At 62.4% G+C, this 57,671-nt stretch carries 50 protein-coding genes and 2 pseudogenes (1 of these 52 cut by a window edge); 26 read left to right on the top strand and 26 right to left on the bottom strand.

All coding sequences use genetic code 11. The annotated features are described in order from the left end of the window. On the top strand, positions 1-261 hold the 3' portion of the coding sequence (locus tag HV711_RS03795; protein ID WP_028361267.1) for a transporter substrate-binding domain-containing protein. The gene continues 507 nt to the left of window position 1, outside the view; only the last 261 of its 768 coding nucleotides appear in the window; its start codon lies beyond the left edge, outside the window; it ends in the stop codon at positions 259-261. A 44-nt stretch (positions 262-305) separates the two neighbouring features. Further along, complete coding sequence (locus tag HV711_RS03790; protein ID WP_035477579.1) at positions 306-1,421, top strand: M14 family metallopeptidase; 1,116 nt, start codon at positions 306-308, stop codon at positions 1,419-1,421. 105 nt (positions 1,422-1,526) lie between these two features. On the opposite strand, the gene HV711_RS03785 is transcribed toward HV711_RS03790, so the two are convergent. Together HV711_RS03785 and HV711_RS03780 are read right to left on the bottom strand one after the other, a co-directional pair. Further along, positions 1,527-3,689, bottom strand: coding sequence for a phosphocholine-specific phospholipase C (locus HV711_RS03785; protein WP_035477580.1), 2,163 nt, complete (start codon positions 3,687-3,689; stop codon positions 1,527-1,529). A gap of 57 nt (positions 3,690-3,746) precedes the next feature. Continuing rightward, entirely contained in the window at positions 3,747-4,085 is a 339-nt protein-coding gene (locus HV711_RS03780; RefSeq protein WP_035477581.1) for a hypothetical protein, read from the bottom strand. Positions 4,086-4,262: 177 nt separating this feature from the next. On the opposite strand from HV711_RS03780, the gene HV711_RS03775 reads away from it, so the two are divergent. From HV711_RS03775 to HV711_RS03755, 5 genes are all read left to right on the top strand, one after another. Further along, positions 4,263-6,242, top strand: a complete 1,980-nt coding sequence (locus tag HV711_RS03775; RefSeq protein ID WP_035477583.1) for an amylo-alpha-1,6-glucosidase — start codon at positions 4,263-4,265, stop codon at positions 6,240-6,242. Between the two features lie 51 nt (positions 6,243-6,293). After that, positions 6,294-9,131: an MGH1-like glycoside hydrolase domain-containing protein gene (locus tag HV711_RS03770; protein ID WP_035477585.1), complete on the top strand. Its 2,838-nt coding sequence runs from the start codon at positions 6,294-6,296 to the stop codon at positions 9,129-9,131. Between the two features lie 88 nt (positions 9,132-9,219). Then, the gene (zwf, locus tag HV711_RS03765; protein WP_035477587.1) at positions 9,220-10,839 is read left to right on the top strand and encodes a glucose-6-phosphate dehydrogenase; all 1,620 of its coding nucleotides are present in this window, start codon (positions 9,220-9,222) and stop codon (positions 10,837-10,839) included. Positions 10,840-10,873: 34 nt separating this feature from the next. Beyond that, positions 10,874-11,674 (top strand): ROK family protein, encoded by an 801-nt coding sequence (locus HV711_RS03760; RefSeq protein WP_035477589.1) that lies wholly within the window; start codon positions 10,874-10,876, stop codon positions 11,672-11,674. A gap of 34 nt (positions 11,675-11,708) precedes the next feature. Continuing rightward, on the top strand, positions 11,709-12,287 hold the full coding sequence (locus HV711_RS03755; protein ID WP_035477591.1) for a YbhB/YbcL family Raf kinase inhibitor-like protein: 579 nt from the start codon (positions 11,709-11,711) through the stop codon (positions 12,285-12,287). A gap of 51 nt (positions 12,288-12,338) precedes the next feature. Here the strand turns inward: HV711_RS03755 and HV711_RS03750 are convergent, their stop codons facing one another. Then, on the bottom strand, positions 12,339-13,334 hold the full coding sequence (locus HV711_RS03750) for an aldo/keto reductase (protein WP_028361258.1): 996 nt from the start codon (positions 13,332-13,334) through the stop codon (positions 12,339-12,341). Between the two features lie 206 nt (positions 13,335-13,540). Here HV711_RS03750 and HV711_RS03745 point away from each other — a divergent pair, with 206 nt between their 5' ends. Both HV711_RS03745 and HV711_RS03740 read left to right on the top strand, forming a co-directional pair. Beyond that, entirely contained in the window at positions 13,541-14,263 is a 723-nt protein-coding gene (locus tag HV711_RS03745; RefSeq protein ID WP_028361257.1) for a nitroreductase, read from the top strand. A 64-nt stretch (positions 14,264-14,327) separates the two neighbouring features. Then, the gene (locus HV711_RS03740; protein ID WP_013591194.1) at positions 14,328-14,639 is read left to right on the top strand and encodes a high-potential iron-sulfur protein; all 312 of its coding nucleotides are present in this window, start codon (positions 14,328-14,330) and stop codon (positions 14,637-14,639) included. 22 nt (positions 14,640-14,661) lie between these two features. Here the strand turns inward: HV711_RS03740 and HV711_RS03735 are convergent, their stop codons facing one another. After that, positions 14,662-15,012 carry a DOPA 4,5-dioxygenase family protein gene (locus HV711_RS03735; protein ID WP_035477593.1) on the bottom strand — a complete coding sequence of 117 codons (351 nt, stop codon included), beginning with the start codon at positions 15,010-15,012 and terminating at the stop codon, positions 14,662-14,664. A gap of 914 nt (positions 15,013-15,926) precedes the next feature. Between HV711_RS03735 and HV711_RS03730 the strand changes: the two genes are divergently transcribed. Together HV711_RS03730 and HV711_RS03725 are read left to right on the top strand one after the other, a co-directional pair. Beyond that, the gene (locus tag HV711_RS03730) at positions 15,927-16,196 is read left to right on the top strand and encodes a DUF1488 family protein (protein ID WP_013591191.1); all 270 of its coding nucleotides are present in this window, start codon (positions 15,927-15,929) and stop codon (positions 16,194-16,196) included. Positions 16,197-17,045: 849 nt separating this feature from the next. Beyond that, entirely contained in the window at positions 17,046-17,519 is a 474-nt protein-coding gene (locus HV711_RS03725) for a hypothetical protein (RefSeq protein WP_028361254.1), read from the top strand. Positions 17,520-18,280: 761 nt separating this feature from the next. Here HV711_RS03725 and HV711_RS03720 read toward each other — a convergent pair. From HV711_RS03720 to HV711_RS03705, 4 genes are all read right to left on the bottom strand, one after another. Then, positions 18,281-18,652, bottom strand: a complete 372-nt coding sequence (locus HV711_RS03720) for a hypothetical protein (RefSeq protein ID WP_175144988.1) — start codon at positions 18,650-18,652, stop codon at positions 18,281-18,283. Between the two features lie 18 nt (positions 18,653-18,670). Beyond that, positions 18,671-19,498 (bottom strand): glycine zipper family protein, encoded by an 828-nt coding sequence (locus HV711_RS03715; protein ID WP_244142647.1) that lies wholly within the window; start codon positions 19,496-19,498, stop codon positions 18,671-18,673. A gap of 214 nt (positions 19,499-19,712) precedes the next feature. Further along, a complete protein-coding gene (locus tag HV711_RS33910; RefSeq protein ID WP_082201382.1) occupies positions 19,713-20,045 on the bottom strand; it encodes a PAAR domain-containing protein in 333 nt (110 codons plus the stop codon). A 166-nt stretch (positions 20,046-20,211) separates the two neighbouring features. Further along, a complete protein-coding gene (locus HV711_RS03705; RefSeq protein WP_035477598.1) occupies positions 20,212-22,185 on the bottom strand; it encodes a hypothetical protein in 1,974 nt (657 codons plus the stop codon). Positions 22,186-22,596: 411 nt separating this feature from the next. On the opposite strand from HV711_RS03705, the gene HV711_RS03700 reads away from it, so the two are divergent. The 4 genes and pseudogenes from HV711_RS03700 to HV711_RS03685 all read left to right on the top strand — a co-directional run bounded on the left by HV711_RS03700 (position 22,597) and on the right by HV711_RS03685 (position 25,213). Beyond that, complete coding sequence (locus HV711_RS03700) at positions 22,597-22,950, top strand: YciI family protein (protein WP_013591185.1); 354 nt, start codon at positions 22,597-22,599, stop codon at positions 22,948-22,950. A 136-nt stretch (positions 22,951-23,086) separates the two neighbouring features. After that, complete coding sequence (locus HV711_RS03695; protein WP_013591184.1) at positions 23,087-23,500, top strand: YciI family protein; 414 nt, start codon at positions 23,087-23,089, stop codon at positions 23,498-23,500. Positions 23,501-23,530: 30 nt separating this feature from the next. After that, complete coding sequence (locus HV711_RS03690; RefSeq protein ID WP_013591183.1) at positions 23,531-23,938, top strand: VOC family protein; 408 nt, start codon at positions 23,531-23,533, stop codon at positions 23,936-23,938. Positions 23,939-23,942: 4 nt separating this feature from the next. Then, positions 23,943-25,213: pseudogene (locus HV711_RS03685) on the top strand (RNA polymerase sigma factor). A gap of 272 nt (positions 25,214-25,485) precedes the next feature. On the opposite strand, the gene HV711_RS03680 reads toward HV711_RS03685, so the two are convergent. The 3 genes from HV711_RS03680 to HV711_RS03670 form a co-directional block, all read right to left on the bottom strand. Then, positions 25,486-26,103 (bottom strand): LysE family translocator, encoded by a 618-nt coding sequence (locus HV711_RS03680; RefSeq protein ID WP_013591181.1) that lies wholly within the window; start codon positions 26,101-26,103, stop codon positions 25,486-25,488. A 12-nt stretch (positions 26,104-26,115) separates the two neighbouring features. Beyond that, entirely contained in the window at positions 26,116-26,694 is a 579-nt protein-coding gene (locus tag HV711_RS03675; protein ID WP_028361247.1) for a DUF4337 domain-containing protein, read from the bottom strand. 126 nt (positions 26,695-26,820) lie between these two features. Next, complete coding sequence (locus HV711_RS03670) at positions 26,821-27,765, bottom strand: AEC family transporter (protein WP_035477601.1); 945 nt, start codon at positions 27,763-27,765, stop codon at positions 26,821-26,823. A 161-nt stretch (positions 27,766-27,926) separates the two neighbouring features. Here HV711_RS03670 and HV711_RS03665 point away from each other — a divergent pair, with 161 nt between their 5' ends. Then, positions 27,927-28,793 (top strand): LysR family transcriptional regulator, encoded by an 867-nt coding sequence (locus tag HV711_RS03665; protein WP_035477641.1) that lies wholly within the window; start codon positions 27,927-27,929, stop codon positions 28,791-28,793. A gap of 97 nt (positions 28,794-28,890) precedes the next feature. Continuing rightward, entirely contained in the window at positions 28,891-29,430 is a 540-nt protein-coding gene (locus tag HV711_RS03660; protein WP_035477603.1) for a GNAT family N-acetyltransferase, read from the top strand. A gap of 68 nt (positions 29,431-29,498) precedes the next feature. On the opposite strand, the gene HV711_RS03655 is transcribed toward HV711_RS03660, so the two are convergent. Next, on the bottom strand, positions 29,499-30,224 hold the full coding sequence (locus HV711_RS03655; protein WP_035477604.1) for a GNAT family N-acetyltransferase: 726 nt from the start codon (positions 30,222-30,224) through the stop codon (positions 29,499-29,501). A gap of 126 nt (positions 30,225-30,350) precedes the next feature. Here HV711_RS03655 and pdxR point away from each other — a divergent pair, with 126 nt between their 5' ends. From pdxR to HV711_RS03640, 3 genes are all read left to right on the top strand, one after another. Next, positions 30,351-31,856 carry a MocR-like pyridoxine biosynthesis transcription factor PdxR gene (pdxR, locus tag HV711_RS03650; RefSeq protein ID WP_035477605.1) on the top strand — a complete coding sequence of 502 codons (1,506 nt, stop codon included), beginning with the start codon at positions 30,351-30,353 and terminating at the stop codon, positions 31,854-31,856. A 197-nt stretch (positions 31,857-32,053) separates the two neighbouring features. Then, on the top strand, positions 32,054-32,449 hold the full coding sequence (locus HV711_RS03645; RefSeq protein WP_028361241.1) for a hypothetical protein: 396 nt from the start codon (positions 32,054-32,056) through the stop codon (positions 32,447-32,449). A gap of 66 nt (positions 32,450-32,515) precedes the next feature. Beyond that, entirely contained in the window at positions 32,516-33,115 is a 600-nt protein-coding gene (locus HV711_RS03640) for a flavin reductase family protein (protein ID WP_035477642.1), read from the top strand. Here HV711_RS03640 and HV711_RS03635 read toward each other — a convergent pair. After that, positions 33,022-33,549, bottom strand: coding sequence for a GNAT family N-acetyltransferase (locus HV711_RS03635; protein ID WP_035477606.1), 528 nt, complete (start codon positions 33,547-33,549; stop codon positions 33,022-33,024). The two genes, HV711_RS03640 and HV711_RS03635, sit on opposite strands and share 94 nt — an antisense overlap. 1,401 nt (positions 33,550-34,950) lie before the next feature. Between HV711_RS03635 and HV711_RS03630 the strand changes: the two genes are divergently transcribed. From HV711_RS03630 to HV711_RS03625, 3 genes are all read left to right on the top strand, one after another. Beyond that, positions 34,951-36,489: an IS3 family transposase gene (locus HV711_RS03630; RefSeq protein ID WP_035477607.1), complete on the top strand. Its 1,539-nt coding sequence runs from the start codon at positions 34,951-34,953 to the stop codon at positions 36,487-36,489. Further along, positions 36,490-36,813: a tetratricopeptide repeat protein gene (locus HV711_RS33385; protein ID WP_341809888.1), complete on the top strand. Its 324-nt coding sequence runs from the start codon at positions 36,490-36,492 to the stop codon at positions 36,811-36,813. It abuts the gene before it with no gap. A gap of 74 nt (positions 36,814-36,887) precedes the next feature. After that, complete coding sequence (locus HV711_RS03625) at positions 36,888-37,862, top strand: glycosyltransferase family protein (protein WP_244142646.1); 975 nt, start codon at positions 36,888-36,890, stop codon at positions 37,860-37,862. Positions 37,863-37,911: 49 nt separating this feature from the next. On the opposite strand, the gene HV711_RS03620 is transcribed toward HV711_RS03625, so the two are convergent. The 13 genes and pseudogenes from HV711_RS03620 to HV711_RS03560 all read right to left on the bottom strand — a co-directional run bounded on the left by HV711_RS03620 (position 37,912) and on the right by HV711_RS03560 (position 53,289). Continuing rightward, a complete protein-coding gene (locus HV711_RS03620; RefSeq protein ID WP_035477608.1) occupies positions 37,912-39,423 on the bottom strand; it encodes a DHA2 family efflux MFS transporter permease subunit in 1,512 nt (503 codons plus the stop codon). A 234-nt stretch (positions 39,424-39,657) separates the two neighbouring features. Next, a complete protein-coding gene (locus tag HV711_RS03615; protein ID WP_035477609.1) occupies positions 39,658-40,881 on the bottom strand; it encodes a dienelactone hydrolase family protein in 1,224 nt (407 codons plus the stop codon). Between the two features lie 32 nt (positions 40,882-40,913). Further along, a complete protein-coding gene (locus HV711_RS03610; RefSeq protein ID WP_035477610.1) occupies positions 40,914-42,554 on the bottom strand; it encodes an AMP-binding protein in 1,641 nt (546 codons plus the stop codon). Positions 42,555-42,615: 61 nt separating this feature from the next. Next, on the bottom strand, positions 42,616-43,011 hold the full coding sequence (locus tag HV711_RS03605; RefSeq protein WP_028361231.1) for a RidA family protein: 396 nt from the start codon (positions 43,009-43,011) through the stop codon (positions 42,616-42,618). Beyond that, positions 43,008-43,451 carry an acyl-CoA thioesterase gene (locus tag HV711_RS03600; RefSeq protein WP_035477611.1) on the bottom strand — a complete coding sequence of 148 codons (444 nt, stop codon included), beginning with the start codon at positions 43,449-43,451 and terminating at the stop codon, positions 43,008-43,010. The genes HV711_RS03605 and HV711_RS03600 overlap by 4 nt, the downstream gene beginning before the upstream one ends. Beyond that, on the bottom strand, positions 43,448-44,665 hold the full coding sequence (locus HV711_RS03595; RefSeq protein ID WP_035477613.1) for an acyl-CoA dehydrogenase family protein: 1,218 nt from the start codon (positions 44,663-44,665) through the stop codon (positions 43,448-43,450). The genes HV711_RS03600 and HV711_RS03595 overlap by 4 nt, the downstream gene beginning before the upstream one ends. 1 nt (position 44,666) lies before the next feature. Further along, entirely contained in the window at positions 44,667-45,518 is an 852-nt protein-coding gene (locus HV711_RS03590) for an enoyl-CoA hydratase family protein (protein ID WP_035477614.1), read from the bottom strand. 38 nt (positions 45,519-45,556) lie between these two features. Continuing rightward, the gene (locus HV711_RS03585; RefSeq protein ID WP_035477616.1) at positions 45,557-46,129 is read right to left on the bottom strand and encodes a MarR family winged helix-turn-helix transcriptional regulator; all 573 of its coding nucleotides are present in this window, start codon (positions 46,127-46,129) and stop codon (positions 45,557-45,559) included. Next, complete coding sequence (locus HV711_RS03580) at positions 46,126-46,899, bottom strand: SDR family NAD(P)-dependent oxidoreductase (protein WP_035477618.1); 774 nt, start codon at positions 46,897-46,899, stop codon at positions 46,126-46,128. The genes HV711_RS03585 and HV711_RS03580 overlap by 4 nt, the downstream gene beginning before the upstream one ends. Next, complete coding sequence (locus HV711_RS03575) at positions 46,896-49,268, bottom strand: bifunctional salicylyl-CoA 5-hydroxylase/oxidoreductase (RefSeq protein WP_035477619.1); 2,373 nt, start codon at positions 49,266-49,268, stop codon at positions 46,896-46,898. Before HV711_RS03575 ends, HV711_RS03580 begins: the two co-directional genes overlap by 4 nt. Positions 49,269-49,497: 229 nt before the next feature. Next, entirely contained in the window at positions 49,498-51,453 is a 1,956-nt protein-coding gene (locus tag HV711_RS03570; protein WP_051223919.1) for an acid phosphatase, read from the bottom strand. A 227-nt stretch (positions 51,454-51,680) separates the two neighbouring features. Beyond that, positions 51,681-51,824, bottom strand: a pseudogene (locus HV711_RS03565) (LysR family transcriptional regulator); the annotation flags it as partial. A gap of 22 nt (positions 51,825-51,846) precedes the next feature. Further along, positions 51,847-53,289, bottom strand: a complete 1,443-nt coding sequence (locus HV711_RS03560) for an aminotransferase-like domain-containing protein (RefSeq protein ID WP_035477620.1) — start codon at positions 53,287-53,289, stop codon at positions 51,847-51,849. A 258-nt stretch (positions 53,290-53,547) separates the two neighbouring features. Between HV711_RS03560 and HV711_RS03555 the strand changes: the two genes are divergently transcribed. The 3 genes from HV711_RS03555 to HV711_RS03545 are packed head-to-tail and all read left to right on the top strand — an operon-like array spanning position 53,548 to position 57,442. Then, positions 53,548-55,011 carry an amino acid permease gene (locus tag HV711_RS03555; protein ID WP_035477622.1) on the top strand — a complete coding sequence of 488 codons (1,464 nt, stop codon included), beginning with the start codon at positions 53,548-53,550 and terminating at the stop codon, positions 55,009-55,011. Then, the gene (locus HV711_RS03550) at positions 55,012-56,256 is read left to right on the top strand and encodes an NAD(P)/FAD-dependent oxidoreductase (protein ID WP_035477623.1); all 1,245 of its coding nucleotides are present in this window, start codon (positions 55,012-55,014) and stop codon (positions 56,254-56,256) included. A gap of 25 nt (positions 56,257-56,281) precedes the next feature. After that, positions 56,282-57,442, top strand: coding sequence for a branched-chain amino acid ABC transporter substrate-binding protein (locus tag HV711_RS03545; RefSeq protein ID WP_028361221.1), 1,161 nt, complete (start codon positions 56,282-56,284; stop codon positions 57,440-57,442). Positions 57,443-57,671 lie beyond the last annotated feature (229 nt).

Here is a 57,671-nt window from a genome sequence, read left to right as displayed (position 1 = left end):
CTGCAGAATGGACGGCTCGACGGCGCGCTGCTCGGCTCGGTGGAAGCGGACTTCGGCTTCCTGCGCACGCCGGCCGGCCGTGGCTTTGCGTTTGTGGGCGAACCGCTTTCAATGGGCGACCGGGGCACCGGCATCGGTTTGCGCAAGGACGAGACGGCCGTGCAGGCGTCGATGAATGCGGCGATTGCCGCCATGCTGAAAGACGGCACATACGCGCAGATCGCGAAGAAGTACTTCGACTTAGACCCCTACGGCAATTGATGCGCGCGTATTGCTTCTCCGCTGTTTAACTCCAGGCTCTCCTTATGAACAGGCAATCGCATCCGCTTCTTTCGCCGGCTGTCGGCACCCATCGCGAAGTCGTCTCCTTCTATTTCGGCGCGCCGGGCCGCGGGGAAAAGATCTATATTCAGGCGTCGCTGCATGCCGACGAAACGCCCGCCATGCTGACGACGGTGCTATTGAAGCGTCGCCTGCTCGAACTCGAAAAACAGGGCGCGCTGAATGCGCAGATCGTGCTCGTGCCGGTCGCGAACCCCGTCGGCCTCGGGCAAACCGTGCTCGGACAGTTTGTCGGCCGCTTCGATCTTGCGAGCGGCAAGAATTTCAACCGGCATTTCCTGCGGTTTCCGACACTCGTCGCCAACGCGCGTGAAGCGTTATGTTCGGACGCGGCGCAAAACGTGCGGATCGTGCGCCGACTCATCGCCGATGAACTGGCCGCGCAAAAGCCGCTGACGGAATTCGAATCGCTGCAATTGTCGTTACTGAAGCTTTCGTTCGACGCCGACGTCGTGATCGATCTGCATTGTTCGCTCGAAGCCGCGATGCATCTCTACACGAGCGAGGCAGCATGGCCGCAGTTCGAACCGCTTGCGCGCTATCTCGGCGCACAGGCGTCGCTGCTCGCGACGAACTCGGGCGGCGAGGCATTCGACGAAACGCACAGCCTGCTGTGGTGGCAGTTGCAACAGCAGCTGCCCGCGAGCAAGCCGGTGCCGAACGGCGCCATTGCCGTGACGGTGGAATGCCGCGGTCAGCGCGACGTTTCGTATGAAGCGGCACAGCAGGATGCCGACGCGATCGTCGATTATCTGGTGTGGCGCAAAGCCATTGCGCTCGAAGCCAAGCCGCTGCCGCCGCTATTGACGCCCGCCACGCCGCTTGCCGGCAGCGAGCAGTTCTACGCGCCGGTGAGCGGCATTCTCGTGCATCGCGCGAAAATCGGCGACACGATCCGCGTCGGCCAGCCGCTGTTCGATATCGTCGATCCGTTGACCGACGAGACCACCACGCTTACGAGCAACACCGAAGGCGTGTTCTACATGCGTCGCGCGATTCGCTTCGTGACGGCCGGCGCGCCGCTGGGCCGCGTGACGGGAACGCGCGCCTTCCGTACAGGAGTTTTGTTGGGCGCGTGATGTCAAGCTGCACGCGAAGCATGCCTGCAACAGAGGCTCCGGCCGGACGCGCCGACATTGCGCGCGTCCACCGGAGCCTCACCCGCTACGCGTCAGTTGGACACGTCAGTTCACCACCAGCACCGGCGCAATAGCAGCCGGGTCGCTGATGCTCGGGCGGCCGTTTTCGACGTGACCCGCCACGCGACGCGAGAAGCTGTCGTCGTCGTTGCTCGTCACCGTCAGGTCGTACCAGTGATGGCTCGACGCCAGCACCCATGCCTCTTCGATATGCGCGCCCGCCGGCACGATCACCGGGCGCGGGCGGGCGCCATACGCGTTGTCGGTCACCGTCAAGCGCGCGAGGCCGCCACCCTTGTTGCTGAACTTGAGGAACACGTTGCCGTTCGCGACGTCGTATTGCACCTTGACCTCAGGCTGCGGCGCTTTGTCGTGGTGATGGCCGCCGGCAAGCTGCGCGGCCTGCGCCGCAGGTTGCGTCGCTGCCTGCGTGTTGCCCGCGAATTTGCGCACGAAGCCGTTCGGCCCGAAGACTTCGAACGCGTACACGCCGTTGGTCGCCGTCAGATCGAACGATTCGCCGAGCGACTTGCCAGCTTCCACGGTATAGCGCCACGGACCGTCCGTGCGATTCGTCGAGTACACATAGAAGTGCGCGCCCTGGTCGCCGGTGTTGGCGAACGAGATCTCGAACGTGTTCTGCTTCGGGTCCGCGTGGCCGTTGACGTGCAATTCATACGGCAAAGCGCGAGCGAAACGAATGCCGCTTTCCTGTGGATCGATTGCGCCGGGCGTCGCGGGCACCGTCGGCTTGGGCTGCGTCGCGCACTGGTTGTCGGCGATGCTCTTGTAGTTGCTCGTGTCCGGCAGCGGCGGGATGCGCGAATCCGGCGTGCGGAAATCGAACGCCGTGGTGAGATCGCCGCACACGGCGCGACGCCAGGCGGTGATGTTCGGCTCATACACGCCAAAGCGCGTTTCGATGAAGCGGATCACCGACGTGTGGTCGAAAACCTGCGAGCACACGAAGCCGCCCTTGCTCCACGGCGAGACGATGGTCATCGGCACGCGCGGGCCGAGGCCGTAGGGCAGGCCGTCGGCGGTATAGCTGCCGCCGCGCGCCGGATTGACCACGTTGTGAATTTCGCCTTCCGTGCTGACCGTCGACTTGCCTTGCGCAGCCGTGGTGGCCGGCTGCGGCGGCACCATGTGATCGAAGAAGCCGTCGTTCTCGTCGTACATGATGAAGAGCACGGTCTTGCTCCACACCTCGGGGTTCGAGGTCAACGCGTCGAGAATCTGCGACGTATATTCGGCGCCGTACGCGGGCGTGTATTGCGGATGCTCCGAGTACGCGGCGGGCGGGCACAGCCAGGACACCTGCGGCAGCCTGTTCGCGAGCACGTCGGCCTTCAGGTCGTCGATGGTGCGCACGGTTTGCGCGCGCTCATACAACGGCGAGCCGGGCTGCGCGTTGATGAAGTTGCTGAAGTTCTGCAGGATGTTCGTGCCGTAGTTGCCGTTCAGCGGATCGGCGCCGGTCAAACCTTGCTGGTAGATCTGCCACGAAATGCCGGCGGCCTGCAGGCGCTCGGGGTAGGTGGTCCATGACAGCAACTGATAGTTCGGCGGGCCGTCGCCGTCCACCCAATCGTTGTTGTCGAGCAGCGGTCCGCCGAACTTGCCGGTCGGGTCCACGGTGCCGGTCATCAGATACGAGCGGTTCGGGTGCGTCGGTCCCGGCAGCGAGCAGAAATACGCATCGCAGATCGTGAAGGCGTCGGCAAGCGCGTAGTGAAACGGAATGTCGCTGCGCAGGTGATAGCCCATCGTCATGTCGGTCTTGGTGGCCGGCCACTGATCGTAGCGGCCGCCGTCGATAGCGGCATGCGTCTTGTACCAGCTGTGGTCCAGGTCGCCCACGCATTGCGCGCTGGTGGTCGACGTATTCAGATGGAACGGCAGCACCGGTTTGATGGGATCTGCCTTCGACGGTTGATACCACACCGGCTTGCCGTTCGGCAGCGGGATCGGGAAGCGGTCGTTGTAGCCACGCACGCCGCGCAGGTGGCCGAAGTAGTGGTCGAACGAGCGGTTCTCCTGCATGAACACGACAATGTGCTCGACGTCGCGAATGGTGCCCGTGCGCGAAAACGCGGGAACGGCCAGCGCATTGCGAATCGACTCGGGCAGCGCGGTCAGCGCGGCGGCAGCGCCGGCGGATGAAGCCACGGTCTGCAGGAAACGGCGACGGCTATTTGATGTCATGGAATATCACCTTCTGCGGGGGAGAGGATAGCGCGCCTCGCGCGCCGGTGGAATCGATCAGTTGCTGTTCGTGCCGTCGCCCGGTGCATAACGCATGACGGGCGGCACTTGCCGGCTGTCGGCGGCGAGCGTGGCTTGCATGTTCTGGGCGATCGCGTCGGACGCGAGAGCGGGGTTCGCGGCGAGCGTGGACGCGGCGTCGGGCATGGCTGCGGCAGGCAGCGCAGCAGGCGATGCCGCGCCCGGTACCGGTGCACCGCTTGCGCCTGCATTCGCCGATAAAGAAGGAGACGAAGAGGCATTCGCGGATGCGGCGTCATCCGCGCCGCAGCCGTTGAGCGCGAACGTTGCGAGCGCAACGAAGAGGGCGACGACGAAGCGTTGATCTCTACTCATGTCTCACATCCGGTTTTGTGAAAGCGGATGCAGTCTCCAACCCTTTCAAGAAATAATTGTGAAACGTTTGCGAGTGGAAAAAATGACTCGCACTTGTGAGTTCTTCGAAAGGAATGGGAAAGTGATAAGTAGGAGAATGGACACGGCAGCGCCTTCTTCCGCACGATTGCTCACGCCATGACACGCATTGAACGACCTTTCGACATGACGCGTCTCGAAGACGAATGGCTCGAGGCCGACGGCTTCGGCGGCTTTGCGTCGGGGACCGTGGGCACGCTGCGCACGCGCCGCTATCACGCGTTGCTGCTCACGGCCACGCGCGCGCCGGGCGGGCGTGTGGTGCTCGTCAACGGCGTAGAAGCATGGCTCGAAGGGAACGGTGAGCGTTATCCGCTCAGCATGCAGCGCTATATGCCCGACGTCCTGTACCCGGGTGCCACGGCGAACCTCGCCGAATTCACCACCGAACCGTGGCCGACCTGGCGTTTCGAGTTCAATGCGCAGACGCTGATTACGGCGGAAGTGTTCGTCAGCAAGGCAACGTGCGAAACGGTATTGCGTTGGCGGTGGCAACGCCCGCAAGGGCGATCGCAAAGCGACGCGCTCACGTTGAAAGTCAGGCCTTTACTCTCGGGCCGCGACTATCACGCGCTGCATCACGAGAACGCGGCGTTCAATTTCGCAGCACAAACTACCGATGACGCGAGCGGCGCGAGCTGGCAACCCTACGGCGACCTGCCGCGTATTCATGTGGCGAGCAACGGCACTTACACGCACGCGCCGGACTGGTACCGCAACTTCTGCTATGTTCGCGAGCGCGAGCGCGGCTTGGACTACACCGAAGATCTCGCGACGCCGGGCATATTCAGCTTCGATCTGGCAGGAGCAGAAGCGCACGCGCTGATGATCCTGAGCGCATCGAACGAGGCGCCTGCAAACTCAAAAGCCGCAGCAACGCGTCGCGCATGCGACCTCGAAGAACTCGAACAGCAGCGCCGCCATGCACTCGGCTCGCGCCTGCAACGTTCCGCCGATGCTTACGTCGTGCAGCGCAACGAGGGCCGCACACTGCTCGCGGGTTTTCCATGGTTCACGGATTGGGGCCGCGATACCTTCATCGCCATGCGCGGTTTGCTCATCGCCTCGGGCCACCTGGACGCCGCGGAAGCGATTCTGCTCGAATGGTCCGGCACTTTATCCGAGGGCATGCTGCCCAACCGGTTCCCCGATTACGGCGACGCGCCCGACTACAACTCGGTGGATGCGTCGCTGTGGTTCATCGTCGCCGTGCACGACTATCTGGCGACGCATCACGCGGGTGCCGCAACGACAGCGCGCCTGCAGGCCGCCGCCGAAGCCATTCTCGCCGGCTATACGCAAGGCACGCGCTTTAACATCAAGGCCTGCGCGGAAGACGGTTTGCTGTGCGCGGGCGTGCCCGGCGTGCAGCTCACGTGGATGGACGCCAGGGTCGGCGATCGGGTCGTCACGCCGCGCATCGGCAAGCCGGTGGAAGTAGAGGCGCTCTGGATCAACGCGTTGCGCATTGCATCAACGTGGAACGACGCGTGGCGAGAACCGGCCGCGCGAGCGATGCAAGCGTTTCATGAACGTTTCGTCGATCCGTCGACGGGGGCGCTGTTCGACAACGTCGACGTCGATCATGTAGCCGGCGCCGTGGACCGGTCCATCCGTCCGAACCAGATTTTCGCGGTGGGCGGCCTGCCGTTTGCCTTGCTCGAAGGCGCGGCGGCGCGCGCCGTGGTCGACCAGGCGGAAGCGCAACTGCTGACGCCGCTCGGCTTGCGCACGCTCGCGCCGTCGGATGCCGCCTATCGCGGACGCTACAGCGGCGCCCCCTTGGAACGCGATGGCGCCTATCATCAGGGAACGGCGTGGCCGTGGCTGCTCGGTCCATTCGTCGAAGCCTGGCTGCGCGTGCACGGCAACACGCGCGACGCTTGCCGGCAGGCGCGCACGCGTTTCCTCGCGCCGCTGTATGCGCATCTGGATCACGCCGGGCTCGATCATATTTCTGAAATCGCCGACGGCGACGCGCCGCACGCGCCCGCCGGCACGCCGTTTCAGGCGTGGTCGCTCGGTGAGCTGCTGCGCCTCGACTCCCTGCTTGCAGGGATGGATCGCAACGCCGCGTAAACCGCGCTACGATGTGTGTCCCACCGCCAAGCCCGACGCAAGGAAGCTGTCATGCCACCGCTGCGCGCTGCGAATCTGTTCGCCACTACTGAAGGTTCACGTCTGCATTCGGCGGATTGTGCCCACTGGCAGCGCTGGGGACCGTACCTCAGCGAGCGTCAATGGGGCACGGTCCGCGAGGATTACAGCGCGGACGGCACGGCCTGGGAGTACTTCCCGCACGACCATGCGCGCAGCCGCGCCTACCGTTGGGGCGAAGACGGCATAGCCGGTTTCGGTGACGACACGTTGAGCTGGTGCGTGTCGCTCGCGCTGTGGAATCGCAAGGATCCGATCCTGAAGGAGCGGCTCTTTGGTCTCACGAATGCGCAGGGCAATCACGGCGAGGACGTGAAGGAGCTGTACTTTTATCTCGACGGCACGCCGACGCATTCGTACATGCGCATGCTCTACAAGTACCCGCACGCCGCTTATCCGTATCAGGATTTGATCGAGGAAAACGCGCGGCGCGGCGGCGACATGCCGGAGTACGAAATTCTCGACACCGGCGTATTCGACGATCTGCGCTATTTCGACGTGCAGGTGGAATACGCCAAGCACGCGCCCGACGACATCGTGATGCGCGTGACGATCGAGAATCGCGCGGACGAGTCGGCTTCGCTCGACGTGCTGCCTCAGATCTGGGCGCGCAATTCCTGGTCGTGGAAAGAGAACCCCGACAAACCGTCGCTCGTCGCAGGCACCGACCACAACGGCCGCGCGCGGTTGATCGGGCATCAGCACGGACACGAGCCGATTGTCGTCACGGCCTGGTCGAACGACGCGCCGCATGTCACCTGGCTCTTCTGCGAGAACGACACGAATGTGAAGCGCCTCTTCAATACAGAGGCGCCCGGGCCGTTCAAAGACGGCTTCAACGACTACCTCGTGCATGGCGATGAGGAAGCGGTGCGGCGCGATCGCGGCACGAAGGCCGGTGCGCATGCGCCGATCGAACTGGGTCCGCATGGGCGCGCGGTGGTGTATCTGCGCTGGCGTCCGGAGGCGGTGCCGGACGAAGTGCCGCTCGACGCCGACGCGCTGTTTGCAAAACGTATCGCGGAGGCGGACGAGTTCTACGGCGCGCTGCAACGCGACATGGACGACCCGGACGCGCGACTCGTGCAGCGCCAGGCGCTCGCGGGCATGCTGTGGTCCAAGCAGTATTACCGCTATGACGTGCATCGCTGGATCGAAGGCGATCCGTTGCAGCCCAAACCGGCGGACGCGCGCAAGCACGGACGCAACGCGGACTGGATGCACTTGTGCAACGCGGACATCGTGTCGATGCCGGACAAGTGGGAGTACCCGTGGTACGCGTCGTGGGATCTAGCGTTTCATGCGGCGGCGTTCGCGCTGATCGACCCGGCGTTCGCGAAACGTCAATTGCTGCTGCTCGTGAAGGACCGCTATCAGCATCCAAATGGGCAATTGCCCGCCTACGAATGGGCGCTCGGCGACGCCAATCCGCCGGTTCACGCTTGGGCTGCGTGGCGCGTGTACGAGATCGATCGCGCGCTCACCGGCAAAGCCGACCGCGATTTCCTCGAGCTTATTTTTCACAAGCTGCTGCTCAACTTCTCGTGGTGGGTGAACCGCAAGGACGCCGACGGCCACAATATTTTCCAGGGCGGTTTTCTCGGGCTCGACAACGTGGGCATTTTCGACCGGTCGTCGCCGTTGCCTACCGGCGGCCACATCGACCAGGCGGACGGCACCGCGTGGATGGCCGCCTATGCGCTCGACCTCATGCGCATCGCGCTCGAACTCGCGTACGCGAACCATGTGTTCGTCGATATCGGCGTGAAGTTTTTCGAGCACTTTTTGTATATCGCGCAAGCCGTGAGTTGCGACGACGGCTGCGATACCGGACTCTGGGACAGCGAAGACGAGTTCTTCTACGACAAGCTGCGCCTGCCCGACGGCACGAGCCTGCCGATGCGCGTGCGCTCCATTGTCGGACTCATTCCGCTTTTTGCGGTGCACGTGCTCGAAGAGCGCCTGCATGGCGAATTGCCCGGATTGCGCGACCGGCTGATGTGGTTCCTCAAGCATCGGCCGGATCTTGCGAAGCTGGTTTCGCGCTGGAACGAGCCGGGCAAGGGCAATGCACTGCTGCTCTCCGTTTTGCGCGGGCATCGAATGAAAGCGCTGTTGCGGCGCGCGCTGGACGAAAGCGAATTTCTCTCCGACCACGGCGTGCGCGCGCTTTCGCGCTATCACCGCGATCATCCGTTCGTGTTCACTCACAACGGCAACAGCTTCACGGTCAAATACCTGCCGGCCGAGTCCGACACCCGCGTGTTCGGCGGCAATTCGAACTGGCGCGGTCCGGTGTGGATGCCTGTCAACTATCTGTTGATCGAGTCGCTCTATGAATTTCACCGCTATTACGGCGATGGGTTCCGCGTCGAATATCCGACGGGCTCGGGGCAGACCTTCTCGCTCTGCGAAATCGCCGACGAACTGGCGCGCCGCGCCACGACGCTGTTCCTCAAGAACAAGGACGGCGAGCGGCCGGTCATGGGCGCGTATCCTTTGCTCCAGGCGGACCCCAAGTCGGCGGATCTGATTCTGTTCCACGAATACTTCCACGGCGACAATGGCCGCGGCGTGGGCGCTTCGCATCAAACGGGCTGGACCGGACTCGTCGCGTTGCTGCTGCAACCGCGGGAGATGGCGCCGTCGGGCAGCGTGCCGCTCGCGGGCGAGCCGGGGCGCGCGCCGATTCCGATGGCGCCGTCGGCGCCCGCGCGGCCCACGCAGCCGGCCACGCAGCCCGAGCCCGCCACGGCGCTTGCAACCGAGCACGAAGGCACGTCGGCGTTGGCGGGTAGCACGGTGAAATAGCGCGCCAACGCGGTTGAACTGTGTGGGGGCGGGCGTGGTCTTTCCAGTATTGCCACGTCCGGTTCATTGGCTTTCCCGAGCGAATTCCATGTCGACTACACCGAATCCCCAAGCCGCCGATTCTCCGAAGACAGGCGCTGGCGGCAATGCCGCCGCGCAGCGCAGTTGCAAAGTGAGTGCAAGCCCGCACGGCGAGCCGCCGTCGCCCGCGGGCAAGCGGCCGGCGCCGCCCTGCACGCTGGTGATTTTCGGCGCGGGCGGCGATCTCACGAAGCGCCTTCTCATGCCCGCGCTGTACAACCTTGCCGTGGACGGTCTGCTGGACGCCGGCATGCAGATTGTCGGCGTGAACCACGGCGAGCGCGAAACCCGCGAGTGGATAGAAGACCTGCACCAGTCGCTGCAAAAATTCGCCGCGGATAAAGCCAGCACCTTCCACGCCGGCCATCTCGACGACCGCGCGTGGGACTGGGTCGCGCAACGCCTCGACTACCTGGCCGGCGACTTCGAGACGCCCGATACGTTTGCGCGTCTGAAGCAGAAACTCGCTCAGGCGCCCGGCGGCAATGTGATTTTCTATCTCGCAGTCGGCTCGCGTTTTTTCAAGCCGATCGTCGAGCATCTGGGCGAGACGGGCTTGCTCAAAGAGGACAACGGCTTTCGCCGCGTCGTGATCGAAAAGCCGTTCGGCGCCGACCTCGCATCGGCGCGCGACCTCAACGCGCACATCCTTTCGTACGCGAAGGAATCGCAGGTCTATCGCATCGACCACTTTCTCGGCAAGGACACCGTGCAGAGCATTCTGGCCGTGCGCTTCGCCAACGCGCTGTTCGAGCCCGTGTGGCGGCGCGAATATATCGACAGCGTGCAGATCACGGCGGCTGAAACCATCGGCGTGGAAGGGCGCGGCAAGTTCTACGAGCAGACCGGCGCGTTCCGCGACATGGTGCCGAACCACCTGTTCCAACTGCTCGGCATGGTCGCCATGGAGCCGCCCAATTCATTCGATGCGGAAGCCGTGCGCGACAAGAAGGCTGAAATTTTCGACGCGATCCTGCCGCTTACGCCGAACGACGTCGTCTTCGGTCAATATGAAAAAGGTCCGGCGGGCGTGGGTTATCGCGACGAACCTGACGTCGCGGCAGACAGCACGACAGAAACGTATGCGGCCGCGCGCGTGTTTGTCGAAAACTGGCGCTGGGCCGGCGTGCCGTTCTATTTGCGCACCGGCAAGCGGCTTGCGGCGCGCCGCACCGAAATCTCCGTGCAGCTGAAGCCTGTGCCGTTCCGGCTGTTTCGCGACACGCCGGTCGACGCGCTCACGCCCAATGTGCTGACCTTGCGGATCGATCCGGCGCATGGCACGTCGTTCGATTTCAATGTGAAGACACCGGGCCCGGTGATGCAGATCGGTCCCGTGCAGTCGTCGTTCAACTATGGCGACTTTTTCGGACAAAGCGCAAACGTCGGCTATGAAACGCTGTTATACGACTGCATGCTCGGCGACGAGACGCTGTTCCAGCGCGCCGACAGCATTGAAGCGACGTGGTGCGCGGTGGACGGCGTGTTGCATCCGCAGACCGGCGGCGCGGCGGCCGTGCACGGCTATGCGGCCGGCAGCGAAGGCCCGGAGGGGGCCAATGCGCTGCTCGCGCGCGATGGCCGCGCATGGCGGCCACTCACGCGCGATGCAGTTGAAAAGAAGTAAAACCTCAAGCACAACCATACCAACGGGGGTCACCGTGGCGACATCCAAAGATAAAGCGGCAACCAGTAACGAACGGATTCTTGCAATCGACGTCGGCGGCACGGGTCTGAAAGCGGCCATCATCAACGCGAATGGCGAGATGCAAACCGAACGCGTGCGGGTCGCGACGCCGCATCCGTGCACGCCGGGACAACTCGTCGATGCGCTGGCCGCACTCGTCCAGCCGCTGATCGCGAAGGCGCCGGCGCAGCTGATGTCGATCGGCTTTCCCGGCGTGGTGCGCGACAACCGCATTCTGACCGCGCCGCATTTCGGCGTGGAGGGCTGGCACGGCTTCGCGCTCGCCGATCTGCTCGCGCAAAAACTCGGCGGCTTGCCCGTGCGCATGATCAACGACGCCGAAATGCAGGGCTTTGCAGCGATAGAAGGCAAGGGCATCGAATTTGTGCTGACGCTCGGCACCGGCGCGGGCACGGCGCTCTTTCGCGACGGCGAGCTGATGCCTCATCTCGAGCTTGCGCATCATCCGGTCAGCAAGAAAGGCGTGGCTTACGACGAGTACATCGGCGAGGCCGCGCGCGAAAAGGCAGGGAATAAACGCTGGAACCGGCGCGTTCATAAGGTGATCGGCATTCTCGAATCGCTCGTGAATTACGACAAATTGTGGATCGGAGGCGGCAATGCGGCGCGCCTCACGTTCGAGCTGCCCGCCAACGTGGCCACCGTCTCGAACGATGCGGGCATCGAGGGCGGCGCGCGGCTGTGGCATCCGCGGTCGGTGCGCGAAACCCGTCAGTTGCCCGAAGCGAATGCGCGCACGGGTAAGTTCAAATGACCTCGACTGGCAAGACTTGCCGGAGCAAACAGTGATGACCCGAAAGCCTCAACCGGGCGCTGCACGGCGCCTGACTTACCTGCTTGCAGGCGTCGCGTTCGCGTTCGCCGCGGTGCAGTTAAACGCGTATGCGGCCGACGCCGCGTTCACGCTGACGTCGCCCGGTCTGGCCGACGGCGGCACGCTGGACTCGTCACACGCGGCCAGTGCGAACAACTGCGGCGGCGGCAACGTGCCGCCCGCGCTGCAATGGCGCAACGCGCCGGCGAGCACGAAGAGCTACGCCGTGACGATCTTCGACCCGGATGGCGCGAAGGGGCTCGGCATCGTGCATTGGGTGCTCTACGGCATTGCGCCTTCGGTCACAGCGCTCGGTGCGGGGGCCGCGGCGCCGCCCGGCAGCATCGGCGGAACGAACCGGACGGGCGGCCCCGGTTATTTCGGACCGTGCCCGCCGGTCGGGGAGGTGCCGCATCACTACATCGCGCAGGTTTATGCACTCGATCTCGCGCCCGATGCACTGCCGGCCGGCTTGACGAGAGACGCGCTCCTCGCCGCCATCAAGGATCATGTGATTGCAGCCACGAGCACGGTGCTGAGATACGGGCGCTGATCCCGGCACATTGGGGATAGCAAGCACGCGCGCTGTGCCCCGGCGTTCGAACTAGCGGGCGGCATCGCCCCAACGGTATTCGACGCTGGCTTCATCCAGTTGCGTCTTGATGTCGTCGTCCAGCACGAACTCGGATGCGGCTAGCGTATCGGTCAATTGCTCGGCGCGGCTTGCGCCGATAATCGCCGACGTGACGAGCGGATTCGCCAGCACCCACGCGAGCGAGATACGCGTGAGCGACTCGCCGGTCGGCGCGGCAATCGCCTTGAGCCGCTCGATGGTCTCGAACTCGCGTTGATGCCAGTAGCGCTCCTGGTACATCGCGCCCGCCTTGCCGACGGTCTCGGTGAAGCGGCCCGACGTGGGCGTGGCATCCAGCTTGTGCTTGCCGGTCAGCAAGCCGCCCGCGAGCGGGTTATACGGCATGACGGCGAGTTGCTCCTCGGCGGCGAGCGGCAGCAGTTCGCGTTCGATCTGGCGAAACAGCAGGTTATAGCGCGGCTGCACGGACACGAAGCGCGCCACGCGCAACACGTCGGCGCGGCCAAGCGCACGCGCGAGCCGATACGCAAGAAAGTTCGACACGCCGATGTAGCGCGCCTTGCCCGAACGCACGATCGCATCCAGCGCTTCGAGCGTTTCGTCGAGCGGCGTGTTGGCGTCGTCGGAATGCAGTTGATAGAGGTCCACGTAATCAGTGCCGAGACGCTGCAGCGAGGCGTCGATGGCGTCGAGCAGATGTTTGCGCGACGCGCCCTGGTCCCATGCCGACGGCCCCATTTTGCCCACGGCCTTGGTGGCCACAATGAAGCGGTCGCGCTTGCCCTTCAGCCAGCGCCCGACGATTTCCTCGGTGCGTCCTGCAATGTCCTCGCCCCCGCCGAGCGGATAAACATTGGCCGTGTCGATGAAATTCACGCCTGCGTCCGCAGCCGTGTCGAGAATGCGGCGCGAAGCGTCTTCTTCGGTTTGCAGGCCGAAGGTCATGGTGCCGAGACATAAGCGGGAAACGGTCAGGCCCGTACGGCCGAATTTGCGGTATTGCATGCTCAACTCCGGAATGGAACGAAACGATTGCGATGGAGAACACGGCGAAAAGCGTCCAAAGAGGATAAACGCAAAACGACAGTTGCGTTCGCGGGCGCTCGGCTTGCATTCAGATCGTAAGCTGCGTGCCTGCCCGCGTGAGAGCGGCCGCTCGCGCTAGAATCGTTGCAGCCCATTCGTATGCCGCTTCAGCCGGAATTTTGCCGATGACCCGTCCTGCTCATGACGCCGCTTATCAAACTGCCAGCGCTGCCAGCGCGGTCGATGCCGCGCTGATGACGCGCCGCTCGGTCCGCGCGTTTCTTCCAACGCCCGTGCCGCGCGCCGACCTCGAGGCCATTCTGGAAGTGGCGAGCCGCGCGCCGTCGGGCACGAACACGCAGCCGTGGAAAGTGTATGTGCTGACGGGCGATTCGCTCGCGCGTCTTTCGAAGGCGCTATTGGCGGCCTATGATGACCCGCAGCGCGATACGCTGTATCGCGAGGAATATGCGTACTATCCACGCGAATGGGTGTCGCCTTATATCGACCGCCGCCGCAAGATCGGCTGGGACCTGTATGGCCTGCTCGGAATCGGCAAGGGCGACAAGGCGCGTATGCATGAGCAGCACGCGCAGAACTATCGCTTCTTCGGCGCGCCGGTGGGTCTTTTCTTTACCATCGACCGCGTGATGGAACGCGGCAGTTGGCTCGATTACGGCATGTTCCTGCAAGCCATCATGACGGCGGCGCGTGGGCGTGGCATCGATACCTGTCCGCAGGCCGCATTCACACCGTTTCATCAGGTGATCGCCGAGCAACTCGGGCTGCCGCCGAATGAGCAGCTGGTGTGCGGCATGTCGCTCGGTTTCGCCGACGAAAGCGCGCCCGTCAATGCGTTGCGCACGGAACGCGAACCGGTTGAACGATTCACGCGATTCCTCGATTGAACGGCCGCGAATAAAAAGCGCATCTCGTTTGTGCACGCCCCACCCTCACTCTCGGAGAACAACAATGAAAACGTCGCGCCGCCATTTTCTCCTGATGAGCGTGAGCGCCGGCTCCTCGCTCGTGTTGTCGCGCACAGCCTTCGCCGCCGACGCCAATACGTTGAGCGAGAGCGATCCGCAGGCGCAGGCGCTGGGCTATAAGGAGGACGCGTCGAAGGTCGACAAGGCGAAGTATCCGCAGTATGCAGCGGACCAGAAGTGCGGCACGTGTTCGCTGTTTCAGGGCAAGGCCACCGACGCGTACGGCGGCTGCACCTTGTTCGGCGACAAACAGGTTGCGGCGCGCGGCTGGTGCAGTTCGTACACGAACATGTGAGCGGCGCGCGGCGGCGGATTCGTCAGATCAACGCGCCGAGCGCGAGTTCGTGCGAGTGGCCAATCCAGAGCGCGGCGTCGCGATGGTCGCAGAGCGTGTCGCCCGTGTTCGGATGCACGAAGATGTCGAGCGCGCCGTGGTTGAGCGTGAGCCAGCCGATCAGGTCGCCGAACTGCTCATGAGCGAACGCGAGCTGATACGACCACATCGGATGCGGCCCGACCGGGCGCTCGTGAAAGCGGCCCATTTGCAGTTTGCCCTGCCAGTGCGCTTCGATTCGCTCACGAAACGCCCACGCGCTGTCGCGAGTCGTCGCGTCGAAATAGACATGCGCGTGCCAGCTGCGAATGCTGGAGGTTGGACGAAGGGTCATGCCGGCTCCGTGATGAGTCAGTCGTTATCCGCCATTTGTTCTGCTGGGATTTCCGGCGAGGCGGTGTCGGGCCGCGCCGCCCGTTAGTAAGAATGGGTGTGAATTGTCGCGCTGCCAGCGCTTTTTTACCATGCAGGGTCTGTCCGGTGTGCGGACCTGGAGTCGGAAGCCGCCACATTGCAGTGGGTGCGGCCGGCAAAAGCGACGCCCGCCGCTACTGCTTTATCCGCGACGCATCAGGCGCTGCGGATGTTTGTCGCCCGCACGTTGCCTCGTGCTCACGGCTGACTCGGCGAGCGGGACGGCCAATGCGCTGCGCTCGGTGTCGATTGGCATGTGCCTTGCTTTTGCCCTACCCGGATCGACGCGCGCCGACAGGGGCGCAGCCCAACCTCCCACGAGCAATGCTGACTACCGAACCACACATTCTGACGCGCGCCATAGAGGGCGAGGTGACGACGCTTGTGTTCTATCCGGACACAGGGTGTCTCCGTTTTGCCGATTCGCGCGGTGTGGTACGCCACGAATTACGGCCGCCGCATTCCTGGTTCGCGATTGCATCCGCGTCGCGCGGAGTGCGCGCCGGGACACACGCGATGTCCGAAGGCTTGAGTACGCTATTGCATGACTTCTGTGTGAAACGTTCGCACGCTGTGAGGGCTGCGCCGCGCTGGCCGACACTCGCGCACGCGCGTGCGTTTCCGTCGACGCCGGGTGGCACGCGCGCGCCAGTGTATCCGCCGGAACACACAGACATGCACGCGCGCTCACCTTCGCTTACGATGGATATAACGGCTGCGTAGCGGCGGATTCATCTGCGGAAAAGGCGATGCGGGCTGGCGTGTCTATTCAGTTTTGTTCGGTGTCGTTCGTTGAATAGGGCGGACGGCATAACCAACTTTGCGAGGTGGGCCATGGAGATTATCGAGCTTGAACCTAGCGTCTCGCCAGACGGACGCGCGGTGATTTTCCAGCTTTCGGCGCGAGGACGGGACCTTGAATGCGCCGTCACGCGTGAAGCGCTGGAGCAGTATTTCTGGCTGCAACGCGGCGCCGCGGAAGACCGCATGCTGAAGACATTTGCGGATGGCCGCAAACGCATCACCGCGGTGGCCGAAAGAAAGATGCTGGCGCGACCCGGCGAAAAAGTGCTGCTGACGATCAGCGACTTTGCCGCGCGGTAATGACGCGTCGTGATGTCGCGCGCTGATGTCGACTGATCTGCTCGCACGCAACGTTTTGCTGACGTTGTGTGCGCATTCTTCGTTGCATGCCTGATTGCGCTGAGCGTGTCTCGCGGCGTTCGGGTGCGCTCGCATTCCTGCTCGCCGCGCTGTTCTCCGGTTGTTCGTCTGTTGTTCCTCCCACATGCGTCCCCGATTGTTACGCCCATTCGTTAAACAGGCGTGGCAAATCCCTTCCTTTTGCCGAATTGCTTGAGCGTTCGCTCGCCTAAACTGTTTTCCATGGAGCGACAGAACACCGCGCCCATCGACGCGGTCTTCCCCCCGCGTCGCTTTGAACCGTACCGTTGATGGCAGTGTGCCGCGGTGGTCGATGCGGCAAGGCAGTAAGCAACACGAAGTAGAAGCAAGGCATATGGCGCAGTAGCAGTAACCATGCATTCGCAGCAAAGAGCACTATCAGTTGAATTTGCAACGGAAGTCTTCGCAGTAGCAGTCAAGCTGGCCATAAACTTTTTTCGCAGCAGCAACAACACAAGCAGCAACAACACAAGCAGTAACAGCTCTCGTGGTTTCGATGGTTAAAGGTCGGCGGGCATCCACGCGCACGCACGACGCTTCCATCCTGTCCGGCCCTGTTCTCTCGCGGGAACAGGGCTTTTTTTTCGTCGATGCGGTGAAGGTCCGGGAATTCCGCCGTTTAAGTCGGTCTTAATAAAGGCTTGCCATGATGCTTGCACAGACTCACATTAGAGGCTGTCGAGCCGCCGGCGCATCGGCGGCATTCGTCGCCGGAAAATCGTACCGATCCGGCGACGAAGCCGAGAGTTAGCGAAGGAGGTTGAACCTATGTCCAGTAAATCGCGAGTCCGCAAACACAACGCGCCGGCCATGTCGCCGCTGCTGCGTGCGCTGACCCATAGCCGCAGCGCTCACGCGCCCGTCACCGACGCGATGATCCTGCAGTGCTATGCGGCCCTCGACGCATTTCAGCGTGGCCACGGCTCGCGCGATCTGCACATCGCGCTGAGCCGGCATTTGCTGGTGTCGCAGGAACTCGCGGGTCTCGGTCTCGGTGAAGATGCACTCGACGATATTCAGCGCGGACATGCCGCCATGGTTCATCTCGACGAACGCGAACAGCGGACCGGCGCATGGACGTTGAGCAGCGACGAATACGCGCAACTCTGCACGTCGCTCGCTATTCTGGACGGGCAATTGTCGGCGGCATCGCTGAGCGAGATCGCGAGCGCGCAGGCGCGCATGATAGAAGGCTTGATGCGGTCCGCGCGGACGAAGGCTATCGCCGAAGCGGTGCTGTGAGCTGCCGGCAAGCCGGAGATGAGGAAACGCCCCACATGGGGTCACGCCGTTCGGCTAGTGTCTTTCTAAGGTACCGAACGGTGTAACGTGAAGGGCAGCATTTGACGACCCGGTCGCATGCGCGGCCGGGTCGTTTTTCTTTATACAGGGACTTCAGCCATTCAAGTAGGCGCTGCAGACAGGCGGCAGTTTTGCATAGGCCGGGGTGATGGCAGCCCACATCGTTTCGCATTGGATCGTATGGAGGGCTCGCACGACGCTAATTTCGGTCGATGCGAGATTCGCTTCCCATGCGGTGCAGGCAATCATCTCACCGTGACCGGGTCGTAGGCGATCAGTTCGCCTCGTATCTCCTGATACAGCGCCTCGACGCTTATGTTCAGTCATCTTCAGTTCCAGATTGCTTCAGGTATAAGAACCTGGATTTAGGATCCGCAAACCGTATTTTGAATACCCAACTGTCCCAATCTTCATCTGAAATGTATGACTTCGTTCTTGCTCGCCAATCTTCGATGAACTTGTCTTGCTCCTCCAGACTCAAGCTCAACCAATACGGCGACCAAACATAGACAGACCAATACTCTTCATTTCCTTGACTGGAAGAATGAGGCCCGAGGTCATGCCAGACAATCCAAGGTGGAGGCGGCCCGTACCTCGCTTTAGCCAGCGATCTTATAAGCTCAATATCATTAGTGAGGAGGCGAATGTTCCTTCCACCAAACTCATCGTCATGAGCAACCAGCGTATGCCTTCCATCTTGCTCAAAAATGATTGAGCGAGACTTCTTTCTTTCCAGCCTTGATCAAGTTAAAGCACAGCGGGAAGGAGTTAATCTCCACATTAAAAATAACGAGGAAGGCCTCAATTCCAAGATTCCCCAGATTCTCAGCCCTTGGATAATCAGAATTGAAGTTTTCTGTTGGTTTTGAGAAAAATCCCTTCAATGTTTCCAGTGGAATACCGAAGACATTTTCAAGAGCATTGAGGCGGCCAGCCTCAACCTTCCTGGACAAAACTTTCTCTTGTCTTTTAATCGAAAATTCTTCAATAGCACGGGACAGGGAGAACATAGCTTCCTCAATTGTTCGGAATCTGGTCAGCAACGGCGCTGCCGCCCCTGTAACCAATCGCACCGAACACTATGCCACCAATCAGACCCGTAATGATTGCACCTGGGCCCGTTTCGATACCCACCAGAGCGCCGGCGGCAGCCCCCTCTTCGCACCAGCCACGGCACCACCCCAGCCGGCAATCTGTCTGGCAACCTCTTTCTCAATAGGGCGCACGCTCTTGATCTTGAATGACTGGTCACTGGCAACACCGAGATCGTAAGCCGTGAAGCCAATCCCAATTACTTGCACAACTCGAGCGTATTTCACAATGCCGAGAGACGCCTTCAAGCCCGTTTGGCTAAACACTCCAGACGGCGGAACACGAGGACGAGGCTGAATAAGAATCTCCTTGTCTATGTTCGTGACCTTTTGCTTGATACGCTCAGCCTCACGTCTCCCCTTGGAATTCAAGCTCATCTTGTATTCGTCAATGGCACGAACGATTTCCTGTGTCGTGACGAGCTTTGCACCAGATCTTTTTGCTTTGGCAATATCAACATAAACCGTCTTGCCATTCATGCGAAGTGTACCATCCGGGTAAGTGCCGCTTGTGGAGGCATAAGAGGTTATTTTCTCAAACTCCAACACATGCTCAGCAACACTTACTTTTGATTCTGGACCGCCTCTTGACCACAAGCCATACTCTTCAGGATAGACCTCACGAAGATTGCCGATGGGCGTCAAATTTAACTGGATAAGATACGGATCTTCAATGGAGCTGTAAACACGGCGAACAAGAAAGCCGTCTTTCCCAGGTTCATCAACAACGACAAAAACGAAAATACGGGCAGGCATGAGATGCCCAAGCACGTCATAGTGAGAACCCTTCTTGTCGTTCGTTGGAATGTTGTAGGTAAAGGTACTCATGCGTGCCACCGCTCCACAGCTTTGTAGCCGATAGCAATATCAAGTTTCTCAGCATGGGTCGTATAGATCCGGGGGCAATACCCTTCGGAATCCGTAACACCCTTGTGAATGGCACCGCTTCTGGCCTTTATATGGAATGGAACACCGGAGAGAGGGCGACCAGAGCCGTCGAGCACTCTCACCCTTTCGTCAAAGTTACCAACGGGGTCTTTCCTCAACGGAGTGCCGTTGCAAGCGAAGCCCTGTCCGTCAGGTGATGAGACTCAAACCTTTGAGACATCGTGCTTTGCGAGGCGAGCATGACGGGATGCGGATAGCAGTTGCAGGCACACAGATCGCCGTCTAGAGCCGCCTCCTTGCCCATCATGTTGTCCGGCCACCGCGGCCCCTTCGGGACGATTCGGCCCGTAGAGCCACAAGCAGAACAGACCACCTGAGCTCCAAGGAACGTCAGAGGCGTTCCGTGATGGATGCATGACGGTATCGCTCCAATGATCGTGCCTCCCGTCGAGGACTTGTCGCCCACCTTCAGATAGAACCTCCGCATATCACACTATAGTAAGAATGGAGAATCCCGACACTTATCACAGGGCTGTCGACGCAGCAAAAACTGTTACGACGGTTGAGAATTTCCTTAACAATCTCCGGCAAAGCCACCAAGAAAAATGCCCCTCTAGGCGCTCCCCACATGGGGCGTTTTTCTTGCGCGACGGCTAATCGTTGTACTGCGTCACATCGCCATAGCGGATTCCATTCTGACCGCCGCCGAGTTCCACCGCACGCGATGCGCCCGCGGTCAATGCGGGGAACGGGCAATTGGTGCACGTGCGCGCGCCCGATGAATCGATGCCCGCGCTGACCGTCGTCTGATATTGCCCAAACGTCGTATTGTTCGGACTGCCGATTGCAAAGCCATCGATTTCGCCGCTCGTGCCCGCGAGCGTGAGACCGGATGCGCGAATCTGCACCGAGTTCACCGGATAAGCCACGTTCTGTCCGTTGACGAGGCTCGACCAGCTCACGCTCATCGCGTACTGACTGCCGGCAAGCGAGCCGCCCGGCGTGAGGAATTGCGTCGCGAAGTCCGACAGCAAGGTCGGCCATGAGACCGTCGCGCCGGCTGCCGCGCCGAGCGGGCTGCCAGGGTTCATCACCTGCGACTGGCCGAGTTGCGCGCCGTTGCTGTCGTAGAACGTCACCGTGTAGGTTGCGTAGAGCGGCACGGTGCTCGCGTCGACGGATTGCGGGGCATACACGCCGCTGGCAGCCGGCGGCGCGAAGCTCGCCGTCGAGGACAGCGATTGCCACGACCAGCGGTACATGGACGTGCCGCTCGCACTCGCCGCCGGCGAGACGGGCGCGGCGCCAAGCGCGCTGTCGGCGAGACCGAGCGTGCCGCTGCCGGCCGCATTGCGCGGCAGCAGCCAAACCGGCGCGGCGAGCCCCGGACCGCTGACGGACGCCGAATACACGCTCGGGTTCCTCGCCGTGGGAATCGTGATGTCGAGGCCGGACTCGTAGCGGTTCACGTCGTTGAGCCGCGTATCGAGGAACGTGCGGCGCTCGATCCGCGAATTGATCGACACTGCAAATTGCGATTGATTGCCGATCAGGTTCCAGCCGAGCTGCGTGCCTTGCGTTGCGTTGGCAAGCGCCACGGGCGCGGCCATTTGCTGCGCGACGCTGTACAGCACGACTGCCGTGCCGTCCGCGAGCGTGAACGGAATCCGCACGAGCGCCTGCTGCTTGCCGCCGCGCGTGAAGAACGCGAGCGTTTCCGGCGAGCCGAAGCGCGCGCCGGTCAGCAAGGCGTCGGTCAAGCCGTGGCCGACCGCCAGGTCGCTCGAACCGTTCTCCAGGAAGGTTGCGTCGATGGCGGGCGAGCATGACGTATTCAGCGTGCCCTTCGCGGCACACGCGGTCAGCAGCGAGGCGAGCGGCTCCAGATAGTTCGCCGCGACCGATGGCGCCGCGAGCTTCGTCGAGAGTCCCGTCTGCTTGTTCAGTGCGATGGTCGTCCCGGGCGCGGCATTGGAGAGCAGCAGCAAGCCGCCGTTGGCGCCGGTGACGAGCGAGACGGTGTCGATCACCGCGTCCGCGCCCGTGTGGTTCGCGGTGAACGCGGTGCCGACAGGATTGAAGCCGGCCGCCTGCAGCCCGTTCTGGGTGAGGACGTCCGCGAGGATTGCGTCGAGCGTGATGATCGCAATCTGAACCGACGACAGCGTGACTTTTGCAAGTGCCGTGCTGGACGCGAGCTCGGACGGATTGCCCGACGCCGTCAACATGGCGGCCATCGCGGTGGTCAGCGTCGTAATGTTGACGACAGCCGGCGCCGTGCCGCTGGGCAGCGTCGCAAGCACGGACACGAGCGGGCTAGAGAGGCCGCTCGCGTCTTTTGCGGTCAGCAGAAAGGGCGCGGTCATGCCTTTGACCGAGAGGGTGTAGGCACCTTGGGCGTCGGTGCTGGCAGTGACCTGGGCGCCGATGGCATCCATCAAGGTGACGCTCGCGCCCACCCACGCGCTGCCGCTCGCCACGGTGCCCGTCACCGAAGTCGGCGTGACAGTTTGCGTGCTGGACGAGCCGGAACCCGAGCCCGAACCGCCGCCGCTGCAAGCGCCCAGTTGAAGAAAAGCAAAAGCCACGGCGGCCGCAATGGCGCTGCGCGCTGACAGTCTGTGCATGTAGTTCCCCGATGCTGTGATTTCTTGTGGTCTCGTATCGGCTGATTATGCCGACGAGCGTTTTTAATCCGCCGCGCGCCCCGCGCCGTGGCTTTGCGGGAGTTGCCTCGGTCAGACAAACGCTCATAGATTTTCTCGCCGATTAATGGCCGCTTTTACCGCGACGTTCGGCGCGTTGGGAGAATACTTCAATCGACACCATTGCGCCGCGCGACAAATGTCAATTTGCTTGCGGCGAAGCTATTACGAGTCTTCGTAAAACAGCACGGCTAGCCGCGGATTACCCGCGCGAGCCGGTTTACCTGAGCGATCCGCGCTTGTTAGACTGGCTTTCCGCGCTCACGCTGGGCGCGTCTATCCCGCCGTACGACTGCCGGGCTGCCGGTCCGCAGCGTAATCATTGGAGACGCCATGTCTTATATGCTGCTGATCGTCGAGCCCCCCGAACAGCGCGCCGAGCGCGGCGAGGCCATGGGCCGCGAAGTGTACGACCAAATGCTCCGTTTTGCCGCCGACCTCAAGGAGCGCGGCAAACTGCTCGCGGCCGAAGCGCTCACTTCTTCTCGCGACGCCGTGCGCGTTCAGGTGCGCGGCGGCCAGCCGAAACTGCTCGACGGCCCGTTCGCCGAAGCCAAGGAAATGATCGGCGGCTTCTACCTGCTCAACTGCGATTCGCGTGAGGAAGCCGTCGCCATCGCGCAGGCCTGTCCGGCCGCCACCTGGTGCACCGTCGAGGTACGCAAGCTCGGTCCGTGCTTCATGTAGGCGATTTTTTGCTCGGGGTTTTCCCCAGGCGGCGCGCGGAATGTGTCGAATCGCGTGCGCATTGCCCGTCGTGTGAGTAAGAGCGGCCCACGCGCCGCGCTGCACCTCACCACTTACGACGAAAGGAGTCACGGCGATGCGATTCATGATCCTGGTCAAAGCGACCGCAGCAAGCGAAGCCGGCGAAATGCCCAAGGCCTCACTCATGGCCGCGATGGGCGCGTACCACGAAGAGCTGGCCCGCGCCGGCGTGCTGCTCGATGCCACCGGCTTGCAGCCGAGCTCCAAGGGATGGCGGGTTCGCTACAGCCGCGGCCAGCGCTCGGTGATCGACGGGCCGTTTGCCGAAACGAAAGAACTGATCGCCGGCTACACGCTGATCCAGGTTCGCTCGCGCGAAGAAGCCATGGAATGGGCGCGGCGTTTTCCCGCGCCCTTCGGCGACGAGGCCGATGGCGAAATCGAAGTGCGCCAACTCTACGAACTGGAGGACTTCGAGCCGAGTCCGGAACTCGAGCGTTTCCGCGAGCTGGAAGCGGGCCGTCGCTGATTGATCGCTAACCGATTATCGGATTCCATCATGCATAAACAGATCTTCGTGAATCTGGCCGTTGAAAATCTTGAACGGTCGAAGGCGTTTTTCAATGCGCTCGGTTTCAGTTTCGATCCGCAATTCACCAACGATCAGGCGGCGTGTCTCGTCCTCGGTGAAAATCTTTACGCCATGCTGCTCGTAAAAGACCTGTTCAAGTCGTTCACGCGCAAATCGCTTTGTAATCCGAAAGAAAGCACCGAGGCGCTCGTGGGCTTGTCATGCGAAAGCCGGGGCGAAGTTGACGCGCTCGTCGCGAAAGCGGTTGCCGCGGGCGGCAGCGTGCCGCGCGCGCCGCAGGACTACGGCTTCATGTACGGCCATGGCTTTGAAGACATCGACGGACACATCTGGGAGCTGATCTACATGGACCCGAATGCCAAGGCGGCGGGCTGAACCCGTGACGAAACTGGCCACACATCGTGCCATCGAGGCCGTGTGGCGGATCGAGTCCGCCAAGGTCATCGCCCACGTCGCGCGCATGGTGCGCGACGTCGGGCTCGCCGAAGAACTGGCGCAGGACGCGCTCGTCTCGGCGCTGGAGCACTGGCCCGACGCGGGCGTGCCCGACAATCCGGGAGCGTGGCTGATGGCGACTGCAAAGAATCGCGCGCTCGACCGCTTGCGGCAGGAAGCGCTGCACGCGCGCAAGCGTCAGGAGCTGGGCCACGACATGGATGCGCTGGAGGCGCATCTCGTGCCCGATTTCGTCGACGCTCTCGACGCCGCGCGAGCCGACGATATCGGTGACGATCTGCTGCGGCTGGTGTTCACCGCCTGCCATCCGGTGTTGTCGACGGATGCGCGCGTCGCGCTCACGCTGCGCCTGCTCGGCGGGCTGACCACGGACGAGATCGCGCGCGCCTTCCTGGTGCCCGAGCCGACCATCGCGCAACGGATCGTGCGGGCGAAGCGCACCTTGTCGGCGGCGAAAGTGCCGTTCGAGGTGCCGCAGGCCGAGGCGCGCGCGCCGAGGCTCGCGTCGGTGCTGCAGGTGATTTATCTGATTTTCAACGAAGGCTATTCCGCCACGGCCGGCGACGACTGGATGCGGCCGGCGCTCTGCGAAGAAGCGCTGCGCCTCGGGCGCGTGCTGAGCGGTCTGGTACCCGACGAAAGCGAGGTGCACGGGCTCGTCGCGCTGATGGAAATTCAGGCGTCGCGCACGCACGCACGCACCGACGCGCAAGGCCGCCCGGTGTTGCTGCTCGATCAGGATCGCAGCCGCTGGGATCCGCTTCTGATTCGTCGCGGGTTGGCGGCGCTCGGCGCGGCGCATGCGCTGGGTGGCGCAAGCGGGCCCTATGCGCTGCAAGCGGCGCTCGCCGCGTGTCATGCGCGCGCGCATCGGGCGGAAGAGACGGATTGGGCGCAGATTGTCGCGCTCTACGACGCGTTGGCGCAAGTCGCGCCGTCGCCGGTGGTCGAGTTGAATCGCGCGGTCGCGGTGGGCATGGCGTTCGGGCCGGCCGCGGGACTCGAAATCGTGGACGCGCTTGCCGGCGATGCGACCCTCGCGAACTATCACTGGCTACCGAGTGTGCGCGGCGATCTGCTGGCCAAACTCGGCCGCCTGGAGGAAGCGCGGAGTTCGAGCGCGCCGCGGCGATGACGCGCAATGCGCGCGAGCGCGAACTGTTGCTTGAGCGCGCGCACTCGGTGATGCAATAGGGCGCGGGCAGTTTGTGCGCATAAACTCCGTGAAGGGGCGGGCGGGCATCGCAGACCGTGGAGATCTCTCGGACCTCTCGGCGTCGGCGGTCGTCGCGGGCTTCCCAGGCCTTGCCCGTGGCGGGCGTCACCGCCGGCAGGCGTGGCGCGGCTCGCTCACCCGGCGGCTCGCTCACCCGGCGGCTCGCTCACCCGGCGGCTCGCTCACCCGGCGGCCCGCCAGGCCACATCGCGCACGCCCATCCACGAGATCGAGCGCCCCGGAACAACGCTTACCGCATAAACTGCCGCACACCCAACGCAATAATCACGCCGCCGCACACGCGATCCACCCACGCCTTGCTGCGCCGGTACGCGGACGAAATCCGCGAATGCGATAGCGTGAGCGCGACAAAGCCATACCAGCTGCTGGCTACGACGAACACCATCCCGAGCATCGCGGCGAAGGTGCCGATGCTCTCATGCGGCGGCGCCGCCGACGAAAACACCGCGGCAAAAAACGCGACGGACTTCGGATTAGCGATATTGGTCGCGAAGCCTTGCGCGAACGCCTGACGGACGCTGCCGACGGGCGCTTGCGCGAGCGGCTGTGGCTTGCCCGCCGAAGCTTTAACAATGAGCCGTGCGCCGAACCACAACAGATACGCGGCGCCGGCCACCTTCACGGCAAACGCGAGCCATGGAAAAGCGGCGAACACAATGCCGACGCCCAAAATCGCACAACTCGCCCAGAAGAGATTGACGAGGACGATGCCCGCGACCACCGCAAGCGCTTCGATGCGCGTGGCCGATGCGGCCTTGTGCGCGACGGCCACGAAGTTCGGGCCGGGAATGACCACGCCGGCCACATACACGGATAACACGCCGAGAACGGCAGAACTATCGACCACGTCAAGCTCCCATCAAGCCGAGAAAAAAGCGAGCGCTCCGGTAGCAACGCCCGCCGCGGCGACCACGAACGACAGATTGCGCAGCCACTTCTTGCGTGTCAACAACGTAATGGCGCACAGCGCGATGGCAACCTGAATCAGCGTGGTGGCCTGTGCCCACCGATGGTGGCCATGCAGCAGCGCTTCGCTTTTCGCGTCGTTGTCGAGCACTTCTTTTTCGATGGCTTCGGCTTTGGCGCGAATCGGCTCTTTTTGCTGCTTGTATTTGTCGACGTCGGCGACAAATTTGGCGTGCGCCTCCGAATTGCCTTCCGACAGCGCCGCGCCGAGTTCCGCGAGGTTCTGCTTCTCGCCCTTGGCCTGATAGTAGCTCCACTGATTCGCCGCCTCGGTCTTTTTGATCGCGGCTTCGTTCTTGTAATAGAGCGCGAGGTTTTCGCTGTTCCCGCTTTGATAGGCGCACAGCGCGCCGATTGTCGCGAGGACCGCCGTGATGACGGCCATGCGGCTCCCGAAAGAGTCGGCGTCGTGATGGCCGGCGTGCTCTACCGCATGGTCGTGCGGACCATGCACTTCATACTCTTCAGACATCACATTCTCCGAGGCAGACGTTCTTGTCGTGTCCGGGCGGCGCGTGGGCCCGGTGGCCTCAATCTTAGCCTGTGATGCGGTGCGGCTGGAAAAGCGTGCGTTCGGCGTACGCCACGGCGTTTCGATTCACGTGCGATGGCCCATCTCTAGCAGGAGTAGCGAGAGGGTCACGACGGAGCCGAGCGTCGACAGCAAAATCGTGCGCGACGTGATGTGCGCCTCGCGCTCGTAGAACTCGGCCAGCATGAACGGGCCCGTGCCGGTAGGCAGCGCGGCCAGCACGACGGCCATGTCGACCAGCGCCGGCGAGAGCCCGAAGACGCGCGCGGCGAGCCACCATGTCAGCGCCGGTTGCACGATCAGCTTGACGAGCGTGAGCAGCCACGCGACGCCGCGGGTGCCCGATTCGGACGGCCGCTTTTCCGCGAGGAACAAGCCGAGACTCACCAGCGCGCAGGGGCTGGCCGCGCCGCTCAGCAGCTTCAGAAAGGTTTCGGCGCTGGTGGGCAACGCGACATGAAGGCTGGCGAAGAGCGCGCCGGCAATCGGCGACACGATCAGCGGATTGCGCGCCAGCGAGCCCAGCACTTTGAGGCCGAGCTTGTGCGGTGTGCGCTCGGTCTGCAAGCCCACTTCGATCAACACGATCGCGCCCGCGAACAGCACGCATGCCACCAGAATCGTCGCGATAGTGGTGGGCGTGAGACTCGCGTTGCCGAACGCAATGATGCCGAGCGGAAAGCCGATATAGCCCGTATTCGGATACGACGCGGCGATAGCGTCGACACTCGCATCGGCGAGATGGCGTCCGCTCACGAGCCGCAGGACCAGAATGAGCGCGAAGATGCCGGCGCACGCCACCGAAAACGTGACCACAAACGCCGGCTGATACAGCTGTTCCCACGTGGCGCGCGCCATGGTGTCGAAGAGCAGCGCGGGCAGCGCGAGCCAGACCACGAAGCGATTCAGTTCCGACGCCGAGTTTGGCCCGAGCACACCCCGCCGGCGGCACGCAAAGCCCGCAAAAATGAGGCCGAAGACGGGGAGCAGGATCTCGAGCGTGGCTAACATCGGTGCAAATATCGGTGCAAATTTGTGCGAAAGGCACGGGCAACAGGGCGCGAATAAGCGGGCGACTTGTCAGCGTAGTGATTTGCGTTGATACAATCCAATACTGTTTTTTAGCGCCGACAATACCTTTCCTGCATCGTCGAAATGAGGTGAATGCCACTGTGATCGACATCAAGCCGCTGCGCTACTTCGTGACGCTGGCCGAAACGCGCCATTTCGGCCGCGCGGCGGCGCGTCTGAATCTGTCGCAGCCACCGTTGAGCCGCCAGCTCGCCGCGCTGGAGGCGAGTCTCGGTGTGACGCTGATCGAGCGCAGCCCGCGCAGCGTCACGCTCACCGCCGCAGGTGAGCGCTTTTACGCCGACGCCAAGGCGATTCTCGCCTCCGTCGAGCGGGCCGTGAGCAATGCGCAAGCAGCGGCGTCCGGCGAGGCGGGCAAGCTCGCCATCGGCTTCACGATGTGCGCGGCCTATAGCGTCGTGCCCGGTTATGCGCGCGCGTTCGGTACTGCTTATCCCGAGATTGCCTTGAATTTGCGCGAGGTTGTCTCGAACGATCTGGCCGCGCAAGTGGTGGCGGGGCACATCGACGCCGCCATCATGTTTCCGCATGTGCCCGGCAAGGGGCTCGCCACGCGCACGATCTTGCGCGAGCCGCTGTGCGTGGCGTTATCGCGGGGGCATCCGCGGGCTCGCGCGCGGCGGCTCGAGATTGCGCAACTGGCCGGCGAACCGTTCGTGCTGGCATCCGAGGAAGTGGCGCCCACGTTGCACGCGACGATTCTCGAACATTGCCGCTCAGGCGGCTTCGAGCCGGATATTCGCTTCGAGGTGCAGTTGCAGCAGACGGTGCTGAGTCTCGTCGACGAAGGCGTGGGCGTTGCACTTGTGCCTGCTTCCATGCGCAAGGCGCAGCTGGCGGGCGTGGTGTTCAAGCCGCTGGCGGATGCGCCATTGATCGAGCAGGTGCTGGCGTGGTCGCCGGCGAATCGGAACCCCTGTTTGGGGCGGTTTTTGGAGTTGGTGTAGGGGCGGCTGCTGGAATCTGCGATGATCGAGTGGATTCGCGTTCAAAACTTTTAGCCGCCCGCTGCAAGCCATAGCCGATAAATTGCCGTCCTTCCCCATGCCGACCCAGCCTTTGACCCTCACCACCCCCCGCTTAACCCTCCGCCCTCACACGCGCGACGACTTTCCCGACAGCCTCGCGATGTGGTCCGATCCCGAGGTCGCCCGTCATATCGGCGGCAAGCCTTTTACGCACGAAGAAGTGTGGGCGCGGCTGCTGCGCTATGTCGGTCACTGGACGCTGCTCGGCTTCGGCTATTGGGTCGTGCGCGAAACGCAAACCGGACGCTTTGTCGGCGAAGTCGGCTTCGCGGATTTTCAGCGCGAGATCGAGCCTGCCTTGACGGGCACGCCCGAAATCGGCTGGGCTTTGAGTCCTGCGATGCACGGCAAAGGCTACGCGATAGAAGCCGTGCAAGCCGCAGTCGATTGGGCGGATGAAGAATGGCCGGGTGCGCAAACGGCATGCATCATTGCACCGGAGAACGAAGCGTCGCTGCGAGTCGCGCACAAGGCCGGCTATCGCGAGCAGATTCGAACGACATACAAAGGGCAGCCGACTATCATGTTCCGCCGGCCGCCGCGCGCGGCAGCGTGAATAAGCCGGCGTGAAAGCCGGCTTACCTGACTGAATGCGTGACTCAATGCGAGTTATCAGCGGCCGTCTTAAGAAGCCGCCCTCTGCCGCGCAATCAAATCTGCGAGCTTTTGAATCTGCCGCCCTTCGGCGTCGAAATTCGCATCGTCCAGCCAACGCGGATAGCTCGCACGCAGCGCCGGCCATTCACTGTCGATAATCGAAAACCACGCCGTATCGCGATTGCGCTGACGATAAACAATCGCCTGCCGGAATATGCCTTCAAACGTGAAGCCATAACGCAGCGCGGCCGCGCGCGACGGTTCGTTCAGCGAATCGCATTTCCATTCGAAGCGCCGATAGCCGAGTTCATCGAATACATATTGCATCAGCAGGAACATCGCTTCTGTCGCGATGCGGGTGCGCTTCAGGCGCGGCGAATAAACGACGTGCCCCACTTCGATCACGCCGTTGGCCGGGTCGATGCGCATCAGCGCAAACGTGCCGACTGCCTTGCCGGACGCGTTGTCGATCACCGTGTAGTGCAGCGGATCAGCCGACGCGGCGAGCCGCCCCAGATGCTCGCGATACGCCTCTGCAGTCTCGAACGGCCCGACGCCGAGATAGGTCCAGTCGCGGCCATCGGCGGCCGAGTGGTAGGCGTCGAACAGATCCGCCGCATGCGCGTCGACGTTCACCGGTTCGATGCGGCAATAGCGGCCCGCAAGCTGCGCGCGCCCGGGCGGCTGTGCGCCGCGCCACTCCGGCAGCGGCTCGCCGATGGGCTGGCCGAAGGCGTTACGTCGCGGTTCCATTTTGCACTCCTCGCGTGGTGTTTGTGATTGATCGTGAAGATGCCGCTAAAGATCATGAAGAACGATACGTCAATCGTGGTATGTTAAAAAGATCCAGCTCAAACGAATTCGATAGGTCCAGCCGTCATGATCGAGATTATTGGCCCGCTTGTTCATACGGCCGCGCAGCGTGGCGCCGGCGGCGGCGCGCACAAGCCTGCGCCCTTGCAGAAGCAACTGATCGAGCGGCTGCAGCAGGCCATTCTCGGAGGACGCCTGCCGGCGGGATCGCTGTTGCCGTCGTCGCGGTTGCTATCGGCGGAAATGGGCGTGTCGCGCAACACCGTGGTGATTGCGTACGAGCACCTGGCGGCGGTCGGCTATGTGGTCGCTGACAAGAAAGGCACGCGCGTGAGCCCGCTGTCGAGCCGCGCGGCGCGGGGCGAGCCCTCCGCGCCGCCCGCCGCGCCCGAAGTGGCGTACGCGGCGCGCGTCGGCCAGTTTACGGCGACGCGCAAGCCTGTCGATAACGCGTTGCCGCTCACGCCCGGCACGCCCGCGCTGGACCGCTTTCCGCTCGCCGCCTGGCGGCGCGCACTGGAACGCGCGATGGAGCGCTCGCTGCCGCGCGCGCTCGGCTACGGCACGCCGGCCGGCGAGCCCGCGTTGCGCGACGCGATTGCCGCGCATCTGCGGATGGCGCGCGGCGTACGCTGCGAGGGCTCGCAAGTGGTGATCACCGAGGGCGCGCAGGAGGCGCTCAACCTCTGCGTGCGGCTTTTCACCAATCCCGGGGAGGTCGCGTGGATCGAGGACCCCGGCTATCGCGGCGCGAAAGCCGCCTTCCGGCAGGGCGACCTGACCATCCAGCCGATGCCCGTCGACGGCGAAGGCATCTGCGTGCCGCCCGCCGCGTGGGCCGCGCAGCCGCCGAAGCTGATCTACACGTCGCCCGCGCACCAGTATCCGACGGGCGCTGTGCTGTCGGTGGCGCGCCGGCTCGAGCTGATTGCCGAGGCGCGCCGCGCGGGCGCATGGCTGATCGAAGACGACTACGACGGCGAATTCCGCTACTCCGGCGAGCCGATCGCCAGCATGCAAGGGCTCGTGGACGACGCGCCGGTTCTGTACGTCGGCTCGTTCAGCAAGACGATGTTTCCGGCGCTGCGCATCGGCTTTGTCGTGCTGCCGCGCGCCATTGCCGAGCACGCCGAAGTGGCGTTGTACGAGATGCTGCGCGGCGGGCATCGGCTGGAGCAACTGGCGCTCGCGCATTTCATGGAAAGCGGCGAATTCGGCCGACACCTCGGGCGCATGCGGCGGCTGTATCGCGAGCGGCAGCAGGCATTGCGCGAAGCGCTTAGCGAAGATTTCGCGGCGTCGGAGATTCTGGGCGGCGAGTCCGGCATGCATCTGACGCTGCGCCTGCCCGCGGGCATCGACGACGAGACGCTGACCGGGCGCGCGTTCGCCAAGGGCCTGGGTCCGCGAGCGCTGTCCAGCTTCGCGCTCAAGCCGCACGCCGGCACCAACGGGCTCGTGATCGGCTACGGCAACACGCCCGCCGAGCAGCTCGCGCCGGCCGTCCGCGTGCTGGCGGAGCTGGCCGGACTGGCTGTGGGCAGGGAAAAACCGCGCCGGCGGCGGGTGTGATTTTTGGGTTTGTCCGCGCGGGCCATGTCGCGCTATCGTGTCGTTTATGCGCGGTGACCGAACACGCAATGTCGACGGATTGCCCGCATCATGTTCCGCGCGCCGTCGGGTGCGCGTCGCCGGATGGCTGTACGGTCCGGGCATGAAGCATCCCTTTGGTGTGGTTTTCTATGACGATTAATCCGAGTGGAGATGACATGAAGGAAATCGAACCGACCCCGTGGTTTGAACTGGCCGCTCACTCGCCCGTGCGCGACGGCTGGTACGAGGTGCAACTGACGGGCGGGGACACGGCCTTTGCGAAGTACGGCGAGGGCGAGTGGACCGACAAGCCCGACGACGCGTTCACGCACTGGCGCGGCCTGTCCGCGGATCCGTCGCACGCGGCGGATGGCAAGGCGGACGGCCAGGCCGAAGCGGCCGACGACGGCGCCGCAGCACCCGCCGAGGCTAAAGGCGCGGACGAACCTATCGATGCGGAAGCCACCGCGGCGAACGGCGTGCGAGCCGCGTGGAACGCGTTTTTCCCGAGTCTCGGGGAAGAGCAGCATAAGCCGGTGAACGCGGTACCCAACGGAAAAGCGCCGCATTGACGCATGAAGGGCGGCGGCTTGCCGGCTGCCGCTCTGACGGACCAGATCTTCGGGCAAAAACCAAGTATGAAAGTTACCCGGGAGCCCGTGGCCTTGCCGCGGGCCACGCAGTTACTCAATCATGGGCCTGTGACGATCATCACGAGCGCGCACAGCGGGCGGTCGAATGTGATGGCGGCTTCATGGGCCATGCCGCTCGACTTCAACCCGCCCAAGATGGTCGTGGTGGTGGACAGCCGCACGCTGACGCGGCAATTGATCAAAGCAAGCGGCGTGTTCGGGCTGCAACTGCCGAGCCGCAAGTTCGCGGCGCAGACGCTGGCTGTGGGCACGAACGCGGGGCTTGCGATCGACAAGTTCTCGGCCTTTGAACTCGAAACCTTCGCCGCGGAAAAAATCGACGTGCCGATGCTGGCCGGCTGCATTACGTGGATGGAATGCAAGGTGATTCCGGACGACAGCCAGCGGCACGATCTGATCATCGGCGAGGTGGTGGCGGCGTACGCGGACAGCCGCGTGTACTCGAACAACCGCTGGCATTTCGGCGACGACCCCGATCTGCGCACCTGCCATTACGTGGCGGGCGGGACGTTTTTTGCGACGGGTGAGGCGTTCGAGGTGTCGCCTGCGGCAAATGCCTTGAGCGCTTCGCCGGCGAGCCGGTAGCGGACCCATTCGCTTTGCGCGCTCGCGCCGATGGATTCATAGAAACCGATGGCGGGCGCATTCCAGTCGAGCACGCTCCATTCGAAGCGGCCGCAGCCGGTCTCGCACGCGATGCCCGCGAGGTGGCGCAGCATCTGTTTGCCCGCGCCGCTGCCGCGCGCTTTCGGCGAGACGTACAGGTCTTCCAGATACAGTCCTTTCCTGCCGAGCCACGTGGAGTAGGAAAAGAAGTAGACACAGAAGCCGATGGGCTCGCCGTTCATTTCGCAGATGAGCGCCGTGGCTGTGGATGCGTCGGAAAAGAGGCTGGTTTCGATGTCTTTTACCGTGGCGACGACTTCGTGCTCGGCCTTTTCGTACACCGCGAGTTCGGTGATGAAGTGGAGGATGAGCGGGGCGTCGGCGGCGGTGGCGGGGCGGAGGTGGGTGGTCAAGGGTGGTTCGATCGGGTTGGTGCGTTGGGTGCTTGATTGCTGGCGCGATGTTGGATCGTGCTGTTTAGCTTGGACAGTAAGCATAGCAGGGACACGGCCGGCGTTCTTGGGGGACTGGATTCGTCAAGATCGGTCGCAGAGGGTTGGCGGGTTTTGCGGTGGTATGAAGATGGTGGTTTGCCTGTTGGAAGGTCAACCAACGTCTTGTTCGCTTATGAAGGTTTCGATGAAGCTCGCCGTGTTTTCTGTCGTGGTTGCTGCCGCCGTTCCCGTCTGCCTCACCGATCGCACGCCGCGTGGTTCCGACTGTCATCAGTCGACATCGCCTGGCGGTGTCTATTTGGCCGAGCGCTGTCTGTTAGATTGGGTTCCTGGAGGAAACTCGGAATACGTCGGGCGCCTCTTCGACGCAAAGAGCGGGAGACTGTTGGCCCAACACACATTCAGCACGCCGGTTCCTGACCTGGCTTGGTCGTCCGGGTTTTTTATTCGTTGGAACCGCGTGGGCCGCTTCGATACTTTGGGCCCTCGATAGGGTTTTCTAAAGGGGATGGCGACGATGACGCTACGTATATCCCGCTGCCGCCTTCGAGGTGGGATCGGGTGATGGCGTTGCGGGCGCGGTTGTAACGGCCGGTCATGCGCCGGGGAAAGAAAGGGAAGTCAACGAATCGACGTCAGGAAGAGTAAAGGCACGTCGAGGGGCGCTCGGTTTGAAACGAGATGCCCGTCCAATCACAGTGATTTGGCGGCTGGAATCAGTCTGGCCTGTTGTCGGGTTGGCAGAGATTCACGGATCGCAAGGGCACTGCGCCGGCAAGATTCTCTCGGGGTATCAGGGAAAATGCCAGCCAATCTCGCTCATTGACATACACGACTCCTTCCTTACAGCGTATGTGCGCCTGTCTCGGAGGTTTGTCGCAGTGGGCGCCGTCGATCACGCAGCGCTCCCATTGTGGAATTGTTCTAATGGGCTCGGTAGAGCCGTCGTGAACTTTCGTGTATGTCTGTACATCCCGCGTTGCGATTGCCATGTACATAAAATCGAGATCGGGGGAAACGGGATTCGCCGCAACAGCTTTCACATAATGCCTGTGCAGATCGAAAACATAACGGCCGCAGGCAGCGGCGAGGAGTGCCATCGTCAAAGAGGCCGACACAATGAGAGTGCGCTGCGGTGTCAGACGTTGACCGCGAGTGAAAACGGTCCCTACGATTGGGAATGCGAGCAGTACGACCATGCCAGATAAGGCTGCGACATTTTCGTCTCGAGTTGCACAATCAGCACCGCATCCAGGATTATGGTCGAAAGCTAAACCGATCCACCCCACTGTTGATTTGCACGGAATCCTGACCCACCGGGGATGCGGACAAAATCCTGGACTACTTTGGAGGTAGTCCATGTATTCATACGAAGACCGCGTTCGGGCGGTCGAGCTGTACCTGAAGCTTGGGAAGCGCGTCAAGGCAACAATCCGCCAGTTGGGTTACCCGACGAAGAATTCTCTCAAGGCGTGGTGTGCGGAATTCGAGAGCAGTGGCGATCTGCAGAAAGAGTATGTTCGCGCCAAGCCGAAGTACTCAGAGGAACAGAAGAAACAAGCACTCGAGCATTACGTCAATCACGGGCGGTGCTTCAGCTTCACCCTCCGGGCATTAGGCTACCCCTGTCGCCAGACACTGACGGCGTGGGTTCGCGAGCGCTATCCGGAAGCCAGGAAATACGTGGTTGGCAAACGAGGGCGACCGGCCGCGTCATTAGCCTCCAGGCAGACCGCGGTATACGAACTGTGCACACGGCAAGGAAGCGCACAGGCGGTGGCGCGAAAGCTGGACGTCGACAGGGTGACGCTGTACAACTGGAAGAACCAGTTACTCGGCCGGGAGGCCCCTGCATCCATGAAACGCGACAAGAGATCACGTACAGAGACAGATCGGGATGAACTGGAGCGGCAGATCGAAGGGCTCCGGCGCGACATTCGCAATCTGCAGCTTGAACACGACCTGCTAAAGAAGGCGAATGAACTCATAAAAAAAGACCTGGGCGTCGACCTGCCACTCCTGAGCAACCGGGAGAAGACGACGCTGGTTGACGCCCTGAGAGAAGAATACGGTTTGGCTGAGCTGCTTGCGCGGTTGGATCTGGCGCGCAGCTCCTATTTCTACCATCGGTCGTCCATACGACTTGCTGACAAATATGCAGAGGTCCGTTGTACCGTTGCTGAGATCTTCGAGGACAATCACCGATCCTACGGCTATCGTCGAGTGCAGGCAGCGCTCAGCCGACAACGGGTGTTTCTATCGGAGAAGGTCGTGCGTCGCCTCATGAAACAGGGCGGCCTCCACGCGGCCAGGCCCAAGCGTCGCCGATATCGTTCTTATATCGGAGAAATCAGCCCTGCCCCAGATAACATCATCAATCGCGATTTCCACGCTGACGCCCCGAACGAAAAGTGGGTCACGGATATCTCCGAATTCCAGATTCCCGCGGGAAAGGTATATCTATCACCCATGATCGACTGCTTCGATGGCATGGTAGTCAGTTGGACGATTGGCACAAGCCCCGACGCAGAGCTCGTGAATACCATGCTAGATGCGGCTATCGAGACCGTGACCGAGGACGATGAGACGCCGATCGTGCATTCCGATCGGGGTGGCCACTACCGTTGGCCGGGCTGGCTATCGCGGGTTGCAAAAGCTAATCTGGTCCGATCCATGTCGCGTAAAGCCTGTTCGCCGGACAACGCGGCCTGTGAGGGATTCTTCGGCAGGCTGAAGACCGAGATGTTCTATCCGGGAGACTGGCGTTCGACGACCATCGCGGAGTTCGTTGAGATACTGAACGCCTACATTCGCTGGTACAACGAGAAACGGATCAAGGGCTCGCTTGGCTATCTCAGCCCCATCGAGTACCGTGAAAGCCTCGGGCTAACGACGTAAATCAGTCCAGGAAAATGTCCGCATCCCCCGTGGGTCAGGATTCCGTGCAAATCAACACTATGGGAACACGCGGGCCTGATTGCCGCGACGCGAGGCGATCTGATTTTCGCCGAGGCGTGCTTCCATCGTTCGCTCACGCTCGCTGGCGACACGGCGACACTTCATCGAAATCTGGCCGACTGTCTCCGGCAATCTGCGCGCCTCGCCGAAGCTCGATACCACTACACGCGAGCCCTGGAAATCGAACCTCAATTGCTTCATGCCGTTCGCGCACTCGCTCTAATCAGCGCGGAGAACTCCATCACTACGCGGCTAGTGCGCTGAGTCTCTGCGGGCAAATTGACGAAAGCCTCCCGCACAGTATCGAGGCGGCGCGGCTCTTGCCGGAAGATCCCTTCATGCAATATCACCTCGCTGTTCTCCAACTGATGACGGGAGACTATAAAGACGGGTGGGCGCGGCACAAAGCATATTACGCGCTGCCTGATAAGCAACGCCGGCTGTCTTTCCCGAGTTTTCGCGAGTGGAACGGGGAGCTGGTTAAGGGCTCCAGATTTCTACTCGTATCAGATCAGGGACACGGTGACGAGATTCAGTGCCTTCGCTTCGCTGTATGGTTACATGAGCAGGGCGCCGTCGTCGATTTGCTCACAAGCGAGTGGGTTGCGCCGCTCGCGGCAAGCTTGAGGGGAGTGCGCTGCGTCTTGACGAAGCCGCCGTCCGGTCCGTATGAATTCTGGTCGCACTTGTTGCGAATGCCGGAGTATATGCAGCTTGAGGTCTCGAATCTTCCATCTGTAAGGATGCCTTACCTTATCGCGCCGTCCGACAAGGTTAACCGTTGGCGGACACGCATAGAAAATTTTTCGCGGCACAATACACGCACCGTTCCTCGACGCGTTGGCATAGTGTGGTCGGGCGATCCGACATTCATGCTCGATCGTTTCAGATCCATTCCGCTGAGTAAGTTCGTTGCATGCTTTGAGGAGCCGGGGCTGACGTGGCTCGCGTTGCAGAAAGGCGCCAAAGAGCGAGAAGCTGAACGTCTTGCGGATGCGTTCCAGATTCACACGCTAGGCCCGGATATCAACGACTTCGTCGATACACTGGCCATCCTCGAGACGCTTGATCTGTTGATCACCGTCGATACTTCCGTCGCTCATCTCGCTGGTGCCGCGGGGCGGCCGGTGTGGGTGCTTGTCCCTGCCTATGCTGAGTGGCGATGGCTGCGGAATCGGGACGATAGTCCGTGGTATCCGTCCATGCGTCTATTCCGCCAGCGGAAATTAGGTAACTGGGACCCAGTCATTGAGGAAGTAACAAAGGCACTACGCTTGTGGCGCGATGCGTGCATTCCGCCAGCGGGCACGTAACGGTTTCAGTGCCGCGCAGGCAGAGCGTCATCGCCGGATGTCGCCCCGCTCATCCGTTTTCCGTCGCCGCCGTATTGCCCGCTGGGCGTGGGCGCTCGGCGGCGGACACGCCGTGTCCATCGTCCATATCCAGATGGGCAGCCGTCTCCGCACCACCCGGCCGTCCCGCGCGCAACATCACCCCGCCGATCACCCCCGCAGCCGCCGCGAAAACAGCACCAAACGCAAACGCCACGTGATACCCGCTGTTGAGCGCGGCGACCGCGCTCTGCGTCGCCAGCATGTCGCCGCTGCGCGCCGCCGCGAGACTCGCGAGCACCGCGAGGCCGAGTGCGCCGCCCATCATGAACGACGTATTGACGATGCCCGACGCGAGCCCTGAATCGGCGGGATCGACGTCGCTCATCGCCGCGAGCAGCACGGGATTGAACGCGATGCCCGCGCCGAAGCCGAGCAGCATCATGCCGGGCAGCACGTCGAGCACGAAGCTGCCGTCCACCGGCGCGCGCGCGAACAGCGCGAGACCGCACGCGGCAACCAGCAGCCCGACCGCGAGCGGAATACGCAGACCAAAGCGCATCACGACGCGCGCCGACAATCCGAGCGAAAAGAATCCCATGATGAGGTTCGCCGGCAAGAACGCGAGCCCGACTTGCAGCGGCCGATAGCCGAGCACGCGCTGCAAATACAGCGCGGAAATGAAGAACCACGCGAACATCGCCGCGGCCCACAGCACGCCGACGACATTCGCCGTCGCGACATTGCGCAAGCGGAACAGGCCGAGCGGCATCAACGGATGCTGCACGCGCGACTCGATGACGAGGAACGCCGCGAGCAACGCCAGTGCGACGAGCAGCAAGCCGAGCGTTTGCGCCGAAGTCCAGCCGGCCTCGTTGCCATTGACGACGGCATACACGGCGAGCATCAACGAAACCGTGACTGACACGGCGCCGGCCACGTCGAGCCGTTCGCCGTGCGCATGACCGCGTGCGGAGGGCAGCAGCGCGACGCACAACGCATACACGGCAATGCCGATAGGCAGATTGACAAGAAAGATCCAATGCCAGCTGAGCAGGTTGGTCAGCAATCCGCCGAGCAACACGCCGATACTGCCGCCGCCTGCGCAGACGAAGCCATACACGCCCATCGCTTTGGCGCGCTCACCCGGCTCGGTGAACAGATTCATGATGAGCGACAGCGACACGGCGGACACAATAGCGCCGCCAAGACCCTGCACGGCGCGCGCGCAGACGAGCAGCACCTGCGAGTTGGCGAGCCCGCACGCGAGCGACGCCAAAGTGAACAGCGTAATACCGCCGAGAAACAACCGGCGATGACCGTACAGATCGCCGAGCCGTCCACCGAGCAGCAGACAGCCGCCGAACGTCAGCATGTACGCATTGACGACCCACACGAGCGAGGTTTCCGTGAAGCCGAGATCCGCAGCAATGGACGGCAACGCGACGTTCACAATGGTCGTGTCGAGCACGATCATCAGGACACCGAGGCACAGCACCATGAGTGCAAGCCAGCGCTTATTGCCGTGGATGGAATGAGTCATGCGAGCGCTCCTGTGCCGCGGTCGTGTGGGAAACCGGCGGCTTCGAGCGTCATGCCTGATTCAACGCGATGCCGGACGGGCCCGCCGCCCGGCGCGATGTGGACCAACCTGGTGTCAAGTGCTTGAGGGCGAGGGGTTTTTCAGTCTAGCACTCGCGGGTTTTGCGTCACAACTACGAGTTCCAGGGCGCACCTGCGCCTGGGCTGCTGGCCTCCAGCCGCAGCCCAAAAAAAATCACACTCGCGACTTACTTCCCATCAACGCATTAGAAGGCAACGCCTCATCAAGCAACTTACGCGCGCATTCAATACCAGCCACCGGCAATCCTTCAGGATTGAGCAAACCGACCTGCACCAACACGCTGGCCTGATCCCAATAGATATGCTCGTTATACAGCTTGTCGCCGCGAAAGCAGACCACGGCCAGCATCGGCACTTCGAAGTACTTCCCCGTCGGCGCCACGCCCGGCAGCAACCAGTCGATCTCGCAACTATGCGTGCAGCTGAAAATGAATTCGTCGACGATACGATCCGCACCGATCGTCCGCGAAATCGGAATCAGCTTTGTATCAGGCGGATTGGAGTTGACGAAGTGATGCGTATAAAACCGCTTGAGGTTGTCATGTCCCACGCCGCCCGTCATCGTGGGAACGTGATTGACGTACGGCTCGGCCACCATGGTCGGCATCACGGCTTCCACGTCGCGCGTGGCGAACTCGTGATAGCAATGCGCCTCCCACAGCGCATTCAGATCGTAGACCGGCCCGAGCACTTTTCGCAGCAACGCGAGCGTGCGCGAATACGCCATCATTGCAGCGGGCTTGTTGTATTGCGGACGCGAAGGCGCGGCAAACGCATGATCGCAACCCGGGTAGACGTACTGCTCGATCTGGCCACGCGTGCGCAACGCAGCGCTGATGCGTTCGCGCGTTTCAGGCGGACACAGCGCGTCGTTTTCAGGGAAATGAAACACCATCGGGCAACGCACGGCCGGCACTTCGTCGAGGTACGCGTCGAGGCCGACGCCGTAGTAGCTCACCGCGCAATCCACATCGGTACGCGCCGCGCTGAGAAACGCGAGCTTGCCGCCGAGGCAGTAGCCGACCGCGCCGACCTTGCCGACCTGCTCGGGCATCGCGCGCAACGCGGCCACGGTGGCGGCGATATCGTCGACGGCGAGGTCGGTGTCGAACTGCGCGAGATAGTCGAGCGCCTGCTTCATGTCGGCCTCGCCATAACCGAGCTCGATACCGGGCTTGATCCGCCAGAACAGATCCGGCACCAGCACCATGTAGCCCTCTTCGGCGAAGCGGTCGGCCGTCGCCTTCATGGTGTCGTTGATGCCGAAAATTTCCTGCAACACAACGAGCCCAGGGCCCGAGCCTTGCGCGGGTCGCGCCACATACGCGTTGAAACGGCCGCCGTCCTGGGCGACCACTTCCGTGAAAGAGCCGGCCATGCGTGTGTCTCCTGAAGTTGGCGAGGAAGAGCCTATGCCATCGTACGTAATTCAAAGCGCTTGAGCTTGCCTGTTTCCGTGCGCGGCAACGAATCGACAAACACGATGACACGCGGATACTTATACGGCGCTACCGTATTCTTCACGAATTCCTGCAGCTGCGCGACCAGTTTGTCGTCCGGCGTATGGCCGGGATTCAGCACGACGAACGCCTTGACGATCTGGCCGCGCGTATCGTCGGGTACGCCCACCACGCCGCATTCGGACACGGCATCATGCTGCAGCAGCACGCTTTCCACTTCGGGACCGGAGATGTTGTAGCCGGCCGAAACGATCATGTCGTCGGCGCGCGCCTGGTAGAACACGTAGCCGTCTTCGTCGAGATAGACGGAATCGCCCGGCAGATTCCAGCCGTCGCGCACGAATTTCAATTGACGCTCATCGGCGAGATAACGGCAACCCGTCGGCCCGCGTACCGCGAGCTTGCCGATGGTGCCGGGCGCAACCGGTTGCATGGCATCATCAACGGCTTGCACCACATAGCCCGGCACCGCGCGGCCAATGGCATGCGGCCGTATTTCGCTGCCCTGCGACGAAATGAAAATATGAATCAGCTCAGTGCCGCCAATGCCGTCGATCATGTCGATGCCGGTCGCGTCATGCCATAGACGCCGCGTCGAATCGGGCAACGCCTCGCCCGCCGACACGGTCTTCTGCAAGCTGGACACATCGTGCTGCGCAACGAGCGGCGCCATCTGCCGATAGAACGTCGGCGCAGTGAACATGATGGTCGCGTGAAAACGCTCGACCGTTTGTAACAGGGTCTCCGGCGTGAGCTTCTCGATCAATACCGTCGACGCGCCCACGCGCAGCGGAAAACACAGCAGGCCGCCCAGGCCGAAGGTGAAGGCGAGCGGCGGCGTGCCGCAGAAAATATCGCTCGCGGAAGGCTTTAATACGTGACGCGGAAACAGATCGCACATCGCGAGCACGTCGCGATGAAAATGCATGCAGCCTTTCGGCGCGCCCGTCGTGCCGCTCGTGAACGCGATCAGACAAACGTCGTCTGCTGAGGTATCGCAAGCGGTGAACTCCGCGGGCTTGTTGATGGCCAGCGTATCCAGCGAGTCCGCTGCATCGTCATGAAACAGCAGCGTTTGTTTTAACTCGGCGCAGTAGAACTCGCTTTGCGGATCGGTGCAGCGCGCAAGTTCTTCGGTCAGTCGTGCATCGCACAGCGCGGCGCTCACTTGCGCTTTCACGATGATCTGCTTCAACTCCTTTGCGCGAAGCAACGGCATGGTCGGCACGACAACCAGTCCGACCTTCAGCGATGCCAGTGCCGCCACGGCCATCTGCAACGTATTCGGCCCGCGCAGCAGAACGCGATTGCCCGGCTGCAAACCCATCTCGTCGACGAGCACATGCGCGCTGCGATTCACCATCGCGAGGAGTTCGTTGTAGGTGGTCGCGCGCGGCTCGCCGTCGACCAGCGACCACACGGCAGGACGCTCGCCGTGGCCCGCTTCGATCGGGCTGTCGAGCAATTCGGTCGCGCAATTGAATCGCGCCGGATACGCGAGCTCAGGGTTGTCCAGCAGAAAGACGGGCCATTGATCCTGCGGCGGAAGATTGTCGCGCGCGAAAGTATCGACGTGTGCTGACGGTTCCATCGTGGTCTCCCCGGTATCGAGCCGGCTGTATGCGCTTCAGTTGACGAGGGGTTGCGTGTCCTTACTGCGGAATGACGGCGGTTGCTTCGATCTCGACCTTGGCTTCGTCTTCAATCAATGCGACGACTTGTACCGCGCTCATCGCGATGTCGTAGTCTCCGATCAGCTCGCGAAACGCACGGCCAATTTCCTTTAGTGATGCCAGGTACTCGCGCTTGTCCGTGACATACCACGTCATACGCACAAGATGCTCGGGCCTGCCGCCTGCCTCATGCAGCACGGCAAGCACATTCTTCAGCGCCTGAATGGCCTGACCGGCGAAGTTGCCGGTCTGGAAATGCGCCTGCTCGTCCCAGCCGATCTGGCCGGCAATAAATACTTGCACGCCGGTGGCCGCGACGCCGTTTGCATAACCGCGCGGTTTGATCCAGCCGGCGGGAAGGAGAGCTTTTTTCATGAGCGTTGCGCCTCGCTGAGTTCGGGCTGTGGAGCAAACATCGCAAGTGCTGTCGCGATGTCGGTGGGAATGTCGATCGAGCGGCCGCTTTCCAGCGATGTCGTCACAAGCACCTGCTTCGCGCGAAAACGCGTTTCGCCGTTGCAATGACCGACTATCTCGATGCCGATCGAGCGCCGGCCGATTGCGGTGACGGCGAGCGTCAACATGATCGTTTCGCCCATTTGGCTCGGCCGCGAAAACTCGCAATCCAGCTTGACGATAGGCAGGCCGACGCGGCGCTGGCCGATCATCTGCGCGTAATCGATCTGCAGGCCCTCGTTGAACCAGTCTTCGACAAGCGCGTTGGTCATCACCAGATACTGCGGAAAGAACACGATGCCCGCCGGATCGCAATGCGAAAAGCGGATCCGCATGGGCCTTTCGAAGTGCATGGTCATTTCGCGTGTTCCCCGGCGGCTGCGGCGGCGTGCACTTTCAACAGATCGCGACCCACGATCAATTGCTGCACTTCCGTCGCGCCTTCGTATATGCGCAACGCGCGAATCTCGCGATACAGCATCTCGACCGCGACGCCGCTTTGCACGCCCATGCCGCCATACAACTGCACGGCAGCGTCGATCACCTGCTGGGCGCCCTCGCTCGCGTGCCACTTCGCCATGGCCGCTTCGCGCGTCACGCTTTCGCCCTGGTCGCGCAGCCATGCCGCGCGATAGACGAGCAGGGCGCTGCTGTCGATCGTCAACGCCATCTGCGCGAGCTTGGCCTGCGTCAGTTGGAAATCAGCGAGCGTCTGGCCAAACATCGTGCGCGATGCGGCGCGCGCGATCCCCTCGGCCATCGCATGCCGAGCGAAACCGAGCGACGCCGCCGCGACAGACGTGCGGAAAATATCAAGCGTGCGCATGGCGAGCTTGAAGCCTTCGCCGGGCGCGCCGAGCATCTGGCTGCGCGGCACGCGTGCGCCCGCGAAATGCAGACGCGCGAGCGGATGCGGCGCGATCACGTCGATGCGCTCGGCAATTTCGAGCCCCGGCGTGTCGGCGTCCACGATAAACGCGCTGATGCCGCGCGCGCCGGGCGCTTCGCCAGTGCGTGCGAACACGACGTAGAAATCGGCGATGCCGCCGTTCGAGATCCACGTCTTCTCGCCGTCGAGCACATAGGCGTCGCCGTCTTCACGCGCGGCCAGCGACATGGCTGCCACGTCCGACCCGGCTTCCGGTTCGGACAACGCGAATGCGGCGATCGCCGTGCCGTGCGCGACGCGCGGCAAATAGCGGTTCTTTTGCTCGTGCGTGCCGCCGAGGGAGATCGCGCCCGAGCCGAGCCCTTGCATGGCGAGGGCGAAGTCCGCGAGACCCGAATGCTTTGCCAGCGTTTCGCGCAGCAGACAGACCGCGCGCGTGTCGATTGTATCGCCGTGCCCGCCGTAGGCGACACCGCCCACGCCGTACTTGAGCCAGCCAGCTGCGCCGAGTTCGCGAACGAGTTGACGGCAGGCGGCATCCACAGCGCCGCGTTCGACATGTTCGGCGTGCGACAGATGCTCGCGGCACCATGCCTCGATACCCACGGCCAGTTCCCGATGGCGCGGCTCGAAAAAAGGCCACGCCAATGCGCTGTGCAGATCGATGTTCGTATCGGCGCTCAACTCAGTCTCCTTCGAACACGGGGCGCGACTTCGCGGCAAAGGCCTGATACGCGCGCTCGAAATCGCGCGTGCTCATGCAAATGGCCTGCGCTTGCGCCTCGGATTCGATGGCCTCGTCGATGCTCATGCTCCATTCCTGGTGCAGCATTTTCTTCGTGATGCCGTGCGCGAAGGTCGGGCCGGCGACGAGGTCGGCGGCGAGCTTGTGCGCGTCTTCGAGAAGCGCGGCCGGTTCGCAAAGCCGGTTATAGAAACCCCATGCATAGCCTTCGTCACCGCTTGCGGCGCGTCCCGTGAACAGCAATTCGGCGGCGCGCCCTTGACCGATAATGCGCGGCAGAATTGCGCACGCGCCCATGTCGCAACCTGCCAGACCGACGCGCGAAAACAGAAAGGCGAGTTTGCTGCGCGCGGTGCCAAGACGCATGTCGGACGCCATCGCGAGAATGGCGCCCGCGCCCGCGCATACGCCATCGACAGCGGCAATGACCGGCTGTGGGCAATGACGCATGGCTTTGACGAGATCGCCCGTCATGCGCGTGAACAGCAGCAGCTCCGGCATGGGCAGGTCGATCAAGGGCGCGATGATGTCGTGCACGTCGCCGCCCGAGCAGAAGTTTTCACCCGCACCGTGGATCACGACGGCCTTCACGTCGGTTGCATAGGTAAGCTGACGGAATAGATCGCGCAACTCAGCATACGATTCGAAGGTGAGCGGATTCTTGCGCTCCGGGCGATTCAATGTGATGGTCGCGACCTTGTTCGCGACCGACCAGCCGAAGTGCTGCGCTTCGTAGCCCGCGAGTGTGACGCGGTTGCTGGCCAGGAGGGCGTCGGCGTTGGCTTGTGGCATGAGCTTGTCTCCACGCAAAGCGTAGTGGCGTTGATCAATCAGTCTTTCAGACTATCCAGCAGATGCTTTTTCAGTTTGCCGAGCCGCTGATGCGTGCGCGACTTTTCCTCGAGACTCAGGCCGCCAAACAGTTCGACGACCCATTGCTCGTGGGCGGCTGCCATCCTGTCGAAGGCTTTGCGGCCCGCAGGCGTGAGGCAGACGCTGATCGAGCGGCGATCGTTCGGATCGGTGTCGCGCGACACGATGCCTTCTTTTTCCAGTTGATCGGTAATGCCGGTCACATTGCCGCCCGTCACCATCAAGCGACGCGACAATTCGGTCATCTTCAATCCTTCAGGATGGCGCTCGAGCTGCGCCATCAAGTCGAAACGCGGCAACGTGGTGTCGAATTCGTTGCGCAGACGCTTGCGCAATTCCGCCTGCACGAGGTTCGTCGTGGTCAGCATGCGCAGCCATAAACGCAGGCCCATATGACTGTCGGCGCCGGTGCTCATTTCCAGATCCACGACGTTCTCCGCGGGTTTCGCGACGCCTTTGCGCGGCGCTCGGGTCTCGGCTGCTTTCGCATCGCCGGTCGCAATCTTTTTGATGTTGGATGACTTGCTCACATGACTTCTCCACCGGAGATGGAAATAGATTGCCCCGTGATCGCATCCGAATCCGGCTGGCATAGCCACAACACGGCATGGGCAACCTGTTCGGGACTCACGAAGCGATGTTGCGGGTTCGAGCGAAGCAGGCTCGCGCGCGCCTCTTCTTCGGTGCGCGATGTTTTGCTGGTGATTTGCTGGAGCGACGCGTGCAGTAACTCCGTTTCCGTGTAACCGGGACAGACCGCATTCACGGTGATGCCCTTCGTCGCGACTTCGAGTGCCAGCGAGCGCGTGAGACCGATCACACCGTGTTTGGCCGCGCAATACGCGGCGACATACGCATAGCCGATTTGGCCCGCGGTGCTCGCCACATTGACGATCCGTCCGCGTCCGCGCTCCAGCATGCCCGGCAATACCGCGCGCGTACCGAGGAAAACTCCGGTGAGGTTGACGTCGAGCATGCGCTGCCACAGCGTCACGTCGGTATGCGTAAAGGGCGCGGCTTGTGCCTGGCCCGCGTTATTGATCAATATGTCGACTGCGCCCGCTTTGTTGAAGGCTCTTTGCACTGAGTCTTCCTGCGTGACGTCGACGGTCATACATGCAACGTCACCTAATGCGCGACATTTTTCACGCTGCGCGTCGAGCCTTTCCGCGTGGCGACCCATCAACGTGACGCGCGCGCCGGCGCGAAGCAGCGCTTCTGCTATCGAGGCGCCGATGCCGCTGCCGCCGCCCGTGACGACCGCGTGTTGCCCCGCAAGTGACGAATGGTTTGTGTTCACGTGGTTCCTTCCGCACGCTGTGCGCGCTCCTGTGCAGAAAGCCCTGCATTCGCCGCGGCCTGTGCGCGTTCGCGTTCCAGATTGCGTTCGAGTTGCGACTTCGCGGCGATGTACTGATTCGGCCATGTCACGTCGAAATAGCCGATTTTGGCGGCCTCGTTCAGTGTCCACGACGGATTGGCGAGATGCGGGCGCGCAATCGCGCACAGATCGGCGCGGCCCGCTGCGATGATGCTGTTCACGTGGTCCGCCTCGGAAATCGCGCCCACGGCAATGGTCGCGATGCCCGCTTCGTTGCGCACGCGGTCCGCGAACGGCGTCTGGAACATGCGGCCATACACGGGCTTTTCTTCCTTGCTGACCTGACCCGACGACACGTCGATCATGTCGGCGCCCGCGGCCCTGAAGGCACGCGCGATCTGCACGGCGTCGTCGGGCGTCGTGCCGCCTTGAACCCAATCGTTCGCGGAAATCCGCACAGAAATAGGCTTGTCTTGCGGCCACACCGCGCGAATCGCCTTGAAGACCTGAAGCGGATACCGCAAACGGTTTTCGAGCGAGCCGCCGTATTCGTCCGTGCGATGGTTGGTGAGCGGCGACAGAAAGCTCGACAGAAAATAGCCGTGCGCGCAGTGCAATTCGAGCCAGTCGAAACCGGCCTCGGCGGACATCTGCGTGGCGCGCACGAACTGCGCTTCTATTTCGCGCAGATCGTCATGCGTGGCTTCGCGCGAATACTGGCTGATGCCGCTCAGATACTGCTGCGGCGAAGCCGAAATGAGCGGCCAGTTCCCTTCGGTGAGCGGTTGATCGATACCTTCCCACGCGACGCGCGTCGAGCCCTTGGCGCCGGAGTGACCGAGCTGGATGCCGATTTTCGCGTCGGACTGGCGATGCACGAGGTCGACAATGCGCTCCCATGCGGTGAGATGCTCGGGCGCATACATGCCGGGACAGGCGGGCGTGATGCGCGCTTGCGGCGACACGCAGGTCATCTCAGTCATGACGAGGCCGGCGCCGCCCATGGCGCGCGCGCCGAGGTGCATCAAATGGTAGTCGCCCGCGATGCCGTCGACGGCGGAGTATTGCGCCATCGGCGAAACCACCACGCGGTTTTTCAGCGTCACGCCGCGCAATGTGAACGGCGTGAACATCGGCGGAATGGAGTGCTTTTGCGGTGCACGCTCCACGCCTGAACGCGCCGCGAGCCAGTCTTCGAAACCGGACACATAACGCGCGTCGCGCTCGCGCAGGTTTTCGTGCGAGATGCGCTGGGAGCGCGTGAGCAGCGAATACGCGAACTGTTCGGGCTCGAACGACGTGTAGCGATCCACGTGCTCGAACCATTCCGTCGAATTGCGCGCGGCATTCTGAATACGCAATACGTCGACGCTGCGCACTGCCGTGTAGTGCTTCAACGCGGCGCGCAGATCGCCGGGATGTGCGTCCATGCTGTTGGCGAGCTCGATTGAATCTTCGAGTGCGAGCTTGGTGCCCGAGCCGATGGAAAAGTGCGCGGTGTGCGCCGCATCGCCCATCAGCACGATCGGCGTTTGACTGCCCTCGGCATTGCTGCGCCAGTGAACCCATTCTTCGTTGACGACGCGCGGAAAGCGAATCCATTGCGACGAGCCGCGCAAATGCGCTGCGTTCGAGAGCAGCGCATTGCCGTCCAGGTACTTCGCAAAGAGTTTCTCGCAGAATGCGATGCTGTCTTCCTTGCTCATTTCGTCGAGTCCCGCGGCGCGCCACACGCGCTCGGGTGTTTCGACGATGAAGGTGGAGGTCTGGTCGTCGAAACGATAGGCGTGAGCCTGAAACCAGCCGAATTCAGTTTTTTCGAACGCGAAGGTGAAGGCGTCGAATAGTTTCCTGGTGCCGAGCCAGACGAAACGGCAGTCGCGCACGTCGACGTTCGGCTTGTACGTGGCCGCGTATTTCTGGCGGATCGCGCTGTTTGCTCCGTCGCACGCGACAATCAGGTCGGCCTGATACTCGGCGTCGTCCGTCACCTGCGTTTCGAAGACGAGCTTCACGCCCAGTTCCTCGCAACGCGCCTGGAGGATATTCAGCAGACGTTTGCGGCCGATGCCGCAAAAGCCGTGGCCGGACGAACGAACCTTGCGGCCGCCGAAGTGGATCTCGATGTCGTCCCAATGATTGAACGCGTCGAGTATGGCGTCTGCGCTGGGCGCGTCTGCGGCGCGCAGATTGCCGAGTGTCTGGTCCGAGAACACGACGCCCCAGCCGAATGTGTCGTAGGGACGGTTGCGTTCGACGACGGTGACGTCGTGCGCCGGGTTGCGGCTTTTCATCAACAGGCCGAAGTACAACCCCGCCGGGCCGCCGCCGATACAGACGATGCGCATGCTCTTCCCCACTGTCGCTTTGCTGGTGGGTTTAATTTAGGCCTTGATAGTTTAGGTGTCAAGTAAACGTTCGGCGCGCGAGGCGCGCGGATGGACGGCTGATCCGGGCGAATAAAGTCTGTCGTGGCGGAATTTGCGATGCCGGGAACGGGCACATCGAGGCCTGGTAGAGTTCGGCCACGCCCGGGTGAGCGGCGTGCAGGGCGCCGCTCACGGACGAACACGTCAGTCAGGAATCGAGATGGACCTGCACACCGCTCGATGTATAGATAGGCGTGACATTGAAGCCGTCAACAGCAATAGTCGAAAACTTCACGTTCGAACCATTGCCGCTTATCAGGTTGAGCGTATCGCCGACCTTGGGTGCGAAGCCGTTGACGAACTTGACATGCAGCGTTCCCCCAACAACCGTGGTCTGAGCGCCCACTTTCATCGATCCTTGCCCATTCGCACCGACATCGAGTTCCAGCGTCGTATTCGCAAGTTGCGTGTATTTGCCGACCACAGACACGACACCAGGCGCATTGATGACCACGGTGCCCGCACCGAGGTAGACATCCCCCGTGCCGAATGCGGTCGTCGAGTCCGCTTCGAGTGTACCGCCGCTGACCTGGGAGCCGCCGGAGAAGGTGTTGGCGCCAGCCAGCCTGAGCGTTCCGCTGCCCTGGACGGTCAGCTTGCCGGCTCCCGAGATCGGATTGCGCCACGTGTCGGACGCGTTGAAGCCGCCCTGGCTGGCGTCCATGGACACGATGACGTTGCCGTTGAATGCGCCGTAGCCATCCGCCGCTGCGAACATGTTCAGACGTCCCCAGCCTTCCCCATCGTCCATGACCGGATAGCCTGACGGGAGTTCGGTCGTCTTCAGCACGACCCGGCGCTGATCTGCGCTGAGGTAGGGGAAACGGGTTTCAAGCAGCGTTTCTGCGCCCTTCGGAACTAGTGGCGCGGCATCGGTCGCCTCGATCTGAGAAAAGCCAAAGGTCATGCGACGCAGGTAGTTGGACTGGTTGGTCCGATAGTCGGCAAAGCGGTCGGTTGAGGGTGTGCCCGAATGCGCGAAGGTATAGAGCGTGCGATTCGTCGTGTTTGTCTGGGACATCAACGCGCTTTGGGCCTGTGCATAGGCCGCCGCCTTCAACGAGGTGTTTGCCGGGTTGTAGAGGTTGGCCGCCACCACGGCGAGGCCCAGCATGCGGCCACCCATTACGTCGAGTGGCGAATGCATGCCCGCGATGATCCGGTTTTCTCCCAGCTCCATTGCGCGGCTCATCAATTCCTGGAAGCGCTGAGGAACCACGTAAGCCATGGCCAGCGAGTCACGCATCGCTTCGGCGGTATGGCCGCTAATGAAGCCACCGTCTGTTGCCGGCGTTGTGCTTTCGGCCGGTACCAATGTCGGATCGACGACCACCGAACTGCTCCACCGGAACGGTCTCGCATACTTATAAAAGCGCTTGGCGGGCTCCGTCGAACCGTTCGTGCTCATGGCATTCACAAAGTCGACCACGGTGCCGAAAGTCGTGTTATTAGGACTGCCAACGCCTGTGTTGTTGCCTGCGTCGTTGTACAGCGTCGTGGTGGCGTTGGCCGGGACGGAGGTGATCGTCGTGGTTTGCTGCGTGAGGCCTAGCCATGCGCTCGTCAATGGCCCCAAACCGTCGGTCACGCTGTATCCCTTATTGCGGCGGTCGTCGAAATAAGCCGCGTCAGCCTGCGCCTGTGTCCGGGAGACGGTTTCGTTGACGACGAACTGCGTATTCTGGCCCAACACGGCAGCATTGAGGACAGTGCCGCAGGGCGTGCCCGAGTTGACGATGCCTGAGCACGTGGAAGCGACCACGGCCGGGAACCCATCGACGGCCGGTGCCGTAGCGCCCGCGTCGACGATCATGGTTGACGGCTGCCAAAGGTCGAGGAAACGAGCAACAACGCGTACGCCGGCGTTCGTATCCAGTGTCGCGAAGTGGGCGTCGTTTCGCTGGTTCGAGGCGGCATTGTCGACGAACGCCGGTACAGGAGGGATGGACGCGCTGTCCACAAAGCCCGGATCTGCCGGCGGGGCGGGAACAACGGCCGCACTACTTTGGACGTCATCACTGCTCCCGCAGGCACTCAGCGTCAGCATGGCACACAGGACAATGAAACTGGACAGCGGGCGGGGGCGGACGAGTCGCAACAGCATAGGTTTCCCAAGTCGGTGGCAATAGAGTCAATGGGGGCAGATCTTGGGCGAGCTAAGTGAAGCCCCGATGACATTGGGAAAGGTTTGACGACAAAAAGCGCTTCCACGGCCGTGGGCCTGGCAGCTTCGTCCTGGATTGGTGCGCTAGCCAGGTCGGCATGCTGAACCGACGTTGTGTTCAGCTTGGATGGGACGCGACGAACACCAGACTAGATGCCTGCTATGAATCGCTTGGCTTCGTCCGGGTAGGACGACAGAACCTCGAGCGCTGGCTTCACGTTGTCGAGAAGCCGTTGACCTTCCTCCGTCAGGCTCAGCTTGCGAGTGGTCCGATGAAAGAGACGGACACCCAGCTGCTCTTCCAATTGCAAGAAACTGGTGTGCAACTGTTCTCTATATCGTTCCAAACAACGCTCGCGGCCGGTCGCGCAATGCTTGCGCGAGCGTCTGCAACGCGCTCACCAGTTGCTCGCGTGACGACGCGCACGCGAGGTTGATCCGCACGCCGTGCTCGACTTCGGCACGATCCACCGCAAACGCCGACGAAGGCATTACGACCACGCCGCGCGCTTTCGCATTCGCCGCGAAATCATCGGCGCGCCACGGCGGCGGCAAACGCAACCACACGAACATGCAGGCAGGATCGGCGTCGAGCCATTCCTGCGGCAGGATTTGCCGCGCCAGATCGTGGCGCACGCGAATCTCTGCAAGCTGCGCATCCATGATGCGGCGCGCGGTGCCGTCCTCGATCCACATCGTCGCGATCAGCATCGACATCGGCGCGGGCATCCATGCCGTGGTGCGCACTGCCTCGGCCGCGAGCGCGGAACGTTCGGCCGGACTCAGCAGATAGCCCAGACGCAAGCCGGGCGCGAGAATCTTCGAGGTGGCGGCGATATGAAACGTCAGCTCCGGACACAGACTCGCGATCGTCGGCAGACGTTGCGACACGAGCGGACCGTACACGTCGTCTTCGATGATCGCCGCGCCATAGCGCCGCGCGATATCGACGAGCGCGACGCGCCGTTCGAGACTCATCGTCGTGACGGTCGGATTCTGCAGATTCGGCACCGTGAAGATCGCCTTTACGGGCACGCGGCTGCAGATGCGTTCGACTTCATCGGTGATCAGACCGTCGCGGTCGCTCGGCACACTGACGATCTCGAACTGGAACACGGGCGCGAGCGCCTTCAGCCCGTAATACGTGAGCCGGTCGGCAACGATCACGCCATCCGTGCCGATCAGGCTGTTGAGCACGGCATACAAACCGTGCTGCGCGCCGCTCGTCACGACGACATGCTCGGGCGCGGGCGCGAAGCCGGGCGCCGCCATCCAGCGCGCGCCCGCCGCGCGCGCCCAGTCGGGCCCTTGCGGCGGCTGATATTCCTGAAGCGCTGCGTAGCGCGGATCGCGCGGCAATTCTGCGAGCGTCGTCGCGAGGCACGACAGAAACTCCCCCGTCGCCGGCCGGTTGACAGTTAGATCGATGACACCGCCCGGCGCCGCATTGGGCGCAACGGACGCTTCCACGCGCGGCATCGCGCCACCCGTGACGAGCGAGCCGCGCCGCTTGCTGCCGATCACGAGACCGCGCAACTGCAACTCCTTATATGCACGCGACACCGTCGACACGTTGATGCCGAGCTCGGTCGCGAGCTGCCGTTGCGGCGGCAGGCGGCTGCCGGGCGGATAGACGCCCCCGCGAATCTCGTCTTCGATCGACGCCGATACCTCGATATAGGTCGGGCGTTTTGTCTGGACGGGATCGCCGTTTGTCTGGTCGATTTCCGCCGAAGTGCCGTTGCTGCGCGCTGTTTTAGGTCTGCCGGAAGCCATTGTCTTGCCTGTCTCCATACAAAACAGGTTTTGTGTGCCTGTTTGTGCCAGTTCGCCGGATTTTATACCAGTTATGCGTATGCGCCACGTCTTTGCCACGTCTTTCAAGGCCGGCAAGGACCACGCCCGGCTACGCCAGGGAAAATCCTGGACCACACAACATGGTTTTTAATTGCACACAAAAAATTGTTGTGTGATTCTTTGAATCAGGTTTTGTGTGGATTTTGAATTCAGGAACGAGCTGGAAGGAGATTTCGTATGGCTGGAAGCATGAGACAGACGCACGCGCAGGAACGGCCGCAGGACAGCGCAAATGAAGGCTCGACGCCGCGCCTCGGCGTCGCCTTGCGTCAACGCCACGTCACGATGATTTCGCTGGGCGGCATCATCGGCGCCGGGCTTTTTGTCGGCAGCAGCGCGACGTTGAACACGGTCGGGCCGGCTGCATGCCTGTCGTATCTGGTGGCGGGCATCGTCGTGCTGATGGTGATGCGCATGCTCGGCGAAATGGCGCTCGCCGTGCCGGGCATCGGATCGTTCACGGAATACGCGCGCATCGGTCTCGGCGACTGGGCGGGCTTCACGAGCGGCTGGCTCTACTGGTACTTCTGGGTGATCGTCGTGGCCGTCGAAGCGGTCGCGGGCGCGGCCATCCTGCAACGCTGGATACCCGCGCCCGTGTGGATGATCGGCCTCGTGCTGCTGTCGGTGATGACCTTCATCAACTTGATGTCGGTGAAGTCATACGGCGAGTTCGAGTTCTGGTTCGCGTCGATCAAGGTCGCGGCCATCATCGTGTTCATCGCGATCGGCGCGGCCTGGGTGTTCGGCTTCGGTCATACGCACAGCGCGTGGAGCAATCTCACGGCGTCGAAGGGTTTCTTGCCGTTCGGCACGATGTCGGTGTTCGCGGCCGTGCCGACGGTGATCTTCGCGGTCGGCGGCGCGGAAATCGCGACCATCGCCGCCGCCGAATCGGATAACCCTGCAAAGAGCGTCGCCGCGATGACACGCTCGGTGATCCTGCGTGTCATCACGTTCTACGTCGGCTCCATGTTCCTGATCGCCTGCATCGTGCCGTGGACGAGCATCGTCACGGGTCATTCGCCGTTCGTCTCCGCGCTCGAAACGATGCGCGTGCCGGGCGCCGCCGACATCATGAACGCGATCGTGCTGGTTGCTGTGCTGTCCGCGCTGAACTCGGGCCTGTATGTGTCGTCGCGGATTCTGTTCCGTCTCGCGGGCCGTGGCGATGCGCCGCGCGCGCTGCTGCGCCTCACGCGGTCGCGTGTGCCGCGTCTCGCCGTGCTGCTGAGCAGCGTGGTCGGCTATGTCGCGATCATCGCCGCGATCGTTTCGCCGCAGGGCGTGTTCCTGTTCCTCGTGAATGCATCGGGCGCGGTGATGCTGTTCGTCTACCTCGCGACGGCGCTTGCGCAGATCCGCATTCGCCGCCGGCTCGAACGCAAGGGCGTGCTGCCCGAGCTGCCGATGTGGCTGTTCCCGTGGCTGTCGTATGCGGTCGTTGCCGCGATCGTCGGCGTGCTGATCGCGATGGGCACCGATGCGGGATTGCGTCCGCAACTGATGGCGAGCATCGCGAGTCTCGCGGTCGCGTCTGCTGCGTGGCTGCTGGCAGCACGGCGCCGTCATGCAGATGAAGGCACGCGCACAGGGTATCTCGCGTCGATCGAAAGACACGCGATGCAGGGAGACCGGTAAATGGCGGACGTGGGCATTGTCGGCGCGGGTTTCATCGGGCTTGCGAGCGCCGGCTGGCTGATGCGCGACGGACATCGCGTGACGCTGTTCGATCCGTCGGGCGTCGCGCAAGGCGCGTCGTTCGGCAACGCGGGCACGTTCGCGCCGTATGGCTGCATCCCCGTCAACAACCCGTCGGTGTTCCGCGATCTGCCGCGTTTTCTGCTGTCGAATACGAGCCCGTTCCGCATGCGCTGGGGTTATCTGCCGCATCTGCTGCCATGGCTCGCGCGCTTCATGCTGAGTTCGACGCAGCGTCGTTACGAAGCGAGCGCGGGCGCGCTCGCCGCGCTGCTCGCGCAGGCTCAGGCGGGCTACGCGCCTCTGCTGGAAGAGCCTGCGCTGGCGAAGTTCGTGCGGCCGCGCGAATGTCTTTATCTGTATTCGAGCGGCGCATCGTTCGACGCGTCGCGTGCTTCGCTGGACTTGCGCAAGCAGCTCGGCGTGTCGTTCGAAGTACTGCGTGGCGAGGATGTGCGCGAACTGGAACCGTCGCTTGCACCGATCTTCGAGCGCGCCGTGCTGTTCAGCAATAGCTGGCATTTCTCGGACCCGCAGGCTTATCTGCGGACGCTGCACGATACGCTGGCGGCGCGCGGACTCAAGCTCGAACGCAAGAGCGTGAACGGGATTTCGTCCGCACCGGACGGTGTTGCATTGACAACCGACGACGGCATGTCGCGCCATTTCGATCATGTGGTGATCGCAACGGGCGCGCGCTCCGCGAAGCTGGCGGAGCAATGCGGCGACCACGTGCCGCTCGATACCGAACGCGGTTATCACGTGCGTTATCGCGGCGCGTCGCAACTGATTTCGCGGCCTTGCGGCTGGGCCGAACGCGGCTTCTACATGACGCCGATGGAAGACGGCATTCGCGTCGCGGGCACGGTCGAACTGGGCGGCTTTACCGAAACACGCAACCGCTCACTGCTCGATCTGCTGACGTTTTCATCGAAGCGCGCTTTACCAGACCTGCAACAGCCCGACAGCACGTGGTTGGGCTTCCGCCCCACGCTGCCCGATGGCGTGCCCGTGCTGGGCCGTGCAAGCGGTAATGAGCGTGTGATTTATGCATTCGGCCACCAGCATCTCGGTCTGACGCTGGCGGGCGTGACTGGGTGCATCGTCGCGGATCTGGTCGCGCGGCGCGATTCGTCAACGGGCGCGTTGCTGGATCTGTCGCGTTATGCACCGACGCGATTTTGACAATTTCAATCGACAGGAGCGCATCATGAATCGACGTACATGCATCATCAGGCTGGCCGCTTGCGCTGTGGCAGCGCACGCATCGTTCGCCGCAACGTCTGCCTTTGCCGACGATCCGCAGGTGGTAAAGATCGGCTTCGTCGGTCCGCTGACGGGCCCCGTCGCGCGCGTCGGCAAGGACCTGCAATACGGCGCGCAGCTCGCCATTGACGAAGAGAACGCGAAGCATCCAACGGTTGCGGGCAAGCCCGTGAAATTCGTGCTGGATGTGCAGGACGATCAGGCCGATCCGCGCGTGGCGATTCAGGTTGCGCAAAAGCTCGTCGACGACGGCGTGGTCGGTGTGATCGGCCATTACAACTCCGGATGCAGCATTCCGGCATCGACGGTCTATCACAACGCCAACGTCGCGATGATCACGCCCGGCTCAACCAATCCGCAACTGACGAAGCAGGGCTACAAGAACGTATTCCGCACGATGGGGCATGACGGCGTCGGCGGCGTGGTGGCGGGACATTTCGTCGTCGAGCAGATCAAGGCGAAGCGGATCGGCATCATCGATGACCGCACGGCGTTCGGGCAGGGTCTTGCCGATGCCTTCGAGAAGGGCGTGAAAGAGGCGAACGGCAATATCGTCGATCGCGAATTCACGAACGACAAGGCCGTCGATTTCCGCGCGATTCTCACTTCGTTGAAGGCAAAGAACGTCGACGTGATTTTCTTCGGCGGTCTTGATGAACAGGGCGCAATGCTCGTCAAGCAGATGCGCTCGCTCGGCATGGCGACGCAACTGTTCGGCGCAGGCGCGCTAAAGAGCAATGCGTTCCTGCAGATCGCGGGGCCATCGGGCGAACGCACGCAGGATCTCGAACCCGGCCCCGCGCTCGACAAATTGCCTGCCGCGCAAGACTTCGGCAGGCGTTATAAGGTGCGCTTCAACCAGGACGTCGAACTGTATGCACCGTTCGCTTACGACGCGGCGCTCGCGATGCTGAAGGCGATTCATGACGCGAATTCGCTCGACCGGCAGAGGATCGTCGACAGCCTCGCGAAAGTGTCGATCCCAGGCGTGACGGGCAAGATCACGTTCGATCCGTACGGCGATCTGATCAAGCCGCCTTATACGCTCTTCGAAGTGCAGCAGGGGCAATGGAAGAGCATCAAAACTGTCGGCGGTGGTGGGTGAGGGTGTTTCGGGTGCGGATACATTGTTTACGTTCGCTTTCCTACGATTGCGCTCGTGCGAAGTCCTTTACCCGGAGTTCTGTGGATTCGACGTAAGTTGTCATAGAGGGCGAGTGCGAGTCCAGTTTGATTGCCGGGTAGCTGTTTGCGGCTAGCAGTGAATGTCAGAAAAACTTCCGAAGCGGGGCATCGACGTGCCCGTTCCCGGCATCGCAAAGTTCGCAAGACAG

Origin of the sequence: Paraburkholderia phenoliruptrix, from assembly GCF_902859825.1 — a bacterium.
Taxonomy (GTDB): domain Bacteria; phylum Pseudomonadota; class Gammaproteobacteria; order Burkholderiales; family Burkholderiaceae; genus Paraburkholderia; species Paraburkholderia phenoliruptrix.
The sequence above is the reverse complement of the archived record's forward strand: the minus strand, read 5'-3'. Positions and strand labels throughout refer to the sequence as shown.

Coding starts and splice junctions, on each gene's coding strand:
- HV711_RS03695 (WP_013591184.1), top strand. CDS start 23,087: ATGCGATTCATGATCCTGGTCAAAGCGACCGCAGCAAGCGAAGCCGGC.
- HV711_RS03610 (WP_035477610.1), bottom strand. CDS start 42,554: ATGGAACCGTCAGCACACGTCGATACTTTCGCGCGCGACAATCTTCCG.
- pdxR (WP_035477605.1), top strand. CDS start 30,351: ATGATCGAGATTATTGGCCCGCTTGTTCATACGGCCGCGCAGCGTGGC.
- HV711_RS03590 (WP_035477614.1), bottom strand. CDS start 45,518: ATGCCACAAGCCAACGCCGACGCCCTCCTGGCCAGCAACCGCGTCACA.
- HV711_RS03640 (WP_035477642.1), top strand. CDS start 32,516: ATGAAAGTTACCCGGGAGCCCGTGGCCTTGCCGCGGGCCACGCAGTTA.
- HV711_RS03755 (WP_035477591.1), top strand. CDS start 11,709: ATGACCCGAAAGCCTCAACCGGGCGCTGCACGGCGCCTGACTTACCTG.
- HV711_RS03545 (WP_028361221.1), top strand. CDS start 56,282: ATGAATCGACGTACATGCATCATCAGGCTGGCCGCTTGCGCTGTGGCA.
- HV711_RS03675 (WP_028361247.1), bottom strand. CDS start 26,694: ATGTCTGAAGAGTATGAAGTGCATGGTCCGCACGACCATGCGGTAGAG.
- HV711_RS03620 (WP_035477608.1), bottom strand. CDS start 39,423: ATGACTCATTCCATCCACGGCAATAAGCGCTGGCTTGCACTCATGGTG.
- HV711_RS03700 (WP_013591185.1), top strand. CDS start 22,597: ATGTCTTATATGCTGCTGATCGTCGAGCCCCCCGAACAGCGCGCCGAG.
- HV711_RS03630 (WP_035477607.1), top strand. CDS start 34,951: ATGTATTCATACGAAGACCGCGTTCGGGCGGTCGAGCTGTACCTGAAG.
- HV711_RS03600 (WP_035477611.1), bottom strand. CDS start 43,451: ATGACCATGCACTTCGAAAGGCCCATGCGGATCCGCTTTTCGCATTGC.
- HV711_RS03570 (WP_051223919.1), bottom strand. CDS start 51,453: ATGCTGTTGCGACTCGTCCGCCCCCGCCCGCTGTCCAGTTTCATTGTC.
- HV711_RS03705 (WP_035477598.1), bottom strand. CDS start 22,185: ATGCACAGACTGTCAGCGCGCAGCGCCATTGCGGCCGCCGTGGCTTTT.
- HV711_RS03790 (WP_035477579.1), top strand. CDS start 306: ATGAACAGGCAATCGCATCCGCTTCTTTCGCCGGCTGTCGGCACCCAT.
- HV711_RS03555 (WP_035477622.1), top strand. CDS start 53,548: ATGGCTGGAAGCATGAGACAGACGCACGCGCAGGAACGGCCGCAGGAC.
- HV711_RS03575 (WP_035477619.1), bottom strand. CDS start 49,268: ATGCGCATCGTCTGTATCGGCGGCGGCCCGGCGGGGTTGTACTTCGGC.
- HV711_RS03725 (WP_028361254.1), top strand. CDS start 17,046: ATGTCCAGTAAATCGCGAGTCCGCAAACACAACGCGCCGGCCATGTCG.
- HV711_RS03750 (WP_028361258.1), bottom strand. CDS start 13,334: ATGCAATACCGCAAATTCGGCCGTACGGGCCTGACCGTTTCCCGCTTA.
- HV711_RS03715 (WP_244142647.1), bottom strand. CDS start 19,498: ATGAGTACCTTTACCTACAACATTCCAACGAACGACAAGAAGGGTTCT.
- HV711_RS03780 (WP_035477581.1), bottom strand. CDS start 4,085: ATGAGTAGAGATCAACGCTTCGTCGTCGCCCTCTTCGTTGCGCTCGCA.
- HV711_RS03615 (WP_035477609.1), bottom strand. CDS start 40,881: ATGGCCGGCTCTTTCACGGAAGTGGTCGCCCAGGACGGCGGCCGTTTC.
- HV711_RS03730 (WP_013591191.1), top strand. CDS start 15,927: ATGGAGATTATCGAGCTTGAACCTAGCGTCTCGCCAGACGGACGCGCG.
- HV711_RS03670 (WP_035477601.1), bottom strand. CDS start 27,765: ATGTTAGCCACGCTCGAGATCCTGCTCCCCGTCTTCGGCCTCATTTTT.
- HV711_RS03770 (WP_035477585.1), top strand. CDS start 6,294: ATGCCACCGCTGCGCGCTGCGAATCTGTTCGCCACTACTGAAGGTTCA.
- HV711_RS03655 (WP_035477604.1), bottom strand. CDS start 30,224: ATGGAACCGCGACGTAACGCCTTCGGCCAGCCCATCGGCGAGCCGCTG.
- HV711_RS03785 (WP_035477580.1), bottom strand. CDS start 3,689: ATGACATCAAATAGCCGTCGCCGTTTCCTGCAGACCGTGGCTTCATCC.
- zwf (WP_035477587.1), top strand. CDS start 9,220: ATGTCGACTACACCGAATCCCCAAGCCGCCGATTCTCCGAAGACAGGC.
- HV711_RS03560 (WP_035477620.1), bottom strand. CDS start 53,289: ATGGCTTCCGGCAGACCTAAAACAGCGCGCAGCAACGGCACTTCGGCG.
- HV711_RS33910 (WP_082201382.1), bottom strand. CDS start 20,045: ATGCGGAGGTTCTATCTGAAGGTGGGCGACAAGTCCTCGACGGGAGGC.
- HV711_RS03645 (WP_028361241.1), top strand. CDS start 32,054: ATGAAGGAAATCGAACCGACCCCGTGGTTTGAACTGGCCGCTCACTCG.
- HV711_RS03745 (WP_028361257.1), top strand. CDS start 13,541: ATGACCCGTCCTGCTCATGACGCCGCTTATCAAACTGCCAGCGCTGCC.
- HV711_RS03625 (WP_244142646.1), top strand. CDS start 36,888: ATGCAATATCACCTCGCTGTTCTCCAACTGATGACGGGAGACTATAAA.
- HV711_RS03740 (WP_013591194.1), top strand. CDS start 14,328: ATGAAAACGTCGCGCCGCCATTTTCTCCTGATGAGCGTGAGCGCCGGC.
- HV711_RS03735 (WP_035477593.1), bottom strand. CDS start 15,012: ATGACCCTTCGTCCAACCTCCAGCATTCGCAGCTGGCACGCGCATGTC.
- HV711_RS03605 (WP_028361231.1), bottom strand. CDS start 43,011: ATGAAAAAAGCTCTCCTTCCCGCCGGCTGGATCAAACCGCGCGGTTAT.
- HV711_RS03660 (WP_035477603.1), top strand. CDS start 28,891: ATGCCGACCCAGCCTTTGACCCTCACCACCCCCCGCTTAACCCTCCGC.
- HV711_RS03690 (WP_013591183.1), top strand. CDS start 23,531: ATGCATAAACAGATCTTCGTGAATCTGGCCGTTGAAAATCTTGAACGG.
- HV711_RS03775 (WP_035477583.1), top strand. CDS start 4,263: ATGACACGCATTGAACGACCTTTCGACATGACGCGTCTCGAAGACGAA.
- HV711_RS03550 (WP_035477623.1), top strand. CDS start 55,012: ATGGCGGACGTGGGCATTGTCGGCGCGGGTTTCATCGGGCTTGCGAGC.